At 71.9% G+C, this 56137-nt stretch carries 53 protein-coding genes, 1 tRNA gene and 1 riboswitch (2 of these 55 only partly in view); of the genes, 21 read left to right on the top strand and 33 right to left on the bottom strand.

The genetic code is table 11. The annotated features are described in order from the left end of the window. The 3 genes from ACIQ7M_RS17605 to ACIQ7M_RS17595 all read left to right on the top strand — a co-directional run. Positions 1 to 161, top strand: the end of a protein-coding gene (locus tag ACIQ7M_RS17605; RefSeq protein WP_403644830.1) for an ABC transporter ATP-binding protein. 673 nt of this gene lie to the left of the window's left edge; only the last 161 of its 834 coding nucleotides appear in the window; its start codon lies beyond the left edge, outside the window; it ends in the stop codon at positions 159 to 161. A 260-nt stretch (positions 162 to 421) separates the two neighbouring features. Next, positions 422 to 1192 (top strand): FAD binding domain-containing protein, encoded by a 771-nt coding sequence (locus tag ACIQ7M_RS17600; protein WP_403644827.1) that lies wholly within the window; start codon positions 422 to 424, stop codon positions 1190 to 1192. Between the two features lie 418 nt (positions 1193 to 1610). After that, positions 1611 to 3173, top strand: a complete 1563-nt coding sequence (locus tag ACIQ7M_RS17595) for an MFS transporter (RefSeq protein WP_403644824.1) — start codon at positions 1611 to 1613, stop codon at positions 3171 to 3173. Positions 3174 to 3425: 252 nt separating this feature from the next. Here ACIQ7M_RS17595 and ACIQ7M_RS17590 read toward each other — a convergent pair whose 3' ends face one another. Continuing rightward, positions 3426 to 4073, bottom strand: a complete 648-nt coding sequence (locus tag ACIQ7M_RS17590; RefSeq protein WP_355767185.1) for a TetR family transcriptional regulator — start codon at positions 4071 to 4073, stop codon at positions 3426 to 3428. A gap of 198 nt (positions 4074 to 4271) precedes the next feature. Between ACIQ7M_RS17590 and ACIQ7M_RS17585 the strand changes: the two genes are divergently transcribed. The 3 genes from ACIQ7M_RS17585 (at position 4272) to ACIQ7M_RS17575 (ending at position 7861) form a co-directional block, all read left to right on the top strand. Then, the gene (locus tag ACIQ7M_RS17585) at positions 4272 to 4739 is read left to right on the top strand and encodes a hypothetical protein (protein WP_403644821.1); all 468 of its coding nucleotides are present in this window, start codon (positions 4272 to 4274) and stop codon (positions 4737 to 4739) included. A 186-nt stretch (positions 4740 to 4925) separates the two neighbouring features. After that, positions 4926 to 6086 carry a PP2C family protein-serine/threonine phosphatase gene (locus ACIQ7M_RS17580; protein WP_403644818.1) on the top strand — a complete coding sequence of 387 codons (1161 nt, stop codon included), beginning with the start codon at positions 4926 to 4928 and terminating at the stop codon, positions 6084 to 6086. 125 nt (positions 6087 to 6211) lie between these two features. Then, a complete protein-coding gene (locus tag ACIQ7M_RS17575) occupies positions 6212 to 7861 on the top strand; it encodes an FAD-dependent monooxygenase (protein WP_403644815.1) in 1650 nt (549 codons plus the stop codon). A gap of 34 nt (positions 7862 to 7895) precedes the next feature. On the opposite strand, the gene ACIQ7M_RS17570 is transcribed toward ACIQ7M_RS17575, so the two are convergent. Then, positions 7896 to 8348, bottom strand: a complete 453-nt coding sequence (locus tag ACIQ7M_RS17570; RefSeq protein ID WP_403644812.1) for a flavodoxin family protein — start codon at positions 8346 to 8348, stop codon at positions 7896 to 7898. 239 nt (positions 8349 to 8587) lie between these two features. Between ACIQ7M_RS17570 and adhE the strand changes: the two genes are divergently transcribed. The 3 genes from adhE (at position 8588) to pflA (ending at position 14502) form a co-directional block, all read left to right on the top strand. Then, positions 8588 to 11275: a bifunctional acetaldehyde-CoA/alcohol dehydrogenase gene (gene adhE / locus ACIQ7M_RS17565; RefSeq protein ID WP_403644809.1), complete on the top strand. Its 2688-nt coding sequence runs from the start codon at positions 8588 to 8590 to the stop codon at positions 11273 to 11275. A gap of 61 nt (positions 11276 to 11336) precedes the next feature. Further along, a complete protein-coding gene (gene pflB, locus ACIQ7M_RS17560; protein ID WP_403644806.1) occupies positions 11337 to 13601 on the top strand; it encodes a formate C-acetyltransferase in 2265 nt (754 codons plus the stop codon). A 73-nt stretch (positions 13602 to 13674) separates the two neighbouring features. Then, the gene (gene pflA / locus ACIQ7M_RS17555; protein WP_403644804.1) at positions 13675 to 14502 is read left to right on the top strand and encodes a pyruvate formate-lyase-activating protein; all 828 of its coding nucleotides are present in this window, start codon (positions 13675 to 13677) and stop codon (positions 14500 to 14502) included. 181 nt (positions 14503 to 14683) lie between these two features. On the opposite strand, the gene ACIQ7M_RS17550 is transcribed toward pflA, so the two are convergent. The 4 genes from ACIQ7M_RS17550 to ACIQ7M_RS17535 all read right to left on the bottom strand — a co-directional run bounded on the left by ACIQ7M_RS17550 (position 14684) and on the right by ACIQ7M_RS17535 (position 18365). Next, complete coding sequence (locus tag ACIQ7M_RS17550; protein WP_386983028.1) at positions 14684 to 15277, bottom strand: uridine kinase; 594 nt, start codon at positions 15275 to 15277, stop codon at positions 14684 to 14686. A gap of 142 nt (positions 15278 to 15419) precedes the next feature. Continuing rightward, positions 15420 to 15493, bottom strand: a tRNA-Met gene (locus tag ACIQ7M_RS17545). 83 nt (positions 15494 to 15576) lie between these two features. Beyond that, on the bottom strand, positions 15577 to 16008 hold the full coding sequence (locus ACIQ7M_RS17540) for a hypothetical protein (protein ID WP_355764276.1): 432 nt from the start codon (positions 16006 to 16008) through the stop codon (positions 15577 to 15579). A 257-nt stretch (positions 16009 to 16265) separates the two neighbouring features. Next, positions 16266 to 18365: a DUF1996 domain-containing protein gene (locus ACIQ7M_RS17535; protein ID WP_403644802.1), complete on the bottom strand. Its 2100-nt coding sequence runs from the start codon at positions 18363 to 18365 to the stop codon at positions 16266 to 16268. 364 nt (positions 18366 to 18729) lie between these two features. Between ACIQ7M_RS17535 and ACIQ7M_RS17530 the strand changes: the two genes are divergently transcribed. Further along, the gene (locus ACIQ7M_RS17530; RefSeq protein ID WP_403644800.1) at positions 18730 to 19959 is read left to right on the top strand and encodes a PP2C family protein-serine/threonine phosphatase; all 1230 of its coding nucleotides are present in this window, start codon (positions 18730 to 18732) and stop codon (positions 19957 to 19959) included. 84 nt (positions 19960 to 20043) lie between these two features. Here the strand turns inward: ACIQ7M_RS17530 and ACIQ7M_RS17525 are convergent, their stop codons facing one another. The 4 genes from ACIQ7M_RS17525 to ACIQ7M_RS17510 all read right to left on the bottom strand — a co-directional run bounded on the left by ACIQ7M_RS17525 (position 20044) and on the right by ACIQ7M_RS17510 (position 23711). Further along, positions 20044 to 20736, bottom strand: a complete 693-nt coding sequence (locus ACIQ7M_RS17525; RefSeq protein WP_403644797.1) for a hypothetical protein — start codon at positions 20734 to 20736, stop codon at positions 20044 to 20046. 171 nt (positions 20737 to 20907) lie between these two features. Then, complete coding sequence (locus tag ACIQ7M_RS17520) at positions 20908 to 21837, bottom strand: hypothetical protein (protein ID WP_403644794.1); 930 nt, start codon at positions 21835 to 21837, stop codon at positions 20908 to 20910. Positions 21838 to 21920: 83 nt separating this feature from the next. Then, a complete protein-coding gene (locus ACIQ7M_RS17515; RefSeq protein WP_403644791.1) occupies positions 21921 to 23096 on the bottom strand; it encodes a DUF2306 domain-containing protein in 1176 nt (391 codons plus the stop codon). Positions 23097 to 23180: 84 nt separating this feature from the next. Beyond that, complete coding sequence (locus tag ACIQ7M_RS17510; protein ID WP_403644788.1) at positions 23181 to 23711, bottom strand: helix-turn-helix transcriptional regulator; 531 nt, start codon at positions 23709 to 23711, stop codon at positions 23181 to 23183. A gap of 224 nt (positions 23712 to 23935) precedes the next feature. Between ACIQ7M_RS17510 and ACIQ7M_RS17505 the strand changes: the two genes are divergently transcribed. Then, a complete protein-coding gene (locus tag ACIQ7M_RS17505; protein WP_386983041.1) occupies positions 23936 to 24253 on the top strand; it encodes a hypothetical protein in 318 nt (105 codons plus the stop codon). Between the two features lie 59 nt (positions 24254 to 24312). On the opposite strand, the gene ACIQ7M_RS17500 is transcribed toward ACIQ7M_RS17505, so the two are convergent. Further along, positions 24313 to 26346, bottom strand: a complete 2034-nt coding sequence (locus ACIQ7M_RS17500; RefSeq protein WP_403644784.1) for an NlpC/P60 family protein — start codon at positions 26344 to 26346, stop codon at positions 24313 to 24315. A gap of 7 nt (positions 26347 to 26353) precedes the next feature. Further along, a riboswitch (cyclic di-AMP (ydaO/yuaA leader) is annotated at positions 26354 to 26525 on the bottom strand. Between the two features lie 419 nt (positions 26526 to 26944). Between ACIQ7M_RS17500 and ACIQ7M_RS17495 the strand changes: the two genes are divergently transcribed. Further along, on the top strand, positions 26945 to 27175 hold the full coding sequence (locus tag ACIQ7M_RS17495) for a hypothetical protein (RefSeq protein WP_355764252.1): 231 nt from the start codon (positions 26945 to 26947) through the stop codon (positions 27173 to 27175). A gap of 67 nt (positions 27176 to 27242) precedes the next feature. On the opposite strand, the gene ACIQ7M_RS17490 is transcribed toward ACIQ7M_RS17495, so the two are convergent. The 4 genes from ACIQ7M_RS17490 to ACIQ7M_RS17475 all read right to left on the bottom strand — a co-directional run bounded on the left by ACIQ7M_RS17490 (position 27243) and on the right by ACIQ7M_RS17475 (position 29753). Beyond that, positions 27243 to 27989 carry an alpha/beta fold hydrolase gene (locus ACIQ7M_RS17490; protein ID WP_403644780.1) on the bottom strand — a complete coding sequence of 249 codons (747 nt, stop codon included), beginning with the start codon at positions 27987 to 27989 and terminating at the stop codon, positions 27243 to 27245. A gap of 100 nt (positions 27990 to 28089) precedes the next feature. Continuing rightward, positions 28090 to 28260 (bottom strand): hypothetical protein, encoded by a 171-nt coding sequence (locus tag ACIQ7M_RS17485; RefSeq protein ID WP_403644777.1) that lies wholly within the window; start codon positions 28258 to 28260, stop codon positions 28090 to 28092. A gap of 124 nt (positions 28261 to 28384) precedes the next feature. Beyond that, the gene (locus tag ACIQ7M_RS17480) at positions 28385 to 29089 is read right to left on the bottom strand and encodes a beta-glucanase (RefSeq protein WP_355764244.1); all 705 of its coding nucleotides are present in this window, start codon (positions 29087 to 29089) and stop codon (positions 28385 to 28387) included. A 289-nt stretch (positions 29090 to 29378) separates the two neighbouring features. Beyond that, positions 29379 to 29753 carry a VOC family protein gene (locus tag ACIQ7M_RS17475; protein WP_403644774.1) on the bottom strand — a complete coding sequence of 125 codons (375 nt, stop codon included), beginning with the start codon at positions 29751 to 29753 and terminating at the stop codon, positions 29379 to 29381. Positions 29754 to 29983: 230 nt separating this feature from the next. Between ACIQ7M_RS17475 and ACIQ7M_RS17470 the strand changes: the two genes are divergently transcribed. Continuing rightward, positions 29984 to 30577: a DinB family protein gene (locus ACIQ7M_RS17470; RefSeq protein WP_403644771.1), complete on the top strand. Its 594-nt coding sequence runs from the start codon at positions 29984 to 29986 to the stop codon at positions 30575 to 30577. A gap of 154 nt (positions 30578 to 30731) precedes the next feature. On the opposite strand, the gene ACIQ7M_RS17465 is transcribed toward ACIQ7M_RS17470, so the two are convergent. Next, positions 30732 to 31295 (bottom strand): exonuclease domain-containing protein, encoded by a 564-nt coding sequence (locus ACIQ7M_RS17465; RefSeq protein ID WP_403644768.1) that lies wholly within the window; start codon positions 31293 to 31295, stop codon positions 30732 to 30734. A 46-nt stretch (positions 31296 to 31341) separates the two neighbouring features. Continuing rightward, complete coding sequence (locus ACIQ7M_RS17460) at positions 31342 to 31797, bottom strand: MarR family winged helix-turn-helix transcriptional regulator (protein ID WP_355764233.1); 456 nt, start codon at positions 31795 to 31797, stop codon at positions 31342 to 31344. A 186-nt stretch (positions 31798 to 31983) separates the two neighbouring features. On the opposite strand from ACIQ7M_RS17460, the gene ACIQ7M_RS17455 reads away from it, so the two are divergent. Further along, positions 31984 to 33438, top strand: coding sequence for an MFS transporter (locus ACIQ7M_RS17455; protein ID WP_355764295.1), 1455 nt, complete (start codon positions 31984 to 31986; stop codon positions 33436 to 33438). A 59-nt stretch (positions 33439 to 33497) separates the two neighbouring features. Here the strand turns inward: ACIQ7M_RS17455 and ACIQ7M_RS17450 are convergent, their stop codons facing one another. After that, complete coding sequence (locus ACIQ7M_RS17450; RefSeq protein WP_403644765.1) at positions 33498 to 34127, bottom strand: GNAT family N-acetyltransferase; 630 nt, start codon at positions 34125 to 34127, stop codon at positions 33498 to 33500. A gap of 151 nt (positions 34128 to 34278) precedes the next feature. On the opposite strand from ACIQ7M_RS17450, the gene ACIQ7M_RS17445 reads away from it, so the two are divergent. Then, positions 34279 to 36552 (top strand): FUSC family protein, encoded by a 2274-nt coding sequence (locus ACIQ7M_RS17445; RefSeq protein WP_403644762.1) that lies wholly within the window; start codon positions 34279 to 34281, stop codon positions 36550 to 36552. A 13-nt stretch (positions 36553 to 36565) separates the two neighbouring features. On the opposite strand, the gene ACIQ7M_RS17440 is transcribed toward ACIQ7M_RS17445, so the two are convergent. From ACIQ7M_RS17440 to ACIQ7M_RS17425, 4 genes are all read right to left on the bottom strand, one after another. Continuing rightward, on the bottom strand, positions 36566 to 37006 hold the full coding sequence (locus tag ACIQ7M_RS17440) for an Lrp/AsnC family transcriptional regulator (protein WP_386983054.1): 441 nt from the start codon (positions 37004 to 37006) through the stop codon (positions 36566 to 36568). A 42-nt stretch (positions 37007 to 37048) separates the two neighbouring features. Then, on the bottom strand, positions 37049 to 38398 hold the full coding sequence (locus tag ACIQ7M_RS17435; protein ID WP_403644759.1) for a transaminase: 1350 nt from the start codon (positions 38396 to 38398) through the stop codon (positions 37049 to 37051). A gap of 225 nt (positions 38399 to 38623) precedes the next feature. Beyond that, the gene (locus tag ACIQ7M_RS17430; protein WP_355764222.1) at positions 38624 to 39691 is read right to left on the bottom strand and encodes a membrane dipeptidase; all 1068 of its coding nucleotides are present in this window, start codon (positions 39689 to 39691) and stop codon (positions 38624 to 38626) included. Continuing rightward, entirely contained in the window at positions 39688 to 41016 is a 1329-nt protein-coding gene (locus tag ACIQ7M_RS17425) for an amidohydrolase family protein (protein WP_403644756.1), read from the bottom strand. The genes ACIQ7M_RS17430 and ACIQ7M_RS17425 overlap by 4 nt, the downstream gene beginning before the upstream one ends. A gap of 164 nt (positions 41017 to 41180) precedes the next feature. Between ACIQ7M_RS17425 and ACIQ7M_RS17420 the strand changes: the two genes are divergently transcribed. The 5 genes from ACIQ7M_RS17420 (at position 41181) to ACIQ7M_RS17400 (ending at position 47522) form a co-directional block, all read left to right on the top strand. Further along, a complete protein-coding gene (locus tag ACIQ7M_RS17420; protein ID WP_403644753.1) occupies positions 41181 to 41993 on the top strand; it encodes an IclR family transcriptional regulator in 813 nt (270 codons plus the stop codon). Then, positions 41990 to 42940 (top strand): ornithine cyclodeaminase family protein, encoded by a 951-nt coding sequence (locus ACIQ7M_RS17415; protein WP_403644750.1) that lies wholly within the window; start codon positions 41990 to 41992, stop codon positions 42938 to 42940. Before ACIQ7M_RS17420 ends, ACIQ7M_RS17415 begins: the two co-directional genes overlap by 4 nt. Before the next feature lie 144 nt (positions 42941 to 43084). Beyond that, positions 43085 to 43972 carry an oxygenase MpaB family protein gene (locus tag ACIQ7M_RS17410; RefSeq protein ID WP_403644747.1) on the top strand — a complete coding sequence of 296 codons (888 nt, stop codon included), beginning with the start codon at positions 43085 to 43087 and terminating at the stop codon, positions 43970 to 43972. 109 nt (positions 43973 to 44081) lie between these two features. Continuing rightward, positions 44082 to 46109: an ATP-binding protein gene (locus ACIQ7M_RS17405; protein WP_403644744.1), complete on the top strand. Its 2028-nt coding sequence runs from the start codon at positions 44082 to 44084 to the stop codon at positions 46107 to 46109. A gap of 231 nt (positions 46110 to 46340) precedes the next feature. Next, entirely contained in the window at positions 46341 to 47522 is a 1182-nt protein-coding gene (locus tag ACIQ7M_RS17400) for a MerR family transcriptional regulator (protein WP_403645876.1), read from the top strand. 20 nt (positions 47523 to 47542) lie between these two features. On the opposite strand, the gene ACIQ7M_RS17395 is transcribed toward ACIQ7M_RS17400, so the two are convergent. The 10 genes from ACIQ7M_RS17395 to ACIQ7M_RS17350 form a co-directional block, all read right to left on the bottom strand. After that, a complete protein-coding gene (locus ACIQ7M_RS17395; RefSeq protein WP_403644741.1) occupies positions 47543 to 48751 on the bottom strand; it encodes a cysteine desulfurase-like protein in 1209 nt (402 codons plus the stop codon). Between the two features lie 251 nt (positions 48752 to 49002). Continuing rightward, positions 49003 to 49281, bottom strand: a complete 279-nt coding sequence (locus ACIQ7M_RS17390) for a GlsB/YeaQ/YmgE family stress response membrane protein (protein ID WP_355773918.1) — start codon at positions 49279 to 49281, stop codon at positions 49003 to 49005. Positions 49282 to 49362: 81 nt separating this feature from the next. Next, a complete protein-coding gene (locus tag ACIQ7M_RS17385; RefSeq protein WP_355773915.1) occupies positions 49363 to 50268 on the bottom strand; it encodes a YihY/virulence factor BrkB family protein in 906 nt (301 codons plus the stop codon). A gap of 140 nt (positions 50269 to 50408) precedes the next feature. Next, positions 50409 to 50837: an ATP-binding protein gene (locus tag ACIQ7M_RS17380; protein ID WP_355773912.1), complete on the bottom strand. Its 429-nt coding sequence runs from the start codon at positions 50835 to 50837 to the stop codon at positions 50409 to 50411. Beyond that, positions 50834 to 51205, bottom strand: coding sequence for an STAS domain-containing protein (locus ACIQ7M_RS17375; RefSeq protein ID WP_403644736.1), 372 nt, complete (start codon positions 51203 to 51205; stop codon positions 50834 to 50836). Before ACIQ7M_RS17375 ends, ACIQ7M_RS17380 begins: the two co-directional genes overlap by 4 nt. Before the next feature lie 22 nt (positions 51206 to 51227). Beyond that, positions 51228 to 51593, bottom strand: coding sequence for a PRC-barrel domain-containing protein (locus ACIQ7M_RS17370; RefSeq protein WP_355773906.1), 366 nt, complete (start codon positions 51591 to 51593; stop codon positions 51228 to 51230). 135 nt (positions 51594 to 51728) lie between these two features. Continuing rightward, positions 51729 to 52112: an STAS domain-containing protein gene (locus ACIQ7M_RS17365; protein WP_355773904.1), complete on the bottom strand. Its 384-nt coding sequence runs from the start codon at positions 52110 to 52112 to the stop codon at positions 51729 to 51731. Further along, positions 52109 to 53218, bottom strand: coding sequence for a B12-binding domain-containing protein (locus tag ACIQ7M_RS17360; RefSeq protein WP_403644731.1), 1110 nt, complete (start codon positions 53216 to 53218; stop codon positions 52109 to 52111). The genes ACIQ7M_RS17365 and ACIQ7M_RS17360 overlap by 4 nt, the downstream gene beginning before the upstream one ends. Beyond that, complete coding sequence (locus ACIQ7M_RS17355; RefSeq protein WP_403644728.1) at positions 53215 to 54888, bottom strand: SpoIIE family protein phosphatase; 1674 nt, start codon at positions 54886 to 54888, stop codon at positions 53215 to 53217. Before ACIQ7M_RS17355 ends, ACIQ7M_RS17360 begins: the two co-directional genes overlap by 4 nt. 136 nt (positions 54889 to 55024) lie before the next feature. After that, positions 55025 to 55201 carry a hypothetical protein gene (locus ACIQ7M_RS17350; protein ID WP_192582574.1) on the bottom strand — a complete coding sequence of 59 codons (177 nt, stop codon included), beginning with the start codon at positions 55199 to 55201 and terminating at the stop codon, positions 55025 to 55027. A gap of 207 nt (positions 55202 to 55408) precedes the next feature. Between ACIQ7M_RS17350 and ACIQ7M_RS17345 the strand changes: the two genes are divergently transcribed. Beyond that, on the top strand, positions 55409 to 56005 hold the full coding sequence (locus ACIQ7M_RS17345) for a DUF4383 domain-containing protein (protein WP_355773898.1): 597 nt from the start codon (positions 55409 to 55411) through the stop codon (positions 56003 to 56005). Here ACIQ7M_RS17345 and ACIQ7M_RS17340 read toward each other — a convergent pair. Continuing rightward, a protein-coding gene (locus tag ACIQ7M_RS17340) for a hypothetical protein (RefSeq protein WP_403644724.1) crosses the window boundary here: on the bottom strand, positions 56002 to 56137 show its 3' portion. Its footprint extends 314 nt past the window's final position; only the last 136 of its 450 coding nucleotides appear in the window; its start codon lies off the right edge, out of view — the gene reads right to left on this strand; its stop codon occupies positions 56002 to 56004. The genes ACIQ7M_RS17345 and ACIQ7M_RS17340 overlap by 4 nt on opposite strands.

The following is a 56137-nucleotide window of genomic DNA, read 5'->3' as shown; positions in this document are numbered from 1 at the left end:
GCCACACGCTGCTCCTGCGCGAGGGGCGCGTCCTGGCGCAGGGGCCCGTCGACGACACCCTGACCGATGCCCGGATGACCGACTGCTTCGGCCGACGGATCACCGTGGTCCGGCACGGCGGGCGATGGGCTGCCTATTCCGGCTCTCACCAGGGTAGTTGACAGCGGTACGAAGCAACTCGCGGCGCGGGAAAGGAAAGGGACGGGCGCCATGGCCGCCCAGTGAGTGCGGACAGCGCGTGCGGGCCGCCCCCGGGGAAGTCCCCCCGATGCGGGCCCAACCGCACGGCGGGGCGCACCAGTTGAGGGAGTGTGCCCTGTACGCGCCCCCGTCCGTACGGCGAAAATGCGCCTGTCGACGGTCTTTTCGCCAAGACACCGAGTACCCGCCGCCAAGTCACCAGGAAAGCAGGTCGGCTGTCGTGCTGTTGCGTCTGCCCACGTCCGTGTCCGAAGCACAGGAGTACCTGACCCAAGGGGCGGTGCCCATCGGCGGCGCCACACTGGTGTGGGCCACCTGGCAACGCGACGGGTTCCCCGACCACGCCATGTCGCTGCGCGACCTCCCGGAGGCCAACACCATCGAGCCCGAGGCCCTGGGCGCGGCCGTGGTACTGAACCGCATCGACGACCGCGTACCGGAGGTGCTGCGCCGGGCGGCCTCCACCGTGGGAACCGGCGCCGTACGCCGGACGGCCACGGTGGGCGGCAACATCGTGGGCAGCACGCTGCGTTGTCTGCTGCCCGCGGCCCTGGTCCTGGACGCCCGCGCGGTGATCCTGGAGCCGGAGGGTGTCACCGAGACCGATCTGGCCGAGGTGCTCGCCAAGCGTCATCTGCTCCTGAGCCTGCGCTGGCGCACGCCGATCGCCAGCAACTACGTCAAGGCCGCGGCCGAGCCGGGCGGACCGTCGCCGCTCGTCGTCGCCGCCGCCCTGCACTCCGCCGACAGCGACGGAGACGGCAACGCCAATGCCAATGCCAATGCCAATGCCAACGGCAACGGGACCCTCCTTCGTGTCGCGGTCCGCTCCGAGGACGAGGTGTTCAGCGAGAACGCCGTGTGTCACGGCGACACCGACGCGACGCTGCGCGCGCTGCGGGACGGCTCCCTCGGCCGGCTCCCGGCCCCGGCATGGGAACTCGTCGGCCGCCAGGTGACCGGCCTGCTGGCACACCCCGTCGACCACTAGAACCGTCCGGCGACTCCCGCCTGCCGGGCGGCGCCACGCACGGCCCGGGGCGGGTCCGCGAAGTCTCTCCCGCCCTCCGGGCGGACGACGCGACGTTGCGGACACGCCCCAGGAGCTGCTCCCCCGGCCCCCGACCCGCGGCGACCGGAAATTCAACAGGCGATGAACGATCGCACCGATCCGGGAACGAGGGCGTCGCCGCGCTCGTCCCCGAAGGCCCGCCGGCCCGGGCGCCCCGGCCCGCTGACCGGCGTCTCCGCCCGACTCGGCTCAGGGGGACGCGTACGGACGCGGCCCTCTGGTCCCGGGCGCTGGACCGTACCCCTAATTCATCAACGTGGAAATCACAGGGCCGACTCCCGACTCTGGGTCCAGGCACCGGGAACCTCCCGGACCGCTCGGACGAAGGACGGAGCCCATGCCCTCCACCCGCACCCCTGCCGCCGGTCCAGCACCGGCCGTACGACACAACCTGGTTCTGGTGGTCACCTGCGTCGCCCTCGGCACGGTGGTCGCCGCCATGGCATCGCTCAATGTGGCACTTCCCGATCTCGCCCGTGAGACCCATGCCACGCAGACGCAGCTGTCCTGGATCATCGACGCCTACAGCCTGGTCTTCGCGTCGCTGCTGCTGCCGGCCGGCGCCCTGGGCGACCGTTTCGGCCGCAGGCGGGCCCTGATCGCGGGACTGACGATCTTCGGCGCCGGGTCCGCCGCCGCCGCGCTGACGACCGAGCCGTCGGCGCTCATCGCGCTGCGGGGCGTCCTCGGTGTCGGTGCGGCGCTGGTCATGCCGGCCACGCTGTCGACCATCACCACCACGTTCCCGCGCGCCCAGCGGGCACGGGCCGTGAGCGTCTGGGCGGCGGTCGCCGGAGCCAGCGCGCTGGTGGGACTGTTCGCCTCCGGGGCCCTCCTGGAGGGCTGGTCGTGGCGCTCCGTGTTCCTTCTGAACGTCACCCTGGCCCTGGTGGCCCTGATCGGAACGCTGCTGTTCGTGCCCGAGTCCGCGGAAGCGAAGCAGCCCAGGCTCGACGTCGGGGGCGCCCTGCTCTCCGTGGCCGGTCTGGTGGCGCTCGTCTACTCGGTCATCGAGGCGCCGACCCGCGGGTGGGCCGACCCGGTCACGCTCGCCGGGATGGGGCTGGGTCTGGCCGTGCTGGCCGGGTTCGTCCTCTTCGAGCTGCGCCGCGAGAACCCGCTGCTCGACCCCCGGCTGTTCCGCAACCGCCACTTCGCCGCGGGCTCGCTGTCGATCATGCTTCAGTTCTTCGTGTTCTTCGGCTTCATCTTCGTGATGATGCAGTACCTGCAACTGGTGCGCGGCGACAGCGCCTTGATGGCCGCGACCGCCATGCTGCCGATGGCCGTGACCATGGTTCCGGTCTCCCGCGCCGCCCCGGTACTGGTCGGCCGGTTCGGTTTCCGGCGACCCTGGGTGGCCGGTCTCGTCGGTGTCTCGGCGGGCATGGGAATCCTCTCCCTCCTGGACGCGTCGAGCCCGTACTGGCTGATCGCGACGGGGCTCGTACCGCTGGGCGCGGGGATGGGTCTGGCCATGACACCGGCCACGACCTCCATCACGGACGCTCTGCCTCGCTCGCTGCAGAACGTCGGCTCGGCCATGAACGACCTGGCGCGGGAGCTCGGCGGCGCCCTGGGGATCGCCGTCCTCGGCAGCCTGCTCAGCGCCGCCTACCGCGACCACCTGAGCCTGCCCGGCCTGCCGCAGCAGGTCGCGGACGCGGCCCGTTCCTCGCTGGCCGCGGCCCACGCCATCGGCGGCCCGGTCTCCGGCCGGGCCACGACCGCCTTCGTCGACGGCATGCACCTGGCACTGCTCGGCGCCTCGGTGACCGCCGCCCTGGCCGCCCTCGCCGTCGCGGCCCTGCTGCGGTCCGCCCCGCGGCCGGAGGCGTCCGCCGAGGCCCACGAGGTCCCGGACACCCCCGGCGCACAGGAGCAGCCCTCGTACCTCTGAGCCGCCCCGCCGTACCCAAGTCCGGCGCCAGGCCGCACCAAGGACGGTCGCCGGGCCATACCCGAAGACCGGCGTCCCGCCATACCGAAGACCGGTACCCCGCCCCGTGCGGGGCACCGGTCTTTCGTGCCTCGGGGGCAGCCATGGGTGACTCCGAGGCAGCCACGGGATGAGCGGAACGGCTCCTACGTGTCGGGGCGCGACACCGACCTCCGCGACACCGACCTACGTCGGGACCGCACGGAACAGCTGTCAGGGGCGCGGCGCCGCTCGCCCCGTGGGCCGGATGTCCCGTGCGGGGCGTCCGGGCCCGCGCAGGGCCTGCCGCAGTTGCGGGCTCATGAGGCGGACCAGTTCGTCGGTCGTCATGGAGGCGATCGGCTCCAGCCGCAGCAGATAGCGGGTGGCGATCAGCCCGGCGATCACGGTGGTGAACGCGGTGGCACGGTGCCGGGCGTCCCGCCCCGGGACGAGGGTCGCGATCCGGTCGACGATCTCGCGCTCCAGCGCCTCTTTCACCAGGGCGCCGAGGGAGTCGTCGTCGATCGCGGTCTTCATCATCGCGAGCAGGGGCGGGCCCGTGACGGGATCGTCCCAGACGGCGAGGACCTGGCGGACGACCCGTTCGGGGAACGTGGCGAGGTCCCCTTCCCGCACGACCCGCGCGAGGAGTTCGGCCGGGTTCGCGCCCAGCGCCAGCGCGGCGCCGAACAGCCCCTTCTTCGACCCGAAGTAGTAGCTGATCAGAGCGAGATCGACCTCGGCCTCGCCGGCGACGGACCGGAGCGTCACCGCGTGATAGCCGTCCTCGAGGAAGCGGCGCCGGGCGATCTCCAGGATCGCGGCCCGGGTGTCCGGGCTTCCCGGCCTGCGACCGCGCTGCGCACCGGGTTTATTCATCACGGACGAATTCTACGGCGCCGACCGGCACGGTCGCGAGGCGTTCCGATGCGTCACCCTGTGTACCGTTCTCGTCCTCTTCTTACGAATTGGCATCGTTCATCCGAATGAGTGGTACATCACATTCCGAGGCCGTAGCGTCGAGCCAGAGCCGACACCTTGGCGGCCATACGAAAGAGCGTCCCGCACGGAGCTGATATGCGCACAAACTCGATCCGGACCGCGTTCACCATCTGCGCGGCCGCGGCGCTCACAGCGGTGATGGGTACCGCTTCCGCCACCCCCGCGACCTCGCACGCGACCGCGCACACCACGCGACAGCGCCAGGCGCCTCCCGTACTCGTGGACTGCTTCTGGCACCCCGACGTGCGCCCCGCCGAGTTCATCCTGGCCTGCGGCGACGGCAACAGCCGCCTCGTCTCGCTCCACTGGTCGCAGTGGAACCAGAACGCCGCGGTCGCCCGGGGCGTGAACATGGTGAACGACTGCAAGCCGTACTGCGCGGCGGGCAAGTTCCACTCGTACCCGGTCGTGGTCCGGCTGGACCACCCGCAGCAGTGGAAGAAGAACCCGCACCTGCGGCACTACACGCAGATGACGCTGACCTACACCCAGAACCACCCGGACGGCTACGCGCAGAAGGTCAGCTACCCGCTGTGGAACTGACGCCGGTCCTTCGCGGACCCGGCATCGCGCGCCGGGGCCCCGCCCGAGGCCACTCGAAGGGGTCACCCGAGTACCGGCGCTCGCGCCGGACTCGCCGACGGTGAACACCGTATGGAACCCCGTAGCCACGGAAACAGGTACAAAATGGGGCATGTGGGTATCCGGCGCATGTCAGTGGACCGTCTCGTGGAACAACCGTCGGGCCGCGGTCTGGTGGCGATCCCGCTCGCGTTGATCGTCGTGATCACCGTGGTGGACATCCGCTCCCCCACCGATGTCCACCTGGGGCCCCTCCTCGTCATCGCGCCGACCCTCACGGCCTCGCTCGCGGGCCCCGGGCTGACGGCTCTGGTCGGCCTCCTGGCGGTCGCCGCCCAGGTGGTCGTCGCGATCCTGCACGGCGGAATCGGCACCACCAATCACATCGCCCAGCTCATCGCCCTGGTGGTGCTCTCCGCCCTGGTCGTGTTCGTGTGCCGTGTACGGGAGCGACGCGCCCAGGAGCTGGTGCGGGCGCGCTCCGTGGCCGAGACCGCGCAACGGGTGCTGCTGCGGCCGCCACCCCGCCGGATCGGTCCGCTGCGCGTGGCCTGGCTGTATCTGGCCGCCGACGACGACACACAGATCGGCGGCGACCTGTTCGCGGTCACCCGGGCCGCCGACGCGTCCACCCGCGTCATCATCGGGGACGTCCGGGGCAAGGGGCTGGCCGCCATCGGCGAGGCCTCGGTGGTGCTGGGCGCCTTCCGCGAGGGCGCCCACCGCTACGACTCCCTGCCGGAACTGACGGCGGCCCTCGAGGTGAGCGTGTGCCGGGACCTGGACGAGGTGGCCGACACCCAGCACGACCCGGGCGAACACTTCGTCACGGCCCTCGTTCTCGACATCCCGGACGACGGCACGCGGGTCGAGATGATCAACTGCGGTCATCCGCCGCCGCTGCTCCTGCGTGATCACCAGGTGAGCGTCCTGGCTGCACGGCACCCCGTACCCCCGCTGGGCATGTGCGAGCTGCCCGCGTCCAGCCACCACACCGATCCGTTCGCCTTCGCGGCCGGCGACTTCCTGCTGCTGTACACCGACGGCGTGATCGAGGCCCGCTCGCCCGAAGGCGTCTTCTACCCCCTGGCGGAACGGGTCGCCGGCTTCACCGCCTCCAACCCCGACGTCCTGCTGCGCCAGATCCACGACGACCTCGTCCGGCACATCGGCGACCAGCCCGGCGACGACGCCGCCTTCCTCGTCATCGAACGCGTCGCCGCGCACCACCTGCGCCTCGCCCACCGCCCCCTGGACGGCCATCACCGGCTTCCCACCGACGGATCGCCCCCACCCGCGCAACTCTGAGACACCGGCGCCGGGGCGACCCGGCCCGCTCCGCACGCCCGTGCCCGGTGGCGAGGCCGGTCGCCCCGGGGCCACGATGGAGGGAGATCGACTCGACGCGGGGGGGCACACCCAGGGAGGCTCCCGTGGCCCACACCTTCGGAACCGACGTCGTGGTGGCGGGTGCGGGCCCCGTGGGTCTCACCGCGGCCGCGGAACTGCGCCGACGCGGGGTCCGCTGCCGTATCGTCGACCGGCTTCCGGAGCGGCTCCCGTACGCGAAGGCCGTGGGCATCCAGCCGCGCACACTGGAGATCTGGGACCACATGGGGCTCACCCGCACCCTCCTGGAGGCGGCGGCACCGATGTACGGGCAGCTCGCCTACGTCAACGGCGCCGAGAAGACCCGGATCGACTTCGCCCTGCCGCCCGAGGTGCCGTACGGCTTCGCCGCCCTGCCGCAGTACGACACCGAACGCATCCTCGAGGAGCATCTGGCACGGTTCGGGACCGGGATCGAACGCGGCACGGAACTGGTCTCGTTCAGCCAGGACGCCGACGGTGTGACCGTGACCCTGCGGTCGGCGTCCGGAGCCGAGGAAGAGGTCAGGGCGCGCTATCTGGTGGGCTGCGACGGCGCGCACAGCGTCGTGCGCAAGAAGCTGGGTCTCGGATTCGAGGGGAGCGCGTTCCCCGAGGAGTACATGCTCGGCGATGTGGAGGTGGACTGGGACATGCCGCCGGGCTACGGCGTCCGTGCCATGCACCACAACGGCGACGGCGCGGTGGACGACATCCTGGTGTGCATCCCGCTGCCCGGCGACAACCGGTACCGCACGTCGATGATGGTCCCGCCCGAACTCTCCGCCGCGGCACGGACCGACGGGCCGGACGGTCCGGCGGACGGCGTCTCCCACGGCCTGGACGGCGGCGTCGTGCCCGCGCTCTCGGACATCCAGGCGGTGCTGGACCGGATGTCCCCCCGGCCCGCGACCGCCTCCCGCCTGCGCTGGTCCTCGGTCTTCCGCATCAGCCACCGGATCGTCGACCGCTACGGCGACGGCCGCGTCTTCGTCGCGGGCGACGCGGCGCACATCCACCCGCCGACCGGCGCCCAGGGCATGAACACCGGTATCCAGGACGCCTGGAACCTGGCCTGGAAACTCGCCCTCCTCATCGAGGGCGGCGCGCACCGCGAACTGGCGGCCAGTTACGACGCCGAGCGGCGGCCCGTGGGGGAGGAGGTCGTCGCGCGCACGGTCCGCCACGCGGCGCACGGCGTCCAGGCCGACCCGGACGACCCGGAGACCGTGATGCTGCGCGAGGCACAGCTCCTCGTCGGCTACCGCGGCAGCCCTCTCGTGGGCCCGGCCTCCGAAGACCCCGGCCCCCGGCCCGGCGACCGGGCCCCCGACTGCACCGGCCTCACGGCCCCCATCGCCGCCTTCCCACTGCGCCTGTACGACCTCCTGCGCGACCGCGGGCACGTCCTGCTCGTCTACGGGGACGGCGAGCAGGGCCGACAACTCGCCGAAGTGGCGGCCGAGTTCTCCGGAGGACGGGTCGACACCTGTCTGATCCGACCCGCAGGGAGCGCCCCGGACGCCTCCGGCCCGCCGGCGTACGTCGACGCGCTCGGCGAGTTCGCCCGTCTCTACGGGGTCTCGGACGGGGCGACCGCCTTCCTGGTCCGCCCGGACGGATACATCGGCGCCCGCCTACGCCCGCCGACGGCGGCGGAGCTGACGGCCCACCTGGCCCTCACCTTCGCCCCGGCCGGCGCCGGCACCCGGTGACGGCGTCGGCTCTCCTCGGCCTCAACGGGCGGGCTCAGGCCATCAGTCGGGCCGCGAGAGTCGCACCGAGCTCCCAGCACGCCTCGATGTCCGCCTTGCCCGGCTCGCCGGTCACCTTCACCGCCTCGGCCGCACGGCGCCAACCGAGCCCCGTCGTCACGGACTCGATGCCGCGCACCGCCCCCGTGACGTCGTTCCCTCCGTGCACGTAGTAGCCGAAGGGGCGCGCGGCCGTCGCGTCCAGGCAGGGGTAGTAGACCTGGTCGAAGAAATGCTTCAGAGCGCCCGACATGTAGCCGAGGTTGGCCGGGGTGCCGAGCACATAGCCGTCGGCGGCCAGCACGTCCGAGGCGGTGGCCTCCAGCGCCGCCCGCCGCACCACCTGGACGCCCTCGATCTCGGGCGCCGTCGCGCCGGAGAGCACGGCTTCGAACATGGCCTGGCAGTTGGGCGAGGGCGTGTGATGCACGATCAGCAGAGTAGGCACACCCCGCACCCTGCCCCGCCGCCCGGCGCCACCGCAAGCACCCCGGGCCGCGCCACCGGACGACCGCCCCCGGGCGCCCGGAGATCCGCGCTCCGACACCGTCCATGACGTGCCACGCACGTGCCGGAAGGCGGGCTTCCGCCCGGCTGCACGATCGGGCCCGCGGTGCAAGGCTTGAACCAAACCGGAGCCGCTGAAGCCCGGCTGTTTCGGCACACCTAGACCCGAAGGGTGATCCGATGACCAGCCGCAAGAACAAGGACGGCCGGCACACCTCCGGGGCCGGAGCGGCCGCTCCCGCCGCCCGATCCGGGTCCGCCGGGGTCGGACAGGACGTGGACGAGCTGGTCGCTCGCGGCCTGGAGGCACTGGACGAGTACGCCGACTACACCCAGGAACAGATCGACCACATAGTGAAGAAGGCCAGTCTGGCCGCGCTCGCCGAGCACACCCGGCTCGCGATGATGGCGGTCGAGGAGACCGGGCGCGGCGTCTTCGAGGACAAGGCCGTCAAGAACATCTTCGCCTGCGAGAACATCACCCACTCGATGAAGGGCGTGAAGACCGTCGGCGTGATCCGCCGCGACGACATCGACGGGATCGTGGAGATCGCCGAGCCCGTTGGGGTGATCGCGGGCGTCACCCCGGTCACCAACCCCACGTCCACCACCATCTTCAAGTCCCTGATGGCGCTGAAGACCCGCAACCCGATCATCTTCGGCTTCCACCCGGCCGCGCAGAACTGCTCCGCCGAGGCCGCCCGTATCGTCCGGGACGCGGCCGTGCGCGCCGGAGCCCCCGCCCACTGCGTGCAGTGGATCGAGCGGCCTTCCAAGGAGGCCACCAGCGCCCTGATGAACCATCCCGGGGTGGCGTCGATCCTGGCCACGGGCGGCAACGCGATGGTCCGGGCCGCCTACAGCTGCGGCAAGCCCGCGCTGGGCGTCGGGGCCGGCAACGTGCCCGCGTACATAGAGAAGAGCGCCCGGATACGACGTGCGGTCAACGACGTGGTGCTCTCCAAGACCTACGACTACGGCATGGTGTGCGCCTCCGAACAGGCCGTGATCCTCGACCGGGAGATCCGAGACGAGGCCCTCGGGGAGTTCCGCAAACTCAAGGCGTACACGGTCAACGACCAGGAGAAGTCGCTGCTGGAGGCGTACCTGTTCGGGGTCGGCGCCCAACAGCAGGGCGGACGCGACTGCGCGGGCGGCCAGTTGAACGCCGACATCGTGGGGCAGAGCGCGGTCGCCATCGCCGACGGCGCCGGCTTCGAGGTGCCCGAGGACACCTCCGTGCTCTTGGTCGAGGTCGCCGAGGTCGGTGTCGAGGAGCCGATGACCAGGGAGAAGCTCTGCCCGGTGCTGGCCGTGCTGACGGTGGACAGCCGGGCCGACGGGGTGCGGCTGGCCACGGAGATGGTGGAGTTCAACGGTCTGGGCCACTCGGCCGCCGTACACACCGAGGACCCGGCCTTCGCCGAGGAGTACGGGCACGCGGTCAAGGCCTGCCGGGTGATCTGGAACGCGCCCACCTCGCAGGGCGGAATCGGTGACGTCTACAACGCGTTCATGCCGTCCCTGACGCTGGGCTGCGGCTCGTACGGCAGCAACTCGGTCTCCGGGAACGTCACCGCGCTCAACCTGATCAACATCAAGCGGATCGGGCGGCGGAACAACAACATGCAGTGGTTCAAGATCCCCTCGAAGATCTACTTCGAGCGCGACTCCATCAAGTACCTCGCCGACATGCGTCGCGGCAGCCGGGTCGTCGTCGTCACCGACAAGACCATGGTGGAGATCGGTCACCTGGAGCGGATCCGCACCGTACTGCGACGCCGCGCTGAGCCCACCGAGGTCCGGGTCATCGACAACGTCGAGCCCAACCCGAGCATCGACACCGTGCGCGCGGGCGCCGAGATGATGCGCCACTTCGAGCCGGACACCATCATCGCCCTCGGCGGCGGTTCACCGATGGACGCGGCCAAGGTGATGTGGCTGATGTACGAACACCCGGAGGTCGAGTTCGGGGACCTGAAGGAGAAGTTCTTCGACATCCGCAAGCGCGCGTTCACGTTCCCCGACCTGGGGCAGAAGGCCGACCTGGTGTGCATCCCGACCACCTCGGGCACCGGCAGCGAGGTCACCCCGTTCGCCGTCATCACCGACACCGAGACCGGACAGAAGTACCCGCTGGCCGACTACGCGCTGACGCCGAGCGTCGCCATCTGCGACCCGGCGCTCACGCTCAACCTGCCCAGGGCCATCACCGCGGACTCCGGCTTCGACGCGCTCACGCACTGTCTGGAGACCTACGTCTCGGTGTACGCCAACGACTTCACCGACGGGCTGGCGCTCCAGGGCATCCGGCTGATCTTCGACAACCTCGAACAGGCCGTGGTGAACGGGCCGGACGACCCCGCGGCCCGGGAACGCATGCACAACGCGGGCACCATCGCCGGCATGGCCTTCGGCTCGGCGTTCCTCGGCGTGGTGCACGCCATGGCGCACACCCTGGGCGCGACCTTCCACGTCGCCCACGGCCGCACCAACGCGCTGCTGCTGCCGCACGTCGTCCGCTACAACGGGTCGGCGCCCACCAAGGTCACCAGTTGGCCGAAGTACCACGAGTACATCGCCCCCGAGCGCTACCAGGACGTCGCCCGGATGCTGAACCTGCCGGCCGACACCCCGGAGGAGGGTGTGGAGTCCCTGGCCCACGCGCTGGAGGAACTGCGCGAGAAGGTCGGCATCCCCCGGTCGTTCAAGGACGCAGGAGTCGACGAGGCGGCGTTCCTGGACGCCCTGCCCGAGCAGGCGATGAACGCGTACGAGGACCAGTGCGCGCCCGCCAATCCGAGGCTGCCGATGCTCGCCGACATGCAGGAACTGATGCGCCGCGCCTACTACGGCGACCCGGTGTGAGCCCCCGCGGACAGCGCGGGTACGACGAGACCCCGATCGACCGAGAAGGAGTCGTACACCGATGACCACGCAGCAGCAGCGGCCCGTCCGCAGCGCCTGGGACGGCTTCCGCGGAGGTCTGTGGCGGGACGAGATCAACGTACGGGACTTCATCCAGCAGAACTACACCCCGTACGAAGGTGACAAGTCCTTCCTGGCCGGTCCCACCGAGCGCACCACGGCCGTGTGGAAGCAGATCACCGATCTGTTCCCGGACGAGCGCGCCAAGGGCGTCCTGGACGTGTCGTACGACGTCCCGTCCACCATCACCGCCCACCAGCCGGGCTATATCGACCAGGACACGGAGCTGATCGTCGGCCTCCAGACGGACGCCCCCCTGAAGCGGGCGATCATGCCGTTCGGTGGCTGGCGCATGGTGGCCGGGGCACTGGAGACCTACGGCTATCCCGTCTCGCCGGAGCTGGAGAAGGTCTTCACCCAGTACCGCAAGACCCACAACGCCGGGGTCTTCGACGCGTACACCCCGCAGATCAGGGCGGCCCGGAAGGCGGGCATCGTCACCGGCCTGCCCGACGCCTACGGCCGGGGCCGCATCATCGGCGACTACCGGCGGGTCCCGCTGTACGGCGTCGACCGCTTGATCGAGGCCAAGCGGGAGGAGAAGGCCGGCCTGGACGCCATGCCCCGCGACGCCTCACGCATGGAGGAGGTGATCCGCGAACGCGAGGAGATCTCCGAGCAGATCCGCGCACTGGGCGAACTGAAGGAGATGGCCGCCTCCTACGGATCCGACATCTCGGTCCCGGCGAGCACCGGCCGCGAGGCCGTGCAGTGGCTGTACTTCGCCTACCTCGCGGCGGTGAAGGAGCAGAACGGCGCGGCGATGTCCCTCGGGCGCACCTCCACCTTCCTCGACGCCTACCTCCAGCGGGACATCGACGCCGGGATCCTCGACGAGAGCTCGGCGCAGGAGATCGTCGACGACTTCATCGTCAAACTGCGGATTGTGCGGTTCCTGCGCACCCCGGAGTACGACGAGCTGTTCTCCGGCGACCCGACCTGGGTCACGGAGTCCATCGGTGGCATCGGTTCGGACGGCCGCACCCTGGTCACCCGGACCTCCTTCCGCTATCTGCAGACCCTGTACAACCTGGGGCCCGCGCCCGAGCCGAACATGACGGTGTTCTGGTCCCCGGCGCTTCCGCAGGGCTTCAAGGAGTTCTGCGCGCAGGTCTCGATCGACACCTCCAGCCTCCAGTACGAGTCCGACGAACTGATGCGCCCGCGCTTCGGCGACGACACCGCCATCGCCTGCTGTGTCTCGGCGATGGAGGTCGGCAAACAGATGCAGTTCTTCGGCGCCCGGGTCAACCTCGCCAAGACACTGCTGTACGCGATCAACGGCGGCCGGGACGAGCTGTCCGGCGCCCAGGTCGGCCCGGCCACCGGGGCGGTCACCGGCGCGACGCTGGACTACGACGAGGTGCTGGGCAAGCTCGACCAGCAGATGGAGTGGCTGGCCGAGACCTATGTCCACGCCCTGAACGTCATCCACTACATGCACGACAAGTACGCCTACGAACGGCTGGAGATGGCACTCCACGACCGTGACATCCGGCGCACGATGGCGTGCGGCATCGCCGGGCTCTCGGTCGCCGCGGACTCCCTGTCGGCGATCAAGTACGCCGAGGTCGTTCCGGTGCGGGACGAGACGGGACTGGCCGTGGACTTCCGCATCGAGGGCGCCTACCCGGCGTACGGCAACAACGACGAGCGGCCCGACGCGATCGCGGTGTGGCTGGTCGAGGAGTTCATGCGCAAGGTGCGCAAGCACCCCACGTACCGGGGCGCCGAGCACACCCAGTCGGTGCTCACCATCACCTCGAACGTGGTGTACGGGAAGAAGACCGGCAACACGCCCGACGGCCGCCGAGCGGGCGAGCCGTTCTCACCGGGCGCCAATCCGATGAACGGCCGTGACACCCACGGTTACGTGGCCAGCGCGCTGTCGGTGGCCAAGCTGCCGTACGAGCAGGCGGAGGACGGGGTCTCGCTCACGAACACGATCACCCCGGACGCGCTGGGCCGCACCCCCGAGGACCGGATCCGCAACCTGGCGGGAGTGCTGGACGGCTTCGTCACCTCGCAGGGCTTCCACATGAACGTCAACGTGCTCAACCGGAACACGCTGATGGACGCGATGGAGCATCCGGAGAAGTACCCGCAGCTCACCGTCCGGGTCAGCGGTTACGCGGTCAACTTCGTACGGCTGACACGCGAGCAGCAGCTCGACGTGCTGGGCCGCACCTTCCACGGGTCGCTGTAGCCGTCGGCCTCCCGGGGAACGCGGACCGCGCGCCGCGCTCCCCGGAACCGCCACGACGAGAGGAGGCTTCGTCATGACCCTGATCCAGCCGGGACACGCTCTCCTGCCCATCGTCTCCACCGACCCCGACAGACCGGTCGAGCAGGCCGCCCCGCGGCGCGGCACCGGTCCGCTGACCGGGTCGGTGCACTCCTGGGACGTGTCCACCGGTGTCGACGGTCCCGGTACCCGTTTCGTCCTCTTCGTGGCCGGCTGCCCGCTGGCCTGCCTGTACTGCCAGAACCCCGACACCCTGCGGATGAGCAACGGCAAGCGCGCCACGACCGACGAGGTCGTCGCGGAGGCGGCCAAGTACGTGCCGTTCATCCGTGCCGCGGGCGGCGGCTTCACCGTCAGCGGTGGGGAGCCGATGCTCCAGCCGGACTTCGTCGGCGAGATCCTGGGCCGCTGCCACCACGACCTGGGTCTGCACACGGCCCTGGACACCTCCGGCTTCCTCGGCGCCCGCGCCACCGACGCCTTTCTGGACAGCGTCGACCTGGTGCTGCTGGACATCAAGTCCTGGGACCGCGAGCTGTATATGCGCCTCACCAGCCGTCAGTTGGAGCCGACGCTGGTATTCGCCCGTCGTCTGGCCGAACTCGGCAAGGAGGTCTGGGTCCGCTTCGTCCTGGTCCCGGGGCTGACCGACCCCCCGGAGAACGTGGCGGGAGTCGCCGCCTTCACGGCGTCCCTCGGCAACGTCACCCGTGTCGACGTCCTGCCTTTCCACAAGTTCGGCGCCGACAAGTGGGCGGGCCTCGGCATGAACTTCACCCTCGCGTCCACTCCCGTCCCGAGTGCTTCCCAGATCGCCGAAGCCCGCTCCGTCTTCGCCTCGTACGGCCTGTACGCGGTGTGACCGCACGGGCGGGTGTATCACCCTGGGCCCGGCCCGGGGTGGCCGGCGTGAGACCCGATGATCTGCAGACGCCCCGCTTTCTGCGGGGAAATGCAGGTGCAAGGCCTGCCCGGCGCTCCATGAACACAGCCCCCGGTCATTCGACCGGAGGCTGTGTTCTTTGTGGTCCGACCGTCGGCACTCAGTGTCCGGGGACCACGAGATGCGCCCGGTCCCGGGGGCGGGTCGTGGTCAGGTAGTGCTCCTCGGCCAGGCGCCAGCGGGCTTCCCAGTCGATCGGTCCGTGGTCGTCACCGCGGGCCCGCAGCCGGCGCATGGACTCCTCGGGCGGGGTGTCGACGTAGACGACCAGGTCGTAGTGGTCGACGATCTCGGGCCGGGCGGTGTAGACACCCTCGACGAGGACGATGCCGTCGCACGTGACGGCGCGCAGTTCGTCCGCCGCCAGGGACCCGGTCGGCCAGTCGTAGCGCCGGTAGTGCGCGTCGTGACCGGTGGCGAGCGGGGTGAGGACCTCGTCCCGCAGGCGCTGCCAGTCGAAGTAGCGGTCGTAACCCTCGGCGGGGGTCAGTGCGGCGCGCTCGTCCGCGTCCATCGGACGGTAGAAGTCGTCCCCGTGCACGACCACGGCGTCGCCGAGCCGGGCCACGGCCGACGCCAGGGTCGACTTGCCGGACCCGCCCATGCCGTCCACGGCGATCAGCGCCAGTCCTTGGTTGCCGCGGGCGCGAGCGGCGGCCACCACGCGCTCCGCGACAGCTTCGATCTTCGTCATGGGGTGATTGTGGCGGCGCCGGGAGCCGGGTTCAGGCCGAATCAGCACACTCGTACGTTCCGACGACTCACGGGTCCGGGCGGACGAGGCGGAACACACGACAGAGGGGCCGACAGGTGATGTCGGCCCCTCTGACTTCGAGTAGCGGGGACAGGATTTGAACCTGCGACCTCTGGGTTATGAGCCCAGCGAGCTACCGAGCTGCTCCACCCCGCGTCGGTGAACACAACTCTACGTCATCTTTTCCGGTCCCAGAACCATGATCGCCCGCGGGCGGTGCCGGGGTGCTCCGCGCGAGGTCACACGTCGGTGGGCAGACCGCTCACCTCGGCGATACCCCGCAGCTCCTCGTCCTGACGGTGCCGCTCGCCGATGAAGTCGGCGATCTCCTTGCACCGCTCGGGATCGTCCGCCGTGCCCGAGTCCGTCACGACCCGGACGACGCCGATCTCCTCGGTCTCCAGCTCGACGATCCGGTTGTCCAGACGTCCCGTGACGGCCACGGCGACCACGAGGGACGCCTCGTCACGGACCTCCTGCGGGACGCTGTCGGGTTCCGCGCCGTCGAGACACAGTTCGATCGCTCCCACCCTCTCCTCCCTGATCGCTTCGAGTACGGGCTCGACCATGCGCAGCAAGAGCGCGTAGTCCGCCGGATCCATGCGCAGGCGGAGCATTTCGAGGTACAGGTCGAGGGGCCGGTCATCCGGTGCCTGCTCTGATGCGTCCATGGAGCTTCGCCTTCCCCAATGTGGACGACATGATCGCGTCTCACACCAGCATGCTGTGAATCGGCGCGCACCGCCGGTCGAGACGGCCGTCCGGAACACGGCCGAGGGGGCTCGTGGCCTGTCTTCACAGGTCACGAGCCCCCTCGAACTCGTCGTTCGGAACTCGTCCGTCAGGACGCGTCCGGCGGGATTCGCCCGTCAGGGTTCATCCGTCGGGGTTCATCCGTCGGGAGTCGCCCGTACCGGGCCCGTCCGTGTCACCCGTAGGTGCGCCGGATCCGGTAGAGCACGAAGGCGCCGGCGAGCACGCAGATTCCTCCGATGATGCCCGGCCACAGATTCGCGCCGGTCTCGGCGAGCCCGCCGGTCCCGACCGCTTGCGGCTCGATCCCCGACGTGGCCGGGGGGTAGGACTCGGCCGCGGGCTGCGTCTGCGCGGGTGTCCCCACCTCGCCGGCCTGGTCGTCGCCCGCGGTCTCCCGCGGCGAGGACGTCACGTCGGACTTGGGCTCCACCGTGGCGGTGGGGGCGTCGTCCCCGGCCGGCTCGGTGCCCGGCGCTTGCTCGGTGGGCTCGACGGTCTGGCCGCCGCCGTTGTCACCGGCGTTTCCGCCCTTGCCGTCGTCCGTGGGCGCCGGCTCCTCGGAAGGGTTCTCGGAGGGGTTCGGGTCCGCTTCCGACGGGTTCGGGTCGGCGCTCTCCGGCGGGTTCGGGTCCGCCTCGGACGGGTTCGGGTCGGCGGTCTGCGACGGCTCGTCGGTGGCCGGCGGGTCCTCCTGCTGCCCACCCCCGTTGCCGTTGCCATTGCCATTTCCGTTGCCGTTGCCGCCCCCGTTGCCGGCGCCCGCACCGCACTTCTTGCCGCTGTTGATGCAGTCGACCACGTCGTTCATGAGGCCTTCGTCGAAGACGTTGATGAAGTCGCCGTGGTCCGTGACCGGCTTGTGGAGGTTCTCCGGGAAGGAGTCGAGCGCGAACAGCGGCGTCGTACGGCCGCCGTCCTGGAGGCTCGGCGCGTCGATGTCGTAGACGATGCGCTGCACGAGCTGCGGAATGGCCTTGAAGTTGTTCGGGCAGTTGCCCTGGGCGTCCGCGAAGGCCACGTGGGTACGGTGGTTGGCGCTGTCGATGTTCGCGCCGTCCCAGCAGCTCTGGAACTTGAAGGTCCGCACCACGTCGCTGCCCTGCGGGCACAGCGGGTACTTGTCCTTCAGCTGCCGGTCCTCGAAACCGGTGCAGCTCCAGGAGGCGTTGGCGTTCGCGGGCCCGTTGACGAACGCCTTGGCGTCGCCGGTGATGATGCGCAGCAGGCGGGGCATGGCCGTGACCTTGCTGCGCGGGTTGCCGACGAACGTCAGGGTGACCGCCTTGGGCGTGACGATCTGACCGGCGTTGCCTTCGGTACCGCCTCCCGGCGCTCCCGCGTCGCGCTCCTGCTTGCCGTTCTGGAGGCGCACCACGGGCCAGTAGTACGTGGACTTGTCGCCCTTGTCCTGGCAGGAGGTGTCGGCCTTGGCCAGGTCTTCGTCACTGGCGAACGCGGTGTTGGACTGGTTGCCGATGTAGTCGTGGAAGTGGTGGGCGCCGTTGGTGACACCGGGAGCCACGATCACGTTGTCCGAGTTGAACAGACCGTTGGCGTTCACACCGCAGCTCGACACGAACTCGCCCTGGGAGGCGTCGGCCTGGGGCTGCGGGTTCTGCACGTTGGGCTGGACGGACTTGATGTCGGCGTAGTCGGCGGCCACGGGTCCGTTGCCGGCCGGGGCGCCCTGCTGCTGGCCGCCCTGGTTCTGGCCGCCCTGATCCTGGGGCGCGCCGCTCGCGCTCTGTGACGCGCCGCCCTGGTCCTGCGGCGCGGCGCTCTGGCCGGTGTCCGCCCCGGTCCCGGGCTGGTTGCCGGAAGCGCGCAGCGTGCAGGCCGCGAAGCCGTCGAGCCCGCTCGGCGGGTCGCCCGCGGCGTCGATGGCGGCCACGATGCGGCCGATCGACTCGGACCGCTTCTCCTTCAGCGGATTCATGACGGCGTCGGCGCCGCTGTCGCCGTTCTGCTGCATCTGGTCGGCCTGGGCCTGGAGTTGCCGGTAGGCCTCGGCGATCTGCTGGTCCAGGTCCGCGAGTTCCTTGTCGACGCCCTCCTTCGCGGCGTCCGGGACCGTCTTCAACTGGTCGCCGACGTCAGGGCAGTCGATGGTGGCGGAGCCGGCGGACAGGACCTGCGCGTCCGTCGCGCCGGTCTCGGACGCCGATGCGTAGACGTTGACTCCTACGAGTCCGCCTCCGCCCAGTATCAGTGCGAAAGCTGCAGAGGTCGCGCGGCGTGCGCCCGTTGGGCGTCTGCGCTTGTTGCGTCCCAAGGTGGTGCTCCTACGCGTCGTGGTCGGCTCGACATGGAAATCCCCCGGCCCTATACGCGCGCGGGTCGCGTTGTGTTCAGCGGTCTCAGAAATTCACAGTGACCCCGTATGGAGCAACTGCCCCAGGGCGCTTCGGTGGACGCCTGGACGCCCCCTCTCCGCGGGCGGACCGGGCACGGCGGGCGCGGCCCGCACAACCCCTGCGGTTGCACCGGGCGCGGACCGGTGGCCTGATGGGAACACTGCACCATGGGTGTGCCCTGGGCCTGGCCGCGGTCATGCCCAGGGCCGGTGGGGCAGGGCAAGGTGCTCCGCCGCTTCCACCGTGAGCACGGCCAGGGCAGCGGCATGAGGCGGTGAACCAGTGACGGGAGCGGAGATCGACTTCCGCGGTGTCTTCCACGCCCTGCCCGGCATGGTCGCCCTGCTCACCCCCGACATGGTCTTCGTGGACGCCAACGACGACTACCTGAGCAATTCCGGGCGCTCCCGGGAGCAACTGGTCGGCCGGTATCTCTTCGACGTCTTCCCCGACCGGCCGGGCGACCCCGCCTCCACCGGGATGCGGAACCTGGCGGCGTCCCTGCGCCGGGTGGTGGAGTCGGGTGAACGCGACGCCATGGCCCTGCAACGCTACGACGTGCAGTCACTGGACCGGCCGGGTGTGTGGGAGGAGCGGTACTGGAGCCCGGTCAACGCCCCCGTGCTCCGCGAGGACGGCACCGTGGCCCTGGTGGTCCACCGGGTGGAGGAGGTCACCGAGTTCATCCGCGCCCGCGGCGGGCTCGACCAGGACGAGCGGAGCCCTGTGCTGGAGGCCGACCTGTTCACGCGGGCCCGCGAACTGCAGGAGCTCAACGAGCGGCTGCGGCGCGCCCACGCCCGGGAGCGGGAGGTGGCCGTCGCTCTCCAGGACGCGCTGCTTCCCTCACCCGACCAGTCCGGGCCGCACCGGGCGGCCGTGCGCTACCGGCCGGCCACGAGTTCGCTGAACGTGTGCGGGGACTGGTACGACCTCGTGGCGCTGAACGGCGGGCGGATGGCGGTCGCGGTGGGCGATGTCGTGGGCCACGGGCTGTCCGCCGCCTGCGTCATGGGTCAGTTGCGCAGTGCCCTCAGTGCCGCGTCCCGTGCCGCCGAAGGTCCCGCGCGCGCCCTGGAGGTGCTCGGGCTGTACGCGCGTTCCGTGGAGGGCGCCGAGTCCACCACGGCGGTGACGGCCTGGATCGACTGGGAGACCCACACCATCCGGTACAGCAGCGCCGGGCATCCTCCGCCGGCGCTCCTGCGCGGCGACGGGAGCGTGGAGTTCCTGGACGGGGCGACCGACCCGCCGCTGGGAGCCCGGCCGGAGCACGTGGACCGCCCGGAGGCCGCGGCGGACTTCAGCGCGGGCGACACCCTGGTCCTGTACACCGACGGTCTGATCGAACGCCGCCGCGAGGACATCGACGTGGGCCTCGGGCGCCTCGCCGCCGCGCTGACCCACCACCGCCGGGCCGAGCCCGAGGCCCTCGCCGACGCCCTGCTGACGGACCTGCTCCCGCCCGGCGGCATCACCGACGACACGGCGCTGGTGATCCTCCCGCTGTGAGCCCGCCCGGCGCGGAACGGCGCCGGTACCCTCCATCGCCCGACGCCCCCGGACGACCGGCGGCGACCGCCGCCGGACCATGCGTCACACGGTGGCGCCCGCCGTGGTCAGGCGGTGGGAGCGGACGACCGCGAGCACGCACGCGGCGAGGAGGGCCGCGGCCAGGGCGGCCAGGTCACGCAGCGGCCCCGTCGTCACGGGCCCTGTGGCCAGAGCACGGGGCGGCACGCGGCCCTCCGGGTCGTAGGCGACGGCGAGGACGTCCCCCGGCCGGGTGGTCCGCCCGCATCCCCGCAGGACGCGCACCACGACGGGTGCGCCGCCCCGGGCGACCACCGAGCAGAGGTGACGGGTGCGGCCCGCGCCCGCCTTCCCCTCGTCGTCGACGGACATGACGACCATGGGCGCCACCCGCTCCCCGTCCACCGGCACCACGTCCGCCGCGGCCGGCGGGGCCTGGAGGGCGAGACACACACCGAGGGCCGCGACGATCCCGACCAACGCCCGCCCCGCCCGAAGACGGACGAGGTGCAGGACGAGGATCCCGGCGCAGACGAGGCCCGCCTCACCGCTCGCCAGCACGGGTACGCCGGTCCGGTCGCCGGCGATTCCGGCGCCGACGATCGATCCCGCTCCGAGCGCCCCGGCGAGGAGCCCCTCCCCCACCAGCCGGCGCGGCGGCCATCCGACGAACTCGGCGGGACCCCACACCGTGCTCCGCAGGTAGGCCGTCAGGTCCGGCTCCTGGACGGGCGGAGGACGACGCCACCCACGCATAGCTGTACCACCCCCGGCAAGCGTTCCTCGTCTGTCGACGCCTCGTATCCTGCCGCCCTGGTACGGACCACGGCCCTGCCTCCGTCCGGCACAGATGACGTGGACAATGTTTCCGGGAGTCGGCAGCGAAGCCCGGTCGGCGCCCTCGGCCCTCGGCCCGGCCCCGGGTTCTCAGCTCTCGGCGGCTGCGGTCTGCCGAGGTGATGCCGTCAGGGACCGCGTCAGCAGGACGCGTCCGCCGAGGCCGGCCAGCAGGAGCCCGGCCACCATGGCGACGAGGCAGAGAGCCGGGCCCGAGGACCAGTTGACGGCGGAGGCGCGGCAGGCCAGTAGGACGGTCACGGCGACGGCGGTACCGGGCAGGGCGATCAGGGCGGGTCCGGTACGGCCGAGGTCGTCCTCGGCGAGCGCTCCGAGGACGCCGACGCCGAGGGCCAGCGCCCACACCCCGAGCCCCTGCGCGTCGGCGCGGCCGACGCTCCACGGCACGAAGTCGGCCCAGAAGCCGGGCCGTACGAGCAGGCCCGTCCCGATCCCGAGCCAGGCCGAACCGAGCACGGCCAGCGCCGGTTTCGACCAGCCGGGCAGCGGCGCACCGCGCGGGCCGAGGGGCCGGCCGGGAGTGAGGTACTGCCAGGCCAGGGTGATCAGGGCGAACACGCACAGCGTGCCGAGCACGAAGAGCCAGCCGAGGCTGAACAGCACCGGGACGATGGAGCCGCCCCGGGCGATGTACAACCGCCCCGCGTTGAGCAGGCTCACCGTGAACAGCCCGACCAGCACCACGGCCAGCGGGTGGACGAGCGAGCGGGCCTCGTGCCAGGCGCGGACCCGGTTCAGCGCGAACAGGCCGGGCGCCGTGCCGAGCATGGCCGCGCCGATCAGCCCCGGCGTCAGCGACTCCTCGGAGCGCCACGCGCCGAAGACGTGACCGGTGAGGGCCACGGCCGCGAGCAGGCCGCCGACGAGGACGCCGACCACGGCGACCGCGGTGGCCAGCATCGCCACTCCCGCGGTCAGCGGCCGCCCGTCCGCGGCGAGGGGCATGGGGTGGCCCGGGACGTCGTCGTCGGTCCAGGGCGGGTCGGATGCGTTCGGCATGAGGGTTCCGTTTCCGGACGAAGGGCGCGAGGAAGTGGACGGACGCGGTGAACGAGCCGACCGGGGGCGAAAAGGGCCGGGGGCTACGAGACCGGTGCCGACAGGCGCGCGGCCGAACCAGGGGCGGGCAGGGCCCTCTTGACGACCTCCCGGGCGTACAGGACGCGCACACTCACCATCAAGGTCGCCGTGAACGCCATCATGCCGCAGCCGATCGCCGCCCCCGCGGCCAGCGCCGTGAGCCCGTCGAGCCCCAGGGACCGTTCGAAGAGGGGGGCGGCCCCGACCGACAGCACCGGCGCCAGACACAGGGCCACCCAGTGAAGACGCCACTCCTCGCACGCCCAGAGGCGGCCCTCCCGGCCGGCCCGCACGGCGCGCAGGGCCATCACCGCGTACGTGACGGCGTACGGCAGGAGATAGGCGAGCAGGAGCCGGCGCCCCTGCGCGCCGTGGTCCAGCGAGGCGCGCACGATCCAGGCCAGCGCGGCCGCCCCGGCGAGGTGCGCGACGGCGAGGACGGGCACGGGCGCCCACGAACCGGAGACGCCGGCGACCTTCACACGCCGGTCGAGGGAACGCGAGGCGATCAGGGCGCCGAACGCGACGACGGAGCCCAGGTGCATGGTGGCGAGCTGGTTGATCTCGGCCATGGACAGTCCGGGCAGGATCAGCGGCAGGCCACCCCACTCGAACCGGAGCAACGGGGCGGTCAGCAGGAAGCCGTAGCACAGCAGCATCCAGCGCTGGTGCAGGTCGGGGAACCCGCCGACGGCCGCGAGCACACCGAACGTCACGCTCATCACGGTGCCCACCAGGATGGTCGCGAGCACGATCCAGAACGCGGCACCGCTGAAGGCGTCCTCGGGCGCCGTGCGCGCCAGGTACAGGCCGGCGCCGGTCATCGAGGCGTACACGGTGAGCGCGAAGACCACCCCGAGGGCCCGGTGCAGCCGTACGCGCCGCCGAACGGCGGTGAGCACCTGCGCGGGGCCCAGCAGCATCAGCACACCGCCGAGAACGGAGTGCACGATCATCGGGACGAGGCTGTGGCGGTACGGCCCGATCCGGGTCGCCAGCGCGTCGGCCACGTAGCGCGGAGAGACCACGTGGCCCAGGATCCACTCACCGAAGGCCGGGGCGCCGGGGCGCGCGTACGGCCACAGCTCGGTCATCGCGATCGGCGCGTAGCCCACACACACGACCGTCAGGGCGATGACGGCGAGGCGGCGCCAGGTGGTGCCCGTCGGTCGACGCACGACGACTCCCTGCTCCTGGCCGCGACCCGGCCATCAATAGTCTCGTTTGGACTATCGAGACGGTAGAGGCGTCCACCGCCGGGGTCAACGGTCTGTCGTGTCCTCGTCCCGGCGTTGCACCCATTGCCAGAAGTCGATCATCATCCGCTCGTACCGGATTCCGAACTCGAGCGCGTCCCGCTGTCCGCGCGTCAGCAATTCGCCGACCGTCTCGGCGAGTTCCTCGTAGTCGCCGAGGGTGCTGCGGTGCTCGTCGAGCTGTATGGGGCCGAGCACACCGGGCTCGCCGCCGAACCACAGCTTGAGGATGCCGCGCTCGCGGGCTTCCACCGGGACGAACGCGGGGTCGTCGAGCCAGGCCCGCAGGGCGGCCCGGCCCTGGTCCGTCAGCGTCAGCACCCTGCGGTTGCGGCCGCTCTCCTGCCGCACCTGGGACAGCATCCCGGCGTCGAGGAGACGGTCGCACTGCGCGTACACCTGCGCGTGCGGCACCGACCAGAAGGGCGCGACCGTCCGCGCCGCCTCCCCCTTCACGTCGTACGCGCTGGCCTCGCCCAGCTTGTCGATGATGCCGAGGACGAGGTACGAGGCGGTGGTCAACCTAGCGTCAGCCATGGGGCGACGGTATCGCCACGCGATCACCGCGCGGCAGGCACCGCGGGGTCCGGCCGCCGCCGGGCACCCTCCGCACGGCGGGCTCCGCCGAACACGCGGTCGCGCCGCGTCGGGCGCCGCCCGACGCGAAGAAGATCCGGGTGCCCGGCACAATGCGGGGTATACGGGCGATCACACAACCGACCGCACTTCAGGCCCTCGCGCCGGCCGCACTAGGAGTTCCTGTGACCACCTACGTCATCACCGTTCCCGGGACGTTCGTCCACGGCCTCCCGGACGCCTCCCGTGCCGACGTGGAGCGCAGGCTTCGCCCGCAGGACCCGCAGAACACGGACCTGGGCGAGACCGAGGAGCTGAGCCTGCTCTCCGTCGACGAGGACAACAGGTTCTCCGTCCGGCTCGAGGTCGAGGCGGCGGACCGCAGAAGCGCCGAGGCCGAGGCCGTACGGCTCGTCTCCGGCGCGCTCCTGGACAGCGGTCTGACCGCGGACGACGCGCCGCTCGGACCCGCCGCGGTCACGGGCATCGACAGCGAGTTCTGACGGCGGTACGTCCTGGACGTACCCGGCACCGGGTACGTCCAGGACGGCCGGACCGGGGCTCAGGCCGGGCGTACGACGCTGTGGACGGCCGCCCGTCCGGCGTAGTCGACCGACTCCTCGCTGATCCGCGCTCCGGGACTCGGCGCGTGGACCATCATGCCGTCACCCACGTAGAGACCCACGTGGCTCACGTTGGCGTGGAAGAAGACCAGGTCACCCGGCTGGATGGCACTGAGGTCGACCGCCGCGCCGGCCTGCGCCTGGTCCTGCGTCGCACGGGGGAGCATGACTCCCGCGCTCTTCCAGGCCGCCTGGGTGAGACCGGAGGGGTCGTACGAACCGGGTCCGGACGCTCCCCACACGCACGGGCTGCCGATCTGGGCGCGGGCGAAGGCGACCGCCTCGGCGGCTCTGCTGTCGTGTCCGACGACCGGCGGGGCGGCGGCCCCGGCTCCCGCACCGGCGACGAGGCTGTCGATGTCGAACCCCGGGTTCGTGCCGGCGGCCCCGGGAGCGGCGGGCCACGCCTGCTGGTTGCCGCTGGGCCGCAACGACTGCCGCCAGGCGTCGTCGGCCGACGGGGGCGCCGGCTGGTTCGCGGGGGGCATCGGCGCCGACTGATAGGCGGCCGGACCCGGCGCGGCCTCGTACGCGGGCTGCTGCGGCACCGGCTCGCTCACCGGAGGCATCGGCGCCGGCTGATAGGCGGCGGAGGGCGGGGCCGGCTCGTACGCCGGAGGCTGCGGCACCGGCTCGCTCATCGGGGGCATCGGGGCAGGCTGGTACCCGCTGGGACGCGTCGGCTTCTCGTACGAGAGCGGCAGGAGCACCGACGTGTACTCGGGGGCCGGGGCGGGCGCTTCGTACCCGCGGGGCAGGATGACCGCCTTGGGCTGGGCGGCCGGCGGCGCCGGCTCGTACGCCCGGGGCATGGAGCCCGTGTCGAAGACCTCGGGCACGACCTCGTACGGCGTCGGCTGGGGCGCGGCCTGGAACGCACCGGTCTGCGCGGCGGACGGGAAGGAGCCCGTCTGACCGACGGACGGGAAGGTGCCCGTCCGAGCCGCGGACGGGAACGCTGCGGTCTGCGGAGCCGCCGGGAAAGCCGTGGGCTGAGCGACCGACGGGAACGAACCCGTCTGGCCGACCTGCGGGAAGGTACCGGTCTGGGCGACCGAGGGGAACGTGCCCGTCTGGGCGGCGGACGGGAACGCGGCCGTCTGCGGAGCCGCCGGGAACGCGGTGGGCTGAGCGGGCGAAGCGAACGAACCAGTCTGGGCGACGGACGGGAAGGTACCGGTCTGGGCGACGGACGGGAAGGAACCCGTCTGACCGACCGAGGGGAACGAGCCGGTCTGACCGACCGCCGGGAACGAACCGGTCTGCGGGGCCGTCGGCTGGTACTCGATGGCCGGCATCTGCGCCACGGGCATGCCCTGCCGTGCCATGTGCCGCGCCATCAGCTCCCGCGCGACGGCGAGCTTGCGCCGGGCGCTCTGCTTCTTGACGTGCGGCGAGGACTGCTGCGACGCGGCGGCCGGAACGGCCCCCGCGCGAAGCCCCGCACGGACCACCACATCGGATCCCGGCGCCGCCGTGGCACCGCCGGCCGGGAGCGCGGCCACCGGACCGGCGGTCAGTTCCAGCGCGGGCCGCGCACCCGGCTCCGAAGCCGGACCGGCGGTCAGCTCCAGCACCGGGGCAGCCGTCAACTCGGCCACAGGACGTACGAGTTGTTCCAGCTCGTAGATCGTCGGAAGGTCCGACGAGGAGCCCTTGGACCCCTTCGCACCCGCCTTCGGACGGACGGCCGCGCCGCCACGCTCCGGCTGCCTGTCGGCCGGAAGCGCGGCCGGAGCCGAGGGCCCGAACCGGGAACGCGCCCCGTCGAACCACTGGCGCATCAGGTCGTCCTGGGCCGCGTCGGAGACTCCGCTCCCCTGACCGGCGTTCCGTCGGCCCGGCCTGCGGTTGGAGTTCGCCAGGGCGCGGGTCCCGTTGAAGTTACCGGTGGCGAGCTCCGCCTGGTCGTAGAGGGACGAGAGTCGTCGGGCGACTTCTTCGCCGCTGGGCGGGGTGCGTTCCGGCGCCATGGAGGGGTGCTCCTTCCGTCGTCCGCCTACCGGGTTAGCTGTCGGGTTCGGGCGGACGATTCCGGAAGGTATGCCCTACGGCCCCTGCCCCGAAAGGCAGTTGACCGATTCACCCCAGGTTCGGTGGGTCCCCGGCTCCCGCTGCCACGAGGACAGGCAGGACTCGGCGGAGGCCGCACCGCCCGGCGAGCTTCGCCGGAGGGAGTCGGGCGGCCTGGTCGCCAACTTAGCGATGGTGTGCACCCGATGTGAAGATCCACGCCCCAGATGTCCGATACGTTTTCGTGACCTTCATCGCACCACCCCGCAGCGCGACCGTGAGGACACGGGCCGTACTCGAAAAGGCGGCTGAGCACGGCCGTTGGCACATTCGAGGCCGGCACCCGGTCCGGAGCCGCGGCTCACACGTCCAGCCAACCCTGATGTGTCGAAAGTGTGCACAGAACTGGCGTTCCCTGGCGTGTCGTTCGACATCGACGGCGCCCATTGGTCACACCTTGACCGGTTCTGGCCGAGCTGACCGGATCACCGCTGCGACCACCCGTCGGCCGTACCGTCGAAGCACGTCAGACCACGAGAGCGAGTCGAGGATCCCCACGTGCACGATGCGCCGATCTATGCCCAACTGATCTCCGAACGCGGTGACATACCGACACTCGTGCGAAGCGAAGCACGTCGGCTGCAACGCGACTTCGAGTGGATCCTGAGCTGGGATCCGTCGACGGGCGCCCCGCTTCCCTCGTCCGCCGCACGACCGGCGTCCGGTAAGCGCCGCGCCTTCTCCCCCACCCCCGACCCCGACGACCGACTCGACACACCGGGCTCCTGACGGCCGACCCCAGGACGTCCGGGGCGTGTCCGCGAGGCCTCACCCGCCCGGCGACGCCCGGGACGGGCTAGAGAACGCCGGGCTCTCCGCCCGGCCGTTCGGCGGGGAGCGGGTCGAGTCCACCGCCGATCCGGGTCACCAGCTCGGCGACCGTCGCGCCCGTGGTCCGATGCCAGGTCCGCGCGCGGCGGAGCATCGCGTGGTCTCCGCCGGCGACCCGCACGGCGCTCGCGGAGGAACCCGCCTCCGCGGCCCGGCGGACGAGGGCGAACGACTCCACGGGGTCGGTGATGCGGTCCCGGTCTCCGTGCAGCACGATCACGCGTTTGTCCCGGAGGTGGGCCACCGGCTCACCCTCCGGGCACCACGGCGCCAGTGCCACCACGGCCCGGACCTGGGGTGCGGCCGCGGCCCGCAGAGCGGCGCGCCCGCCCATGGAGTGGCCCACGAGCACGACCGGCACGTCCCCCACCAGAGCGGCGAGTTCGTCCAGTGCCAGCAGAACGTCGGCGACGGGGTCCGCGTCCACGCCGTTCCATCCCCGGTGGCGGTAGCGCACCTGCCCGACGAACGTGCCCTCGTCCGGCAGGGCCCGTGTCACGGAGCGGACGAACGGCCGCATCCGGGCGCGTGCCAGGTTCCACGGCCGCAACGGGGCCTTGCTGTCGGCGGTGCCGCCGTGAAGGATCAGTACGGCCGCACGCGCCGGTTCCCCGTCCCGACGAGGGGCGCGGCAGGGCCGCAGCGCCACGGAGGCGCCGGCCTCCCCGGACCGGGACACATCGTCGGCGGACATCCGCACAGAACCTCGCATGACACCTCTCCACCCACCCGCGCTTCGTCCATGCCTCGCACCGGACCGTGAGGAGGATCGTCTCACCGGCCACGGACCCGCCCCAAGCTCAGTCCGTGGCTCACTCCGTGGGCTCGGGCCGCGCGCGGTAGCCATTGCGCCATTCCTGGTAGAAACGCCAGAGGCGGGCCGCCTGCGGGCAGCGTCCCGACTCCCGTTGGCACGTGCGGCAGTTGCCGACGTGACTGACGTAGGCGGACTCGGGGGCGTCCCCCGGTTTCGGATTCGGCATGGCCCTCGGCACCCGTCGGTGCGACGCGCACGGGCGCGGCGTCGCTTCTGATGCCGTACTTCCGCGCCGAGGGCCCCGGCGGATGCACCTGCCCGGCTGCATCTGCCGAGGCCCCGCTCCGGCGTCAGTCGAGGACGTCGGCCTCGTACTCCTCCGCCGCGGGGAACGGTCTGCCGACCGGGGGCCTGCGGACCGCCAGCCGGGCCACCTCGAAGTCCATCTCGGAGGCCTCGGGAGGCGGCGGTGGGTGGTAACGCCCCGCGCAGACGGAGAGGTTGACGATGAGATAGGCGTGCCAGGATCTGCCCACTCCGCGCCGGTCGTCGAAGGCCCGGACGCCGTTGACCCACCACACGACACGGAGGGCGCCGAGCTCGACCACGAGGTCGACCCAGGCACCCGGCTGGATGGCGTGGTTCCGGTAGTAGCGGTGGGTGTTGCGTACGTGGTTGGACAGTTCCAGCAGGTCGGGGTTGTCGGGGTGGTACTCGAAGACGTCGATCTCCTGACCGCCGTCCCGCCACGTCCAGATCGCCGGCCAGGCCCCCGTCACCGTCGGCAGCTTGACCCGTGCCTCCAGCACGTCGCCCGTGCGGACCATGAACCCGTCCGCGCTGCCCTCGGTGGTGAGCAGGCCCGCGTCCCAGTCGCCGTCCGGACGCCGGGTCGCCCGGAAGCGGCCTGTCCGGCTGTAGGACGGGTCGGTGACCAGATGGTCGAGTTTGCCGTCGTCCGGGTTGACCGGACCGCCGTCGGGATAGGCCCAGGAATGGCCCGCGACCCATTGGCGAGTCGAGGCGAAATCCGCCGTGAAGACGACATCGGACACGCGGCACTCCTCGATGACGGCGTTTCGCGAACGTCCAGGTTCTCCCCAAGCCTGCGACATCCACGCCCTGTTCGTCCCAACCCGCCACAAAACAACCCATCGGGGTGAACCGGTCGTACTCCGGCGCGCGGCACCTGTCGCGTACCGCTCGCTGACGCCTGCGCCTGCGCCCCGCGCCCCGCGCGAATGCGGATCGCATCGCGACACACGCTCCACCCACCACCGACCGGTTCGGCCGGGCTGCCCGGCCGGGCGCCGCATGACGCGGCCCCGACCGGGCTCCGTCCGGTTACAGGTACGGGCGGGTGATCAACTCGATGGCGTGGCCGGCCGGGTCCTTGAAGTAGACCCCACGGCCGCCGTGTTCGTCGTTGATCTCCCCCGGGCGCCGCATCTGCGGGTCGGCCCAGTGCTCGACGCCGTCGGCGCGGAGCCGTCGGTACGCGCGGTCGAACAGTTCGTCGTCGATCAGGAACGCATAGTGCTGCATCTGGATGTCCACCGGGGGCTCGGCGAACTGCAGCAGCACGCCGTCCGTGAGCTGGACATTGGTGAACGGCCCCCAGGACGGCGCTTCCGGCAGTTCCAGCAGCTCCCGGAAGAAGCGTGCCGACGCGCGGCGGTCCTTGGCTGCGACGATGGTGTGATTGAAGGTGACTGTCATACGGCTTACCTCAGCGGTGCTCGACACGGAAGACGGACTCGCGGTGCACAAGCGCTGGGAGGTCCACGTGCCGGACTGGGGCGATGCCCGCGGCACAGCCGCCGCGCGATCAGCCCTCCGCCGGATTGCCCGTCCGTGTGTGGCGAGATGCCGGTCCGGTGTTCACGCCGGTGACGGTACTTGATCGGACCGACCACGACAACGCCCCGGGGAGCGGCAGACTGGACGCCATGACTTCACCGGATGCCAAGGCCGATCTCCACCGCTATCTGCAGTCGGCTCGTGACGCCCTGATCTGGAAGCTCGACGGTCTCTCGGAGTACGACATCCGCCGACCGTTCACCCCGACCGGGACCAACCTCCTCGGTCTCGTCAAACACGTGGCCGGCGTGGAACTGGGCTACCTCGGCGACACCTTCGGACGGCCGTCGGGCGAGCCGCTGCCCTGGCTGGAGCACGCCCAGGAGACGAACGGCGACATGTGGGCCGCCGCCGACGAGACGCGCGGGTTCATCGTGGGGCTCTACCGCCGGGCCTGGGCCCACGCGGACGCGACGATCGAGGCGCTGCCGCTGGAGACGACCGGCACGGTGCCGTGGTGGCCCGCCGGGAAGAACGAGGTGACGTTGCATCACGCGGTCGTCCGCGTGATCGCCGACACCCAGCGGCACGCCGGGCACGCCGACATCATCCGCGAACTCATGGACGGATCGGCCGGGTTGAGCGAGGACAACGACAGTCTGATGCCGGGCGACGCGGCGTGGTGGGAGGACTATCGGGCGCGGCTCGAACAGGCGGCCCGGGACGCCGGCAAGAACGCCTGACACCGGATCCCGATCCACCGGAACGGCTTCGGGTGACCGGGTGAGCGACGCGGGGCCGATCCACCGGAGCGACCTCCCGGCACGAGACCGTCAGGCCCCCGATCCCGATCCACCGGAACGGCCCCGGGTGACCGGATGAGTCACGCGGGCCGGTTCAGACGCCGGGCCAGGCCCCGCGTCCCGCCAGATCGAGGACGAGCGCGGCGATGTTCCACGCGTCGTCGTCGCCCCGGTGATGCCGTCCCTCCAGGGGCAGTTCGGCGAGGCGCAGGGCCTGCGCCATCCCGGGCCGTCTCCGCAGCCCGTGGGCGTCGGTGAAGACCGCCTTGGCGTTGGTGTGCCGGCGCCCGAAGGGGTACGGAGTCGCCGTGGCGGCGCACTGACGGGTGAACTGATGGCGGTCGTAGTCGCCCCAGCTGGCCCACGGCCGCTCCCCCGTACGATGCAGCGCGGCCAACTCCCGGCAGGCCTCGGCGAATCCGAGCCCCTGCTCGACCTCGCCCTGCGTCAGCCCGGTGAGTTCGGTGCAGAACGCGCTGACGGTCGACCGCGCGGGCTTGACCAGAAGGCGGTGCTTCGCCACCCGGACGCCCTCGTCCAGGTCGACGACCGTCAGACCGATCTCGATGATCTCGCTGACCGCTCCGGCCGGAGCCTCCCCTTCCCAGCAGGTCGCCTCGACATCGACGACATTCAACAATCCCCCCGCATGTGTCATGCGAGCGAGCGTAGGACGCGCGGCGGGATCGCGTCGCCCCGTTTTTTCAGGGGCGCGGCCAGGGGCGGCCGCCGATGCGCTCGATGTCGGTGTTGAAGCGCCGCAGGTAGGAGGCGAACGCGGCGATGTCCTCCTCCGGCCAGTCGGTCATCACGCGGTCCAGTGAATCGATGAGCCCCTGCCGCTCCTGGTCGAGGAGCCGTGCCCCTTCGTCGGTGATGCGGAACTTGCGGGCCATGCCGCCGTCGGGGTCGGGGATGCGCTCGACGAGCCCGGCACGCATCGCCGCCGCGGTCTGCCGGTTGAGGGTGGACGCGTCGAGCCCGAAGGCGTCGCTCAACTCACCGATCGACATGGGCCCTTGGATCCGGATCCGGCTGAGGAGGATGTACGCGCTGCGCTCCAGGACACCGTCCTTGGTGCGGCCGCCCCTGTGGTTCATCCATCCGTGGCGGCTGAGCAGCATCTGCTCGTACTCGACCTCGTGTGTGGGCCTGACCATCCGCCTGCCGCCTCCCGCTGTCACCTGGGCCGCGCGTCCCGCGCACATCGGTGCGGCCCGGCTCCATGTTCCCACACGCCCTTGCACGGGCCACATCGCATGCATGAGCCACATCACATGCGCGATGCATACGACATGTACGATGCACATCCCTTGCCCGACAGTCAGATCCCCGAGGAGTCCCTCATGGACGCCCCCCAGCCTTCCGCCCGAGCGGGCGGCGTGGTCGCCACGCTCGCCTTCGCCGGCACCGTGGCGGCGATCATGCAGACGCTGGTCACTCCGCTCATCGCCGAGCTGCCCCAGATCCTGCACACCACGCCCGCGAACTCCGCGTGGGTCATCACCGTCACCCTGCTCGTCGCGGCCGTCTGCGTCCCGGTCTCCGGCCGGCTGGGCGACCTGGTGGGCAAGCGACGGATGCTGCTCGCCTGTTCCGTCCCGCTCGCGGTCGGCTCGGTCGTGTGCGCGCTCTCCTCGTCCGTCGTCCCGATGATCGTCGGACGAGGTCTGCAGGGAATGGGCATGGGCATCGTGCCGCTCGGCATCGCCCTGCTGCGCGACGTGGTGCCGGCGGAGAAGCTGAGTTCCTCCATCGCGCTGGTCAGCGCCTCCATGGGCATCGGCGGCGGCCTCGGCCTGCCCATCGCCGCCGCGGTCGCCCAGTACACGAACTGGCGCGTCCTCTTCTGGGGCTCCGCCGTGCTGGCCCTGGCGATCGGAACGCTGATCTGGTTCCTCGTCCCGGACGTGCCGGCCAGCGCCAAGGGTCAGCGCTTCGACGTCCTCGGCGCGCTCGGACTCGGCGCCGGCCTGGTCTGTCTGCTCCTCGGCGTCTCCAAGGGCGCCGACTGGGGCTGGGGTTCCGCGACGACGCTCGGGCTGTTCGCCGCCGCCGTCGTGGTCCTGATCGCCTGGGGAGCCTGGGAGCTGCGCACCCAGGACCCGCTGGTCGACCTGCGCACCACCGCCCGCCCCCGGGTCCTGCTCACCAACGTCGCCTCGATCTTCGTCGGCTTCAGCATGTACGCGAGCATGCTGATCATCCCGCAGCTGCTCCAGTTCCCCGAGGCCACCGGCTACGGCCTGGGCCAGTCGATGCTCGCGGCGGGCCTGTGGATGGCGCCCGGCGGCATCATGATGATGATCGTCTCCCCGCTCGGCGGGAAGCTGACGGACGCCCGCGGCCCGAAGTTCACGCTGGTCTGCGGTGTCCTCGTCGTCGCCCTCGGCTACGGGCTGTCGCTGGTCCTCATGGGCTCGGCCTGGGGCCTCATGCTGACCCTCATGGTCACCAGCAGCGGTGTCGGCCTCGCCTACGGTTCGATGCCGGCCCTGATCATGAGCTCGGTCCCGCTCTCCGAGACCGCCGCGGCCAACGGCTTCAACACGCTGATGCGCTCGCTGGGCACCTCGGTCGGATCGGCCGTCGTCGGTGTCACCCTCGCCCAGATGACGACCACCGTGGGCGGCTACACCTTCACGTCCGAGGACGGTTTCCGCACCGGCCTCGTCGTCGGCGGCTGTGTCGCCCTGGTGGCCGCGGCCATCGCCGCCGTGATCCCGGCCGCGCGCGCCGCGGCCGGAGGGGACAAGTCCGGCCCCACGGCCGCGCCGGAGGCGGCCACGGCCACGCGCTGAGGCTCACGCCCCCTCCCCGCACCGGTTCCGGCGGCTCCCGTCCGCCGGAACCGGTGCGTTCACGTCGCCGCCACCGCGGTCGGCCTGCCGAGGTAGGTGAGCGGCCCCGGGTCCTCGACGGGAATCTCGTGGAAGCCGAGACGGTCGTAGAACGCCCTGGCCGGTTTGTTCGCGGTGACCATACCCAGGTGGACCGCCGGCACCCCGCGGTCGTGCAGCGCGGCGAGGAAGGTGTTCATCAGGGCTCTTCCGAAGCCGCGCCGCTGGAAGTCCGGCAGCAGGTCGATGTGCAGGTGCGCCGGATGGGCGGCGAGTTCGGGCAGGATCATGCGCTCGGGAGCGTGCAGCAACTCGACCATCACCTCGCTGGGGGTACGAGGCGGCGTGGTGGGTTCCGGATAGCGGTGCGCGACCAGGGGAATCCATTCGTCGCGGAACCGGGCGGCGAAGTCCGCGGTGTCTGCGGTGCCGACCACATAGCCGACGGCCCGGCCGCTCCCGTCGTCCAGGACGAAGGCCAGGCCGGGCTCCAGATGACAGTACGGCGCCGCGAACAGCGTCGGCATCAGCTCCTCGTCGGGATACAGGGCACGCGAGTCCCCTCCGAGGTCGGCGGTGCTCACGCACACCTCCGCGACGGCGGCGCGGTCGGTGGGCCGGTACGGGCGAATGGTCGGCACGGGGTCCATGGGGGCATCCTGACTCCTTGGGAGCGCTCCCACAAGGGGCTGTTCACGCCCTCCGCGACGCGGGACGCCCGGTCACCATCCGGCACGGGGCGCCGCGAGGTGCCATGCTGAAGTACCGGATCATGACCTGGGAGCAGGGAACGACGGCAGCGTGAGGACAGTGACTCGGCCGAACCGAGCGGCGATCTGGAACCGGTTCGTGGCATCCGACCCGGGCCTGCTGCGGCTCATGGCCGGACTGCGGACCGTCGGCGCGATCGCCCTCACCCTCGCCGTCCTCGCCATGATGGGATCCGGTCCCAGCCGCATGGTGACCGGAGCGATGACCGCCATGGTCGCCACGTTCTCCATCAAGGAGAAGCACCGGGGCGAACAGGCCGTCACCCTGGCGCTCGGGCTGCCCGTGGCGCTCACGGCGATGTCGCTGGGGGCGCTGCTGCGCGGTCACACGTTCGCGAGCGACGCCTGCTTCGTAGCCCTGATCTTCGCCGCGGTCTACTGCCGCAGATACGGGGACCGCGGGACGGCGCTCGGGCTGATCGCCTTCCAGATCTACTTCCTGTCCCTGTTCGGCGGAGCGACGTACTCCTCCCTTCCCGGACTCTGGGCGACGCTGGCCATTGGCTTCGTGTGCAGTGCCCTGGTCCGCTTCGCCGTGATCGCCGAGACGACCGAGCGGGTTCTGAAACGGCTGCGCAAGGCGTTCCGGGCGCGTGTGGCCCAGTTGGTGTCCGTCCAGATCGACCTTCTCGACGCCGGTCCCGACGACGTCGAGAAGGCCCTGGACGACGTACGGCTGCACACCGCGCGGCTGCACGAGAGCGCGATGATGATCCAGGACCGCCTGGACGAGGGAACCGCCGACGGCGCGACCGCCTCGCTGCTCCAGCGGCGGGTCGCCGAGGCCGAGATCGCCGCGGAACGGCTCGGCATCCTCATCCTCACCGCACGCAGCGCCGAACAGCCCGACACCATCGCCCTGCACCTGCCGCACGCGCCGCTGCCCGCGGTGGCGGACCGGCTCCAGAAGCAGGACGACACCATCGCGACGCTGCACCGCGACCTCGAAGCACTGCAGGTACTCGTCGCGGGCCCGGTCACGGGTGAGCGCGGTGCCGGGGTGGCCCAGCTCCGCAACCGGCTCCTCGGCTACCGGGACGAGGAGAACCTGCCGCACGCCCCGGCGGCCGTGCAGGACGTCTTCCGCGGCATCGGCGAGGCGACCCGCGCGGCCCTCGGACTGCGCCTGGCGCTCGACGGCCCCCAGGACGAGACCGACGACTCCCCCGAGACGAAGCGTTCCCGCGAGGAACTGGACGCCGAGGACGCGTCGATCGCCGCCGAGGAGGGCGAGGACGTCGAGCCGCGCCCGACGGGGCTGGACCGGCCGACGACCCGGGCGGCGGTGCAGGTCTCGGTGGGGTCGACCCTGGCCATCGTCGGAGGGGAACTGCTCTCCCCGCAGCGGTGGTACTGGGCGGTGCTGACCTGCTGGGTCGTCTTCCTGAACACCTCCTCGACCGGGGAGATCCTGGTCAAGGGCTATCGCCGGCTGCTGGGGACGGTCCTCGGCGTCGTCGCGGGTGTCCTTCTGGCAGGCGTGGTGGGCGGCCACACGTGGACCGCGTTCGCCCTGGTCCTCGTGTTCATCTTCGCCATGTACTTCACCGCCCCCGTGTCGTACGTCCTGATGTCCTTCTTCGTGACGGCGATGCTGGGGCTGCTGTACACGGTGCTCAACACCTACAGTCCCGCGGTGCTCGTCCTGAGGATCGAGGAAACGGCGCTCGGCGCGATCTGCGGGATGGTCGCGGCCATCGTCGTCCTTCCGGTGCAGACCGACCGCCGTACGGACGAGCTGCTCGCCGCCGTGCTCGTCCGGCTCGGGGACGTCAGCGGTGCGGCGGTGGAGCAGCTCAGCGGCGGTATCGCCCTCGATCTGCTGGACAAGGCCCGCGAGCTGGACGTGGCCCTGGACAGACTGCGGGCCTCCACCAAACCGCTGACCCACCCGATCACTCCGTGGCGGGCCCGCCGTCAGACCGCCCGCTACATCGTCGCCCTGCTGGAGACGTGCGCCTATCACGCGCGGTCGCTCGCCGCGACGGCCGAACTCCTCCCGTACAGCAGGTCGGTCGCCGCGGATCCCCGGCTCAAACTGGCGGGCCGCCGGATCGGCCACAACATCGACATCCTCGTCGCCCGGGTCGCGGCGGACGCGGGGGACGGTGTCGCGGAGACCGGGGCGAGCCTCGCCGCCATGCTGGAGCCGGACACACCGGACTCGCCCCGGCACGACCGCGTCACGGGCCGCGTCCTGCGCCACCTGCAGCGACTCGACGAGGGCGTGATCGGTCTGGCCCGCCCGCTGGGAGTGCGGATCTCGACACCCGCCAAGAACCCGGCCCGGAGCGCGGCACGCTAGCCCGGCGTACGGCTCAGCCCACGTTCCAGAGGAAGCGGTGCGTGTGGATGCCGAAGTAGGGGAACGACTGCACCTGCCGGACGCCCTCGATCTGCCGTACGACGTCGTTGACGAAGTCCAGCAGATCCCGCGGTCCGGGGCAGACGACCTCGGCGAACAGGTCGAAGCCGCCCGAGGTCAGCACGGAGTAGACGACCTCGGTCCGGTCGGCCAGCGTGTCGGCGACCGCTCGCGGATCACCGTCCACGGCGATGCCGAGGAGGGCCATCGCCTGTCCGCCCATGCCCATCGGATCGGTGACGCCGACGACCTGCACCGCCTGCGAGTCGAGCAGGCGTTGGAGACGCTGGCGGGCCGCCGACGCGGACAGCCCCACCTTGGGGCCGAGTTCGGCGTAGGCGATACGGCCGTCGATCTGCAGCTCACGCAGGATGGCCCGGTCGATCTCGTCCACGCTGTTCCTCTCCGCCGGCGGGTCCGAGTTTATCGGCGGCGCTCAGCCGCACAGTTCGGCCAGGGCGGCGGCGAAGACCTCGGTATGCCGGTCCACGTCCTGCTCGGTGGTCGCCGGGCACATGAGCGCCATGTTGTGGAACGGGGTCAGCAGGATGCCCCGGTTGGCGAGGTACAGGTGGAGGAAGTCCTCCAGCTCCGTGTCGGCGGCCGCGGCCGATTCCGTTCCGGTGCGCGGCGCGGGATCGGCGAACCGGTATTCCGTACGGGCTCCGAGACGGCTGACCGACCACGGCAGACCCCATGCGTCGATACCCGCCCGCACACCGGCCTCGAAGCGTTCGGAGAGCTTCGCCATCGAGTCGAACGCGGCGTCGGTGAGGACGTGTTCCAGGGTGGCGCGCGTCGCCGCCGTGGACAGGGCGTTGCCGGCGAGGGTGCCGCCGACGCCGCCCATGTCGACCAGGTCCAGATCGGCGCGGCCGAGCAGCTTGTCGGCGAGTTCGGCCGAGAGCCCGTACGCCCCGGCCGGGATCCCTCCGCCGATCGCCTTGCCGATCGTGAGCATGTCCGGCTCCAGGTTCCAGGCGGCGGTGCAGCCACCGGGGCCGGCGGAGAAGGTGTGCGTCTCGTCGTTGATGAGCAGGGTCCCGTACCGGCGCGTGAGGGCTCGGACGCCCTCCAGGTAGCCGGGCTCGGGCAGCACGATGCCGATGTTGGTGAGCGCGGGCTCCATCAGGACGGCGGCGACGTCGCCGTGGGCGAGCTCGCGTTCCAGTTGCTCCAGGTCGTTGAACTCCGCGACCCGGCTGGTGAGGGTGACGTCGCAGGGGGCGCCGACGTTTCCGGGGCGGGCGGTGCCGTGGCCGTCCGGGCCGACGACGATCAGCGACTCGTCGACGCTGCCGTGGTAGCTGTAGCTGTTCACCAGGATCTTGGGGCGACCGGTGACCGCTCGCGCCAGGCGGATGGACCAGCGGTTGGCGTCGGTCGCGGTGAGCGAGAAGCTCCAGCGGGCGAGTCCGAAGCGGCGGGTCAGTTCGGCGCCCACCCATTCCGCGTCCTCGGTGGGGAGCATCGCGGTCGCGCCGCCGCTCTCGGCGAACCGGCCCCGGACCGCCTCGGCGACGACCTCGGGCGAGTGCCCGGCCATGGCGCCCGTGTCACCGAGACAGAAGTCGATGTACTCGTGGCCGTCGATGTCGGTGACGCGGGCTCCGCGGGCGCTGTCCAGATAGCGCGGGAAGGCCCCGGCGGTCTTGTTCATCCAGGTCATCGGGACTCGGCCGAAAAGGTGCTCGGCGCGCTCGTACGCGGCCCTGGACCGTGGGTTTCGACGCTCGGCCTCGGCGCTCTCACGAGCCAGGAGCTGCTGCAGGCGAGTGCGGTCCATCGAGGGCTCCTCTGTCGGTCGATGCGGTCGACCCGGTCGATGTGCTCGGTCGACGACACGTTCGACGAGCGGTTTCGGCCAGAGTACGAACGCATACGACGCGGAGGCAAGCCCGAACGATCGATTCGGTTGCCGTGACAACCGAATCGACCGTGGATGAGCGTCAGGGCCCTTTATGCAGTGACCGACCCGCCACCGACCACCGAGCACCGGCCGCCGGAGGACCTATGGGGCCCACACCCGTCCCGCGTAGTCCACGAAGTTCCCGCCGAGGATCTTCTCGATGCGTTCCGAGGTGTAACCGCGCTGCTCCAGAAGGCGGACGAGCTCCCGGAACTGGTCCACTCCGCTCAGGTCGAGCACGAAGGGAAGCGTGTCGTCGCGCTCCCCCGCCGCGCCGACACCCGCCTGGCGCCGCAGGGCCACGTGCTCGGCCAGATGCGCGCGGTAGGTGTCGAGGTCGTCGATGGACGTCACGGTCCCGTCGGTGCCGATGCCGACGGCGTCCTCGCCGCACACGTTGACCGCGTGGACGATGTGCTCCACGACGTCGGCGGCCGTCGCGTGACCCGACACGTTCAGGAACGGCATGAAGTAGATGCCCACGAAGCCGCCGCGCGAGGCGACCAGGCGCAGTTCCTCGTCCGTCTTGTTGCGGGGGAGATCGGCGAGCGCGCGGCAGCCGGTGTGGTTGATCGACACGGGGAGCCGCGCCGTCTTGGCGGCCTCCAGACAGGTGCGCTCGCCGCTGTGGGAGAGGTCGACCATCAGGCGCTGCTCGTCGAGGGCCTCCACGACACCGCGGCCGAAGTCGGTCAGTCCCCGGTTCTCCGGCGCCATGGAGCCGTCGCCGATGTGATTGGCCTGGTTGTAGGTGAGCTGGACGACCCGGACGCCGAGATCGGCGAACGTGGCGACGCGCCCGACGTCGTCGCCGACCGCGACGGCGTTCTGGAAGCCGTAGATGACCCCGATCCGGCGCTCCTCCCTGGCCCGGTGGATGTCCGCGACCGTACGGACCTTCAAGAGGTCGGCCGCGTTGTCCCGGATGATCCCGTCCCAGACCGCGATCTCGTGCAGCGTGTGCTCGTACGGCGGCAGATCGCCCATCGTGTAGCCGAGGGTGATGTTGACGGCGGTGAGGCCGGAGGCATGGGCGTCGGCCAGCGTGCGGGCGTCGACGGTCATCTGCTCGCTGGAGGGGTTGAGCTGCGCGGCGGCCTCGGCCGACTGCGGGGCGTTCGGATTGTCGAGCTGTCCGAGCGCGTTGACGATCATGGGAAGGTCGGTCATCGGGTCTCCTCGGCAGAGTGGGTCACGTCGAAGTCCCGGCGCTCGAAGCGCCGGCCGCGCTTGACGGTCAGCGTGACGCTGCGCAGGTGCGCGATGTCCCGCAGCGGATCGTCCTCCAGGACGACGAAGTTGGCGAGCTTGCCCGCCTCGACGGTGCCCATGACGTCCTCGGCCCCTGCGCTCCGGGCGCCGATCAGCGTGGCCGAGCGCAGCACCTGCGCGGGCGACATCCCGCAGCGGTCCACGAGGAACGCCAGTTCGTCGTACAGGGCGGGGAAGGGGTTGTCGGCCTCGGTCTCGTAGTCCGTGCCGGTCGCGATGTCCACACCGGCGCGGTGGGCCTGGGCGGTGAGCACGGCGGCGAGCTCGGTGTTGGCCGCCGCTCGCTCGGCGTCCTCGGGACTCTCCCCTGCGAGGGCCTCGCTCGCCCACATGCCCGCGGTCGCGTCGAGGACCGTACCGCGACGGCGCATCAGGGCGAAGAGTTCCTCGACCCGGGGGTCGTCCCCGGCGGCGAACCGCTCGTAATCGACCTTCGGCTTGGTCTTGTAGCTGGTCAGGGGCTCGTCCGTGCCTTCGAAGGCGAGCAGGGTGACGTGCGAGACGGCGTCCGCGCCGGCCTCGACGATCTCGCCGGGCGAGGCCGGGAAGACGGTCGCGTGGGCCCAGACGGGGATGCCCTGGCGGTGCGCCTCCTCGGTGATGGCGGCGACGGTGGCGTGGTCGAGATCCGCGTACACCTTGATCGCGGACGCGTGGGTCCCGCGTGCCAGGGCGACGGCGATCCGCAGGTCCGTGTCCTTCGTGATCGCCTGCATCCACGGGACGGCGCCGGGCGTCTCCCCCTGGGACACCTGGTGGGTGCGCGGGTCGTCGAAGAAGCCGGGTCCCGCCATCAGCGCGGCGTAGCGGATGTCCGGGCCGGGGATCTCGCCGACGAGCGTCGCCCGCGCGAGGTCGCCCACCTGGCGAAGGTCGTCGGCCATGTCACGGATGGCCGTGACGCCGCTGTGGACGAGCCGGCGCAGCACCGCCTCGGCGACGGGCCGGTCGGGCGGGGTCGCGATGTGCTGGTGGGCGTCGATCAGACCGGGGATGACGAAACGGCCGTCGAGGTCGAAGACCCGGGCGTCCGCGGGCAGGCCCTCGGCGATCACGGCGTCGTCGCCGACGGCGCGGATGACCTGGCCGTCGATCACGATCGACGTCGAGCTCCGGGCCGGGGCGCCGGTTCCGTCGAACAGTGTCGCGCCGCGGTACACCGCGACGGCGCCATTCACCGCGGGCGCGTGCGGGGCCGGTGCGCCCGAAGTCTCGTCCGTCATCTTCACCTCAGTAGTCGCCGTGCCCGGGCCCCGGCAGCCGCCGCCGTCCGGGCCGATGGGCCGCTTCATGGATCTTGTTACGCTCTACGTAACAGACGTATCGTCTCTTGCAACATGCGCTACCGTACGCTCACATCTCACGACGTCACAAGGAGGGGCCGGAATTGCCCGAGGCACCCCGCAGCGCGGTGGACAAGGCCCTGGACCTGGTCGAAGCCGTGGCCCGCGCGTCCCAGCCGCCGCGTCTCACCGACCTCGCCGAGGAGGTCGGGCTGCACCGCGCGACCGCCTACCGCGTGCTCGTCGACCTGGTACGGCGCGGCTGGGTGCTGCGCGCCGGCGACCGCTATCTGCCGGGCACGGCGGTCCTTCAACTGTCGTCCTCGGCGGCCCGGAACTCGCTCGGCGCCCTCGCCGGCCCGGTTCTCGCGGCGCTGTCCGAGCGCACCGGCCTGATGGTCAACCTCCAGGTGCCAGAGGTCGACCGGTCCCGCGTGATCGACGTCGTGCGGCCCGACCGGCTGGCGATGATCAGCAGCCTGAACGGCCAGGCCCTGCCCGTTCACCGGTTCGCCGGCCCGCTCGCCCTCGTCGCCGCCCTCGCCCCGGCCGAACGGGGGCCCTATCTGCGCGCCGCGGAGGAGTCCGGGCACCCGCTGGACGCACCCGAAGGGCTGCTGGCGGACATCGAGGAAGCCGAACGCACGGGATTCGCCGTCGAGTACGGGCGCAACGAACAGCCGGTCGCCTCGCTCGCCCGCGCCGTGGTCACCCGCCCGGGCGCACCGGTCTGCGCCCTCACGCTGGTCGGCCTGGGTCCGGACTTCGACGAGGCCCGACTGCCCGGCCTGCGGGAGCACCTGCGCGAGGCGACGGACGAACTGACACGGATCCTGTCCGGCACCGAGGCCTCCGAGCGAGCGTCGACGCCGCCCGAGCCCCCCTCCCCCTCCACGCCCACCGAAGGCCCGGCATGAGCGAGATCCTCTTCCTCGACGGGGCGCAGACGCGCGCCGCACTCGAACCGCGGCGCGTCCTGGACGCCGTGGCCACGGCCCTCGTCGCCATCGGCCGCGACGAGGTCTCCGTACCGCCGCGGATCGCCGCGCACACCCCGCACGGACTGCTCGGCGCGATGCCCGGTCATGTGCCCGGTCTCGGGCTCGCGGCCAAGCTGGTCTCCGTGTTCGCCGACCCGGCACGGCCGGGCCGCAGCAGTCACCGGGGGATCGTCGCGCTCTTCGACGAGACCGACGGCCGCCCGCTGGCCCTGATGGACGCGGAGCCGCTCACCGAGATCCGGACGGCGGCGACCGCCACACTGAGCGCCCGCGCGCTGGCCCGTCCGGACGCCGGCCGGGTCGCCGTCGTCGGAACGGGCGCCCAGGCGCGCGCCCAGACGGCGCTGCTCGCGGCCCTGGCCCCCGAGACCCCCGTCCTCGTCGCGGGCCGTGACCCCGGGCGGGCCGGGAGCGTCGCCGCGCTCCACCCCGCCGGCCGGGTCGCGGAGAGCATCGAGGAGGCGGTACGAGGAGCGGGCACGGTGTTCTGCTGCACCGGCGCCGTCCGCCCGGTGATCCGTCGCGCCTGGCTCGCGCCCGGCACCCACGTCAGCTCGGTGGGCGGCTCCCACGGGCCCGAGCTGGACGCCGACACGGTCCGGGACGCCACCCTCTTCGCCGAGTGGCACGGCGCGGCCACGACCCGGCCGCCGTCCGGCGCCCACGAGTTGCAGGACCTCCCGCCCGAGCGGAGCGTGGCCCTCCTCGGCTCCGTCCTCGGCGGCGAACACCCCGGCCGGCGCGACGACGACGAACTCACCCTGTTCAAGTCGACCGGCCACGCCGCCCTGGACGTCGCGGCAGCCCACGTCGCCGACGCCGTCGCCCGCGCGGAGGGGTGGGGCACCCGCGTCGCCATGTGAGGCGGGGTCCGGGTGTCCGGCGCGGGCCCGTGGACTTTCCTCCCCCGGTTCGACCATGCTGAAGGTGCTTCCGCCGTTTCCGCCGGTCCGGGACGGACCGACCGTGGGCCCGGCGGAACGGGACGCGAAGGGAGACCGACGCCCATGAGACGGACCGGAACGGACGGCCACGGAGTACGGGAACGGCTGGGCAGCGCGCTGTTCACCCGGGTCGCGGGCCCGGAGGGACCGAAGAACCGCGCCCGTATCCACGGCACGCCCGGCCCCCGCTGGTTCGGCCCGGACCGCCCCATCCGCGCCGTGCACGGGGACGCGTCGATGTTCATCGGCGGACTGTCCGCGCTGCTGCTCCAGTCGCTGCACCCGCTCGCCATGGCCGCCGTCTCGGCGCACTCGGGCTTCCGCGGCGACCCGTGGGGAAGACTCCAGCGCACCAGCACCTTCCTCGCGGTGACGACGTACGGGACCGCCGAGAGCGCCCAGGACGCCTGTGACCGCGTGCGGGCGGTCCACGAGCGGGTGCGCGGTGTGACGCCGGAGGGGATTCGGTACCACGCGGCGGATCCCCACCTCCTCGGCTGGGTCCACGTCGCCGAGGTCGACAGCTTCCTGCGCGCGCACCAGCGGTACGGCGCGCGGCCGCTGTCCGGGGCCGACCGCGACGCCTACGTGGCGGACACGGCCCGCGTCGCCGCCGCGCTGGGCGTCCTCGACCCGCCCACGACCGTCGCCGAGCTCGCGGAACGGCTGTCCGCGTACCGCGGCGAGCTGCGGGCGACGCCGCAGGCACGCGACGCCGCGCGCTTCCTGCTGCTGGACCCGCCGGTGCCGCTCGTGGCCCGCCTGCCGTACGGAGTGCTCGCCGCGAACGCGGTGTCCCTTCTGCCGGCCTGGGCCGCCGCCGAACTCCGGCTGCCCCGGCTGCCGTTGGTCGACAGCGTGTGCGTGCGTCCCCTCGGCAGCGCCTTCACGTCGGCCGTGCGCTGGGCGATGGCGCCGCAGCGCGCCCGAACCGTCCAGGGAGTCGCCTGAGGGGCGCCCGCGCCGGCACGCCCGCCCGAGCGCGCCCCGGCCCCTGAACGCGGGTACCGAGTCGGCCAAGTCGCCACACAGCGGACGCCGAGGCCGAAAGACTGTGCGTGTGCTGAGAAATCTTCCGGCCGTTCCGCCCGGCTTCGTCGGTCGCCGGGGCGAACTCGCCCATCTGGAAGACGCGTTGCGCGAGGAGCGTGTCGTGACCCTCACCGGTACCGGCGGTGTGGGCAAGAGCCGGCTGGCCCTGGAGGCGGCGGACCGGGCGCTGCGCGCGGGAGAACGCGGGGTGGCGTGGGCAGACCTGTGGCCGTTGCGGGACGACCGGCTGCTCGTCGCGACCGTGGCCGACGCGGTGGACTTCGCGGACCACACGACCGACCGGGCGCTCGACTCCCTGACCGCGTGGCTGGCCGACCGGGACGCCCTGCTCGTCCTGGACTCCTGCGAGCATCTGGTCGGCCCCTGCCGCACTCTGGTCGCCCGCCTCACATCGGCGTGCCCGCGCCTGACCGTCCTCGCGACGAGCCGGGAGCCGCTGGGTGTCCCCGGTGAACATGTCGTCGCGGTGGAGCCGTTGCCTCCGGCCACGGACGCCGTGGAGATGTTCCGCCTGCGCGCGGCCGCGGCGGGCGCCCCTTTGTCCTCCCCGGCGGACATGGTGACCGCCGCCCGGCTGTGCGAGCGGCTCGAAGGCATGCCGCTGGCCGTGGAGTTGATCGCCGGACAGCTCGCGCACCGTACGGTCGAGGAGGTCGAGCTGGAGCTCGGCCGGCGTCTGGACATCACCGCGGACGGCCCGTTCCCCGGGCCGCCGCGGCACCGGGCGGTACGGACGACGATCGGCTGGAGCCACGAACTGTGCGCACCCGTCGAACGTCTTTTGTGGGCACGGATGTCGGTGTTCCGGGAGCCGGTGGACGCGAGGACGGTGCGCCTCGTGTGCGGCGGGGGTCCGCTCCCCGAGAACGACGTCGACCGGGCGCTGACGGGCCTGGTGAGGAAGTCGGTGCTGTCGCGGGCCGGTTCCGGGTACCGGATGCTCGACACCGTCCGGGAGTACGGCCGTATGTGGCTCGACCAGGTGGGCGAGAGCCGGGAGTCGGCGGACCGGCACGCCTCGCACTTCCTGGCGATGGTCCGTGACGCCCAGGCCGGCTGGCTGGGAGAAGAGCAGGCGCGGTGGTACGAACGGCTCGGCTCGGCGCACGCCGATCTGTGCGCGGCGCTCGACCACCTGCTCTCCGGACGGCCGGACGCGGCCCTCGAACTGACCGGTCTGCTCGCCTTCCCGTGGAGCTGCTGCGGACATCTCAGAGAGGCGGCGGCGTACCTGGAGGACGCGCTGGCCCTGTCCGCCGCGTCCGGCCCGGTCCGGACGAAGGCCCTGTGGGCGCTGGGCGTCACGCGTGTCCTGCGCGGCGAACACGAACAGGCGGGGCAGCTCGCGGTGTTCTGCCGGGACCGCGCGGCTCTCCAGGAGGACGTCGGGGGAACCCTGCACGCCGCCTATCTCCTGGGGCTGACCCACCTGCTTCAAGGGCGGCCCATGGCGGCCAGACACGAGACCGAGGGCGCGCTGCGGGGAGCCGGGGGGACGGCGTTCACCTCCGCGGGGCACGTTCTGTGCCACCTGGTCCGGGTGTTCGCGCTCACCGCGGAGGGGCTGCTGGACGAGGCGCGCCGGGCGGCGGAGGAACTGCGGCACGGCTGTGTCGCCCGCGGTGAGTGGTGGACGCGCTCGTACGCCGACTACCAGCTCGCGCTCATCGCCCTCTTCGAGGACCGCGCGGAGGACGCCACCGCCCACGCCCTGTCGATGCTGGACGGCAAGCGGCGCATCGGGGACAGCTTCGGCATCGCGCTCGGCCTGGATCTGCTGGCCTCCGCCCTCGCCGCCCAGGGCGCGGGCGAACGCGCGGTGGCCGCGTACGCCGCCGGGGAGACCTACTGGAGCGCGGTCGGCCATCCGCAGCGCGGCACCCCCGAACTGGGACCGGTCCGCGCGCGCTACGAGGACACGGCCCGCTCCCTCCTCGGCGACGACCGCTACGAACAGGCCCTGCTGCGCTCGGCCCTCAGCGACCCCGAGACCATCCTGCACCGCCTCCTCGACGATCCCCCCAAGGGTTCCTGAGGAAGGCGGGACGGCCCCGGCGGCACGGCGGGCCCGTTCGCTGCATCCGGGGGGCCTTCCCGGGCCGAAGCAGGGATGAGCCCGGCGGACCGGCCGGGTCCCGGACGGCTCCTGAATCGAGGCGAGGCCCGTCATGAACCGCTGCCACCGTGCACCGGGCCCCTCCACCCCCGGGTGGGGCGTCCCCGACGGAGCGCCGTCCCGCGTTCTCCCGGGAGCCGGACCGTGGAACTGAGCGCCGACGACGAGACGGAGACCGCCGGTGTGGGCGTGACCACCGGGTTCCTGGCGCGCAAAGTCGGAGTGTCGCCCACGACGTTGCGCTCCTGGGACCGGCGGTACGGGCTGGGGCCCGCGGTGCGGGCCGACGGCCGGCACCGCCGCTGGTCGCCCGACGACGTGGCCATGGTCCGGGAGATGTGCCGCCTGACAGCCGCCGGTCTGCCCCCCGCCGAAGCCGCCCGCGCGGCGAAGGAGGCGGCCCGCGGCCGGGTCGCCGCGTCGCCGGCCCTGGCGGCACGGAAGGGGACCGCCGCCCCGACGGGGGCCGCCGCTCGTACGCGGACCGCGGGCCGTACCCGGGCCGCCGCCGGTACGGGGAACTCCGCCTCGGCACGAACCGGCCTCCGGGTTCCGGAGGGGGCGTCCGCGACGGCTCCGGGTCCGGGAACTCCGGAATCGCCTGCGGGCGCCGAGCCGTCGGGGACCGGGCCATCGGGCACCGGGCCGGCCCCGGGAGACGCGGCCCAGGAAAGCCGGGGCCTCGCGCACGCCGCCGTCCGGCTGGACGCCCACGCCGTCCAGGCCCGGCTGGCGGCGGCGGTCCGCACGCACGGTCTGGCCCGGGCCTGGGAGGACGTGATGGTGCCCGCCCTGCGGGCGGTGGGCCGCAAGTGGGAGGCCTCGGGGGACCGTTACGTCGAGGTGGAGCACCTTCTGACCTGGCACGTCTCCGCGACCCTGCGACACGCCTACGTGTCCGCGGCGGGAGACGCACCGCCCGCGGCCGCGTCACCCGTCCTGCTGGCCTGCGTTCCCGGGGAACAGCACACCCTGCCCCTGGAGGCGCTCAACGCGGCACTCGCGGAACGCGGCGTACCCGCCGTGACCCTCGGCGGCGCCGTCCCGCCCGAGGCTCTCATCGCGGCGGTGCAGCGCGTCGGCCCCCCGGCGGTCGTCCTGTGGTCCCAGTCGTGGTCGACGGCGAACCTGCCGCTCGCCCGGCACATCGCCGCCACGCGTTGGGGCGTACGGGGAGCACGGACCCGGAGCCGGATCCTGTTGAGCGGGCCGGGCTGGAACGCCCGGCCCGGCCCGGGACTCCTGCGTCCACGTCACCTCGCCGAGGCGCTCCACCTGATCACCGCCCCGGACGACCGGACGACGGATCCGCGGACGCCGGCGGTCTCCTGAACGGGACGCGTCCCCCGCGCCTACGACCGCTGAAAGTCCGCCAGACCCTCCAGCAGCCGGTCGACGTCGTCCGCGTCGTTGTACGGCGAGAGCCCGACGCGCAGACCCCCGGTGTCCCCGAGGCCGAGGTGCCGGGACGCCTCCAGCGCGTAGAACGCTCCGGCGGGTGCGTGCACCCCGCGGCCCGCCAGGAACGCGGAGGCGTCCGCCGCCTTCCGGCCGTCGAACGTCAGCAGCAGGGTGGGCGTGCGCTCGGCCGCCCGGGAGCGGACCGTGACGCCGGGCAGTCCGGCCAGGCCCGCCTCCAACCGCTCGCACAGCGCTCCCTCGTGTCGCTCGATCGCCGCGAAGGCCGTGCGCAGACGGTCTCGGCGAGCGCCGCTCGTCCCGCCCGAGAGTCCGGCGAGTACATCGATCGCGGCGATGGTCCCGGCGAGCAACTCGTAGGGCAGTGTCCCCAGTTCGAACCGTTCGGGCACCGTGTCGGTGGACGGCAGCAGTTTGTCCGGGTGCAGCCGCTCCAGCAGTTCCGGGGAGGCGGTGAGGACACCGTGGTGCGGGCCGAGGAATTTGTAGGGCGAGCACACGAAGAAGTCGGCGCCGAGCCGCGTGACGTCCACGAAGGTGTGCGCCGCGTAGTGCACCCCGTCGACGTACAGCAGTGCCCGCGGGTGGCGGTGGACCAGGCGGGCGATCGCGGCGACGTCGGGCACGGTCCCCGTGAGGTTCGAGGCGGCGGTGACCGCGACCAGCCGGGTGCGCTCGGTCAGCAGGGCGTCCACCACCGAGGGCGGGAGTTCGGCCGATTCCGGATCGAAGTCCGCCCAGCGCACGTGGGCGCCGGCCTGTTCGGCGGCCTGGAGCCAGGGCCGGATGTTCGCGTCGTGGTCGAGACGGCTGACGACCACCTCGTCGCCGGGTGCCCAGTCCTTCGCCAGCGCCCGGGCCACGTCGTACGTGAGCTGGGTGGCGCTGCGGCCGAAGACGACCCCGGAGGGACGACCGCCCACCAGGTCGGCGACGGCCTGCCGGAACCCCTGGACCAGGTTCTCCGCGTTCACCTCTCCGGGCGTCAGGCGTCCCCGGATCGACAGCGGTCCGGTGAGCGCGTCCGCGATCGCCCCGGCCACCCGGGCCGGGGTCTGGGTGCCGCCCGGCCCGTCGAAGTGCGCGACACCGGACAGCAGGGCGGGGATCTCGGCACGCAGCGCGCCGACGTCGTACGTCACTCGGGCTCCTCACAGGCTGCGTCGCGGCCCGCGCCGGTCGGCCCGGAACGGGGTCCGGCGGGCGGGAGCCCGTGACCGGGCGGGCCCGCACGTTCTGCGGTGATCATGGCAGGAGGCTCACCGCGGTGGGAAGGCGGCGCGGAACCCGGGCGCGCCCCCGGGGGACGACGAACGGCCTGGGGCCGGCACCGGGAACTCCGGTGCCGGCCCCAGGCCGTGGGTCAGGACGCGCCGAACGGGCCGGGGCCCGTTCAGGCGTGGCGGTGCGATCGGCTGTTGCCCGTCAGCACCCGGTACAGAACCAGGAGGATCAGCGATCCCGCGATGGCGGCTATCCACGTCGACAGGTCGAAGAACCCGTCGATGGAGTCGACGCCGAAGATGACCTTGCCCAGCCAGCCGCCCAGCAGGCCACCCGCCACACCGATCAGCATGGTGATGATGATCCCGCCCGGGTCCTTGCCCGGCAGAAGCAGCTTGGCGATGGCACCGGCAAGCAACCCGATCAGAATCCAAGCGATGATGCCCACAGTTCCTCCGTCGTCCGTCCGTACACGATGTGGCTTCCTCACACCGTGTGTTCCGTCCCGGCCGGAACAAACCTGTGAACCTCAGACCGTCGCCCGACGCGCCGCCGCCGCGGCCTTGTTCAGTTCGGCCGTGAACTGCGCGCCGGCCAGCAGCGCGAGGTTGGACAGCCACAGCCACACGAGGAAGACGACCAGGCCCGCGAGCGAGCCGTAGAGCCGGCTGTAGGCGCCGAGGACGGAGGCGTAGAGGGCGAATCCGGCCGACACGGCGAGCCAGAGGACGGCTGCCAGGATGCCGCCGGGAAAGCTGTGCCGGCGACGGCGGGCGGGCGTCGGCCCGGTGTGGAACACGACGAGCACCAGCAGGGCCACCAGGCACGTCAACAGGGGCCAGCGGAGCAGGTTCCAGGCCAGCGCGACCTGGCCGTCGACCCCCACGACACGGCCGGCGGCCTCGGCCAGGGGTCCGGTCAGCAGCAGGACGAGCGCGCTCACGACGAGCAGCCCGAGAAGCGCCAGGGCGGTCAGCACCAGCCGGTGCGCGGTGCGCCAGGCCGAACGCTGGTCCGCCGCGTCGTGCATGCGGTGCAGGGCCCGCCGGAACACCGCGAGGTAGCTCGACGCCGACCACAGCGCGCTCGCCGCGCCGGTGACCAGCAGCGTCCAGGCGGCGGACCGCTGCCGCAGCATCTCCCCCAGCGCCTGGTGCAGCTCGGCGCCCGACTGGGCGGGAGCGTACGCGGTGACGTGCGCGATGAACGTCTCGGCGGTGTCCGGGCTGATCAGGCCGAAGGCGATGACCATGACCAGCAGGGCCGGGAGCACCGCGAGGATCGCGTAGTACGTCAGCGCGGCCGCCCAGTCGGACACGTCGTCGTTCCACATCGAGACCGGGGTACGGCGCAGGGCCGGCCACCAGAAGGCGGGCAGCCGGGGCCCGTACCGGCGCCGCCGCGCCGGGCGGACCGTCTCGATGACACTGTTCATGCCTCACCCCTCCGCGCCGGTCCGGCCGGCGTTCCGGACCCCGTGTCCGGCGGAGTCGGTCGAGGCTCTTCTTCCACGCGCGCGTCGCGCTACGCCCGCTCGCCTCGCACGCCACGACGGGCGGGACGCCTGGGTTCGCCTCAGGTCAGGGGGACGAACACGTGGATCGTCTTGCCGCCCCCGGGGCACGGCTCGATGGTGACGGCGGTGGAGAGGCGGATGATCAGGGGCCAGCCGTATCCGTTCGTCCGGTGCGTGCGCGGGATCTCGCCGGTGCCGTAGGCCTGGACGGGAACGACGTCGCTGTTGTCGCGCACGGCGAGCCGAACGCCGGTGTCGGTCGCCGTCGCGTCGAATCCGGCGAGCCCGCCGCCGTGCCGGATCGCGTTGGTGACCAGTTCCGAGACGACGAGCAGCAGGTCGACCACCGCGTCCGGGTTCGGCCCGCCCGTCCGGCCGTGCTCGCGCACCAGGGCCCGTACGTGGTCGCGTGCCGTCGCGGCGCTCGTGATCGCGACGCCCGCTCCCGGGCTCGGCCCGTCCGCCGGTGGGCGGTTGACCGGGTTCATGGCCCGGTCGCCGGGTCCGGGAGTTCCAGCGCCGCCGCAACGCTGTCCGCGAGGACGAAGAAGCCCTCGGTCCCTGTCACGTCGAACAGCCTCCGGACGATGTCGCTGAACGGCCCGCAGACCACCATGAGCGTGCCGCGGGCCCGGTGCGCGCGCTGCGCTTCGAGGAGGACGTGCAGGATCGACGAGTCGGCGAAGTCGGTGCCGGACAGATCGACCACCGTGCGTTCCGGGCCCGTCCGGTCGGCCAGGCTCAGCGCCTCTTCCAGCCGGAAGGCGCTCTCGTGGTCGATGTCTCCGCCGACGCGCACGACGAAGGCGTCCTGGGCCGCCCCGCGCGACACGGTGGCTTCCGCCCCTTCGTGCATGTGAAAACTCTTTCTCGCTCGCTCACGCGGGCTGCCTCGGCGGAAGGCTCTGATAGTAGGTCCCGACGCTGGACAGGTACGCGGGGTCCGAGGTCTCGCGGTCGGTCCTGAACACCGGCGCCGACTTGATCTCCTCGCGGGTGCAGGCGACGGTGATCCGCTGGGACTCCGTGTCGATGCCGGCGACGACACCCACGGGCACCAGCACGCTCTTGCCGAACACCCAGACGCCGGTGTCGACGACCAGGTGGCGCATGCCCGAGTCGTCGGCCTGCCGGTCGACGTGTCCTATGGTCCCGTCGGTCGCCTCGACGCTGTAGCCGGCCAGTTCGTGCGCTTCGGGGTGGTTGAACTCCGGTGCGTAGGACCAGATTCCGTCGATCGTCATGTCTTCCTCCGTGGACTCGCCGGGTCGTACAGGGCCCCCAATACCCCACTATCCGGCGTGCATTCGACGGAATGCGACGGCCGGCGCGCGAGCCCGGTGCCGTTCACCCGCGTGCGCGACCGGGGTCCCCGCGCGTCAGCCGGTCCCGGGACTCCGGGCCCCGCCGCTCTCGTCGCGGAGCGCGGTGAGGTGTTCGAGCGTTCCCGTGATCTCCAGCAGCCGGTCCAGGCCGCGGGGCCGCTGGTCGAGGTACAGGCGCACAGCGGCGGCGTCCGTACGGCGGCGGATCATCAGCAGGATGGACAGGCCCATGGAGTCGATGCTGCCGAGGCCGGCGAAATCGAGGCGCAGTTCCCGGATCTGTCGCTCGGGGTCCCGGGGGGCGACGAGGTACTGGTCGACGGTCCTCATCAGCTCGTCGCACGTCTCGTGGTCGAGGTCTCCGGCGACGTGGATCACGAGTGCGGCGGGCTGGACGTCGACGGTCAGCGTGAAGGCGGGGGGATGTGAAGTGGTCATGCGGGCTTTCCGGGGCCGGGGATCGTGGAGGGCGGCGTTCGGTTTCCGAGCGCCTCCCGCGCGTGGGCCAGCGTGCGGCAGGCGCGGGGGAAGTCCTTGAGTTGCAGGGTCAGCAGGTCGAGCGCGGGGTCCAGGCTCCGCGCGGGGACACGGCGGGCGGTGAGGATGTCCGCGGTCCAGAGAATGAACCGCGCGAACAGCTCTTCGTCGGCGACGTACAGCGACGTGGCCAGGTATTCGACGATGTGCGCGAGGTCCTCGGCGGTGTGCCGCCGCTGCCGTTCGGTGTAACCGCGCAGCGGCGCGAACCGGTCCTCCAGGTCCGCCAGCGTCTGCTTGACGAGCTGGTGGGTCGTCCCGGCGACGATCGTGTATTCCTGGTCGGCCAGGTGCGGGAGGTCGTCCACGGTCTGGTGGACGGCCGGGGGGCCGGGGCGGTCGAGGCCCCGTTCGAGGACCTCCGCCGCGTGCCGGGCGTCGGGTGCCCATCCGTCGGCGCCCAGGGCGCGGGCGTAGCGGCCGTCGGGGCCGAAGGCGGCGCCGCCCGCGATGACGGGCACTCCGGCCGCCTGACAGGCCGTGATGGCCATGTGCGCGGTGGGCAGATGGGTGGGGATCGAGGAGGACAGCGCGACCGCCCGCGGTCCCGTCTGGTGGAGATGGGCGATGAGGTGCGGGGTGGGCACGTGCGCGCCGAGGAAGTCCACCCGCCATCCGCGCAGCCGCAGCACCTCCGCGAGGAGCCTGGCCGGCAGGGCGTGCCACTCGCCGTCGACGCAGGCCACCGTGACACGCGGACCGCTCGGGGTCTCGTCGCGAAGGCCCGGACGGTGGGCGAGGACCGCGATGACGCGCTCGTGGATGGCGGTGGCGGTGTGCTCCTGGGCGACGGTGAGCCGGTTGGCCGCCCACTCCGTGCCGACTCTCGCCTGGACCGGGGCTATCAGGTCGAGCAGGACGGTCTCGGCGTCGGCCGATGACTCCAGCGCGTCGAGGACGACGGCCGCGGCCCCGCGCTCGTCGCCCTGGTGGACCGCCGACCAGAGCAGGTCGCGGGCGGGGCCGAGCGACACGGCGCCGGGGTGCTGTCGGGGTGGTGAGGTCATCCTGTGTACCTGCCCCGAGTGTGGCCGTTCACCGCGCTCAGGTGCGCGTGGTGGGGTGCGGTGACCGCGACGGTCGCCATGTCGTCGTGGCCGCCGCGTCCGACCCATTGCGCGGCGAGCATCTGGATGTGCTCCACCACGGCCTCGGCGGGCATGCCGGCGCACTGCGCGAGTGCCGTCTCCAGCCGCCGGGCGCCGAAGAACTCGTCCCCCAGGGGCCCTCCCCTGGCCTCGGTGATGCCGTCCGTGAAGAAGAGGCAGGTCTCGCCGGGCGCCAGTTCGACGCCGACCGTGGTGGAGCTGACGTCCCAGAACGCGCCGATGAGGGTCCCGCGTGTGCCCGCCTGCTCGACCGCGCCGTCGGCCCGCACGATCAGCGGGGCGGGGTGTCCCGCGCTGGTGACCCGGAGATGGACGATGCCCGCGCGGCGTACCACGGAGGCCATGGCCAGGGTGGCGAAGCGGGTGTGGTGGGAGTTCATCAGCGCGCCGTTGAGCAGTCCGAGCAGTCGCTGGTGGTCGTCGGCGAGCGGCAGGAGCGCCTGCACCGTGTTGCGGATCTTGCCGGTCAGGACGGCGGCCTCGAGCCCCTTGCCGCAGACGTCCCCGAGGACGACGAGGGATTCCTGGCCCTCGTCCGCGGCGGGGTGCACGTCGTAGAAGTCGCCGCCGACGCGTTCGGTCTGCCCCGCGGGGCGGTAGCGTCCGGCGAACTCGACCCCGTGCACCGCGTGCAGTCGGGGCGGCAGCAGTTCACGCATCAACGTCGCCGTGATGGCGGCCTGTTCGGCGTACATGCGGGCCGCGGACATGGCGGCTCCGGCGCGTGAGGCGAAGAGCCGGGCGAAGATCTCCTCACTCTCGGTGAAGGCCGCGTGCCGGCTCGACCGGAGCAGGATGAGGGCGCCCGCGGGCACGCCGTGTCCGGGCAGCGGTGTCACGACGGCCGAGCCGACGGGTTCGGTGAACCCCTCCGGCACGACCCATCCGGGAACCGTGGCCGGGTCGATCCAGCGGGACGGTACGGGCGGGAATCCGCGCAGGGCCTCGCCGAGCCCCGGCAGTTGTCGTACGTCGTTCTGCACCGTCCGGTGCACCACGGCGCCGTCGGGTCCGCAGAACGTGAGCTGGACCTTGCGCCCGCGCGGCGGGGCCACGATCACGGCGGCGTCGGCGAGGTGCTCGGCGGCGAGCTCCGCCGTCACCTCCATGCACCGTTCGACGTTCAGGGAGGAGAGCAGGGCGCTGGAGGCGCCGGCCAGGAACGTGGCGCGCTCCCGTTCGGTCCGGAGGGCGTCCTCCGCCAGGCGCCGGTCGGTGTCGTCGACCAGCCACCAGATGACGTCGCCGTCGTCCGTGCGGGTGGGGTGCGCCTCGAAGGTGCGGTCGCCGACCGGGCCGTGCACGAACGCGCCGGGACCGCGGTTCCGGGGACCGGGCACGACGGCCCGCAGACGGGTGTGGGCGTCGGCGATCCACGCAGGGAGCACGTCCGGCAGCCATGACCCGGCGATCGCGTCGGGGAAGAGCACGGCCGCGGCGTCGTTCGTGTCGACCACGCCACCGGACGGGTCGGCGACGACCACGGGGTAGGGGGCGGAACCCCACGAGGCGGCCGTGACGGCGCCGCGTGGGCCGGGGGGAGGTTGCTGGGAAGTGTCCACGAGCAAGGCCCGCTCCGCGAGCCCACCACCTTTCCGGACGACAGATTGTTTCCGTCCGACAACCATCTCCCGAGGGAGCGCGTCGCGGCAAGTCACCCGGGTGAAGTCACCCGAAATGGGACCGTTCCGGCCGGGATGTCCGTCAGCGCCGACGGCTGCGCGTCGTCCAGCCGCCACCGACGCCGGAGAGGTGAAGGGCGAGCAGGGCGAGCCCTATGAGCATGACGTTGGTCGACGTGAACACGTGATTGGTCGAGACGTCACCGGCGTTGATCAGGAACGCGATGAACAGCAGTACGGCGGCGGCGATGCCGAGCATGAGGACTCCTCGTGAAGATCCGGTCGTCGAGCGATGGAGTCCGGATGCCCCGAGAAGGCCGCCCGACACCGCGCCACCCGAGGATTTCGCCGGATCCACCGCCCGGAGGCGGGTGCAACCGCGTGGCGGCTTTCCACGGAAGTGAAGGACGAAAGGTACGAAGGGGCACCGTCCGGCGGTGCTCCCCGGTGCACGAAGGGACGGGCGATGAAGCTCCAGGACGAACTGCCCCTCGACCACCACCTGGCCGCCGTCTACCGGTGGGGCGCCGCGTTCTGCGGGGTGGTCCTGCTCGTCTTCGGCGGTCTCGGCTTCGCCGACGAGCTCAGTCCGTTCGACACGAACGGGGACAGCGTCGCGGGCATGTCGAGCAACGGCGCCCTGAGTCTGATCTCCGTGATCGTGGGCCTGCTCCTGATCGCAGGTGCCGTCCTCGGCGGGAACGTCGCCTCCACGCTCAACATGGCGGTGGGAACCCTGTTCCTGCTCAGCGGGTTCGTCCACATCTTCATCCTCGACCGGCCCGCCAACATCCTCGACTTCGGCATGACGAACGTCGTCTTCAGCTTCGTCATGGGGCTGGTGATCCTGACGTTCGGCATGTACGGGCGCGTGTCGAGCAAGCTGCCCCACGACAATCCGTACTGGCAGCACCGGCACCCGCACGAAGCCGCCCGGGAATCCCTCACCCGCGGCGCCGGCCCGGCCCCGCAGAGCGCGCTTCCCGCCGGCACGGAGCGTGGCGGGCGGCACTTGACCTGGGCGGATCCACCCGGCAAGCGCCGCCACGGGCCGCCGTCCTAGGAAACGCCCCCGGCCGAAACCGCCACGCCCTCCCGGGCGACCGCGCCCTCCATCGGGCCGGTCGCCCGCCACACGCTCTCGTGGTCCTCGGCCAGTCCCAGTCCGGCCAGGCCCTTGAGATGCCCGAGCACG

It is taken from the genome of Streptomyces sp. NPDC096324 (assembly GCF_044763015.1).
In the GTDB taxonomy this organism is placed as follows: Bacteria; Actinomycetota; Actinomycetes; order Streptomycetales; family Streptomycetaceae; genus Streptomyces.
This window is presented reverse-complemented; position numbering and strand designations above follow the sequence as displayed.

Coding starts and splice junctions, on each gene's coding strand:
- ACIQ7M_RS17595 (WP_403644824.1), top strand. CDS start 1,611: ATGCCCTCCACCCGCACCCCTGCCGCCGGTCCAGCACCGGCCGTACGA.
- ACIQ7M_RS17590 (WP_355767185.1), bottom strand. CDS start 4,073: ATGAATAAACCCGGTGCGCAGCGCGGTCGCAGGCCGGGAAGCCCGGAC.
- ACIQ7M_RS17585 (WP_403644821.1), top strand. CDS start 4,272: ATGCGCACAAACTCGATCCGGACCGCGTTCACCATCTGCGCGGCCGCG.
- adhE (WP_403644809.1), top strand. CDS start 8,588: ATGACCAGCCGCAAGAACAAGGACGGCCGGCACACCTCCGGGGCCGGA.
- pflB (WP_403644806.1), top strand. CDS start 11,337: ATGACCACGCAGCAGCAGCGGCCCGTCCGCAGCGCCTGGGACGGCTTC.
- pflA (WP_403644804.1), top strand. CDS start 13,675: ATGACCCTGATCCAGCCGGGACACGCTCTCCTGCCCATCGTCTCCACC.
- ACIQ7M_RS17550 (WP_386983028.1), bottom strand. CDS start 15,277: ATGACGAAGATCGAAGCTGTCGCGGAGCGCGTGGTGGCCGCCGCTCGC.
- ACIQ7M_RS17540 (WP_355764276.1), bottom strand. CDS start 16,008: ATGGACGCATCAGAGCAGGCACCGGATGACCGGCCCCTCGACCTGTAC.
- ACIQ7M_RS17525 (WP_403644797.1), bottom strand. CDS start 20,736: ATGCGTGGGTGGCGTCGTCCTCCGCCCGTCCAGGAGCCGGACCTGACG.
- ACIQ7M_RS17520 (WP_403644794.1), bottom strand. CDS start 21,837: ATGCCGAACGCATCCGACCCGCCCTGGACCGACGACGACGTCCCGGGC.
- ACIQ7M_RS17510 (WP_403644788.1), bottom strand. CDS start 23,711: ATGGCTGACGCTAGGTTGACCACCGCCTCGTACCTCGTCCTCGGCATC.
- ACIQ7M_RS17500 (WP_403644784.1), bottom strand. CDS start 26,346: ATGGCGCCGGAACGCACCCCGCCCAGCGGCGAAGAAGTCGCCCGACGA.
- ACIQ7M_RS17490 (WP_403644780.1), bottom strand. CDS start 27,989: ATGCGAGGTTCTGTGCGGATGTCCGCCGACGATGTGTCCCGGTCCGGG.
- ACIQ7M_RS17485 (WP_403644777.1), bottom strand. CDS start 28,260: ATGCCGAATCCGAAACCGGGGGACGCCCCCGAGTCCGCCTACGTCAGT.
- ACIQ7M_RS17475 (WP_403644774.1), bottom strand. CDS start 29,753: ATGACAGTCACCTTCAATCACACCATCGTCGCAGCCAAGGACCGCCGC.
- ACIQ7M_RS17470 (WP_403644771.1), top strand. CDS start 29,984: ATGACTTCACCGGATGCCAAGGCCGATCTCCACCGCTATCTGCAGTCG.
- ACIQ7M_RS17465 (WP_403644768.1), bottom strand. CDS start 31,295: ATGACACATGCGGGGGGATTGTTGAATGTCGTCGATGTCGAGGCGACC.
- ACIQ7M_RS17460 (WP_355764233.1), bottom strand. CDS start 31,797: ATGGTCAGGCCCACACACGAGGTCGAGTACGAGCAGATGCTGCTCAGC.
- ACIQ7M_RS17455 (WP_355764295.1), top strand. CDS start 31,984: ATGGACGCCCCCCAGCCTTCCGCCCGAGCGGGCGGCGTGGTCGCCACG.
- ACIQ7M_RS17450 (WP_403644765.1), bottom strand. CDS start 34,127: ATGGACCCCGTGCCGACCATTCGCCCGTACCGGCCCACCGACCGCGCC.
- ACIQ7M_RS17435 (WP_403644759.1), bottom strand. CDS start 38,398: ATGGACCGCACTCGCCTGCAGCAGCTCCTGGCTCGTGAGAGCGCCGAG.
- ACIQ7M_RS17430 (WP_355764222.1), bottom strand. CDS start 39,691: ATGACCGACCTTCCCATGATCGTCAACGCGCTCGGACAGCTCGACAAT.
- ACIQ7M_RS17425 (WP_403644756.1), bottom strand. CDS start 41,016: ATGACGGACGAGACTTCGGGCGCACCGGCCCCGCACGCGCCCGCGGTG.
- ACIQ7M_RS17415 (WP_403644750.1), top strand. CDS start 41,990: ATGAGCGAGATCCTCTTCCTCGACGGGGCGCAGACGCGCGCCGCACTC.
- ACIQ7M_RS17410 (WP_403644747.1), top strand. CDS start 43,085: ATGAGACGGACCGGAACGGACGGCCACGGAGTACGGGAACGGCTGGGC.
- ACIQ7M_RS17385 (WP_355773915.1), bottom strand. CDS start 50,268: ATGAACAGTGTCATCGAGACGGTCCGCCCGGCGCGGCGGCGCCGGTAC.
- ACIQ7M_RS17380 (WP_355773912.1), bottom strand. CDS start 50,837: ATGAACCCGGTCAACCGCCCACCGGCGGACGGGCCGAGCCCGGGAGCG.
- ACIQ7M_RS17375 (WP_403644736.1), bottom strand. CDS start 51,205: ATGCACGAAGGGGCGGAAGCCACCGTGTCGCGCGGGGCGGCCCAGGAC.
- ACIQ7M_RS17370 (WP_355773906.1), bottom strand. CDS start 51,593: ATGACGATCGACGGAATCTGGTCCTACGCACCGGAGTTCAACCACCCC.
- ACIQ7M_RS17365 (WP_355773904.1), bottom strand. CDS start 52,112: ATGACCACTTCACATCCCCCCGCCTTCACGCTGACCGTCGACGTCCAG.
- ACIQ7M_RS17360 (WP_403644731.1), bottom strand. CDS start 53,218: ATGACCTCACCACCCCGACAGCACCCCGGCGCCGTGTCGCTCGGCCCC.
- ACIQ7M_RS17350 (WP_192582574.1), bottom strand. CDS start 55,201: ATGCTCGGCATCGCCGCCGCCGTACTGCTGTTCATCGCGTTCCTGATC.
- ACIQ7M_RS17345 (WP_355773898.1), top strand. CDS start 55,409: ATGAAGCTCCAGGACGAACTGCCCCTCGACCACCACCTGGCCGCCGTC.